This is a genomic window from Pseudomonas gingeri (genome assembly GCF_013385635.1).
In the GTDB taxonomy this organism is placed as follows: Bacteria; Pseudomonadota; Gammaproteobacteria; order Pseudomonadales; family Pseudomonadaceae; genus Aquipseudomonas; species Aquipseudomonas gingeri_A.
In genome coordinates, this window is record NZ_JACAPR010000023.1 from 102145 (window position 1) to 159815 (window position 57671).

Sequence of the window (57671 nt, forward strand, 5' to 3'; positions counted from 1 at the left end):
CGGCGGTGGCGACATGACGGACAGCGCCAGGCTCAAGGGCCTCATCGCTGGCAAGCCAGCTCCTACACGGATCGCGTCTGCCACGATACTTTCGGTGATGCACAAACGTGTAGGAGCCGGCTTGCCGGCGGTGGCGACATGACGGACAGCGCCAGGCTCAAGGGCCTCATCGCTGGCAAGCCAGCTCCTACACGGCTCGCGTCTGCCACGATACTTTCGGTGATGCACAAACGTGTAGGAGCCGGCTTGCCAGCGATGGCGACATGACAGACAACGCCAGGCTCCAGGGCCTCATCGCCGGCAAGCCGGTTCTTACAGGAAGACGCGGCGGCGCATAAATTTCAGGCTAAACTGGACGTTAAGCCGATCACCCTGAAAACCCCTTCGATCAGTCAAAAATGTGCCGTCCGTCATGTTTTGCACCGATTGATGTCGTTGTGTGAAAACCTTTTCCAGGTTCTGTGGTCTGGTTATCACTCGGGCAATAGCTATGTACGACGCGTACTGCTAAATTGCCATCATCGACACCGAGCATGCCCCAATGCGTATAGACGGCGTTTCATCACAGTCCTACCCCATCAAGCGCAAGCCCCGCAAAGCTGGCGTGGTACTCGATGGCGACGAGGAACTGCTGGACAACGAGAATGACGACCTGTCGCAAGTCGCTGCTCGTGCCCAGGCCGCCGGCGGCCGCCTGGCCAATCTGCCCGCACGTCCGCAGGACATGATCTTCCCGCGCTCGATGAGCAAAAGCGTCGCGACCGCCCTGGCCAGCTATCTGACCACCGCCGGTTTTGTCGAGTGGGATATGGAAGTGCTGGGGCTCGACCTGCATATCTGATCTAATCGGTGTCATGACCGGTTCCATCCTGCCTTATTACCTTGGTTGTCCTTCCTGGAGTGAAAACGCCTGGCGCGAATTCCTGTACCCGGAAAACGCCCGCCCGACGGATTTTCTCGATCTCTATTCCCAGGTCTTCAACGCCGTCGAGGGCAACACCACTTTCTATGCGCGGCCAGCGCCGGGTACTGTCGAGCGCTGGGCACAGACCATGCCCGGCCATTTTCGCTTCACCGCCAAGTTTCCCCGGGATATCAGCCACGGCGGCGACTTGCGTGAGCAGGCGCAGGCGGCCGAGGATTTCCTGCAACTGCTCAAGCCCCTGGGCGAGCGTGTGTCGCCATTGTGGCTGCAATTGCCAGCGAGTTTCGCCCCTCACCGCCTGAGCGAACTGGCCGGGTTTATCGACAGCCTGGAGCGACCGCTGGCCATCGAGGTGCGTCATCCGGAATTCTTCGCCAGGGGCGATGCCGAGCGGATGCTCAATCGATTGCTGCTGGATCGTGGAGTGGAGCGCATCTGCCTCGATCCGCGGGCGTTGTTCAGTTGTACCTCGACCGAACCTTCGGTGCTGCACGCCCAATCGAAAAAGCCCAAGGTGCCGCCGCGTCCCGCCGCCTTTACCCGGTTTCCCCAGGTACGTTTCATCGGTCATCCGGAACTGGCGGCCAATGAAACCTTCCTCACGCCCTGGATCGAGAAAATCGCCGGCTGGATCGAGGAAGGGCGTACGCCGTACATTTTCCTGCATACCTCGGACAACCGTCTGGCGCCGGAGCTGGCCCGACGTTTTCACCAGCGTCTGATGGCACGTTTGCCTGGCTTGCCGGCACTGCCTGAGCTATACAGAGAGCCCGCCGTGGAGCAACTCGGCTTGCTCTGACGGCGACCTGTTTCTTCTGCCGGGAGTCGACCAATGGATGCGCAACCCTCTCAAGTCCAGAGCCTTCGCGCTCAGGCCTTCAAGGCTCTGCATGAACGCGCCGGAGCCTTTGTGATCCCCAATCCGTGGGATGCCGGCTCGGCAAAAATGCTCGCCGCCCTGGGCTTCGAAGCGCTGGCGACCACCAGCGCCGGCCTGGCGTTTTCCCTGGGACGTCCGGATGCCGAGGGCGCGATCACCCGCGCCGATACCCTGGACAACGCCCAGGGGATTGTCCGGGCGACTCCCTTGCCGGTGGCGGCCGACCTGGAAAACGGTTTTGCCGACAGCCCCGCGGGCTGTGCCGAGACCATCCTGATGGCGGCTGAAGTCGGCCTGGTGGGTGGTTCCATCGAGGACGCCACGGGCAATGCCGAAGACCCGATCTATCCCTTCGCACTGGCGGTCGAACGGGTCGAAGCGGCGGCAGCGGCGGCGCGCAGCTTGCCCTTTGCCTTCACGTTGACGGCACGGGCGGAAAACTTCCTGGTCGGTCGGCGGGATCTGGAGGACACCATCCGGCGCCTGCAGGCGTTCGCCGAAGCCGGTGCCGATGTGCTGTATGCGCCGGCCTTGAGTACGCCGGAGGAGATCCGCGCGATCGTCAAGGCGGTGGCACCCAAGCCGGTGAATGTGCTGATGTCCGGCGGTGTGTCGTTGTCGGTGGCGGATCTGAGCGCGCTGGGGGTCAAACGTATCAGTGTCGGTTCGGCATTGGCCCGGGCGGCGTACGGGGCGTTCTATCGGGCGGCCGAAGAGATTCGCGGGCAAGGGAGCTTTTCTGCGCTGGATCAGGCGATGCCATTTGCGCGGATCAATCAGATGTTCAAGGGTTAGGACGTTCTGCGCTCGTGCGCAAAATCTGCATACGACACTGTACTTGTAGGAGCCGGCTTGCCGGCGATGGCGACATGACGGACAGCGCCAAGCTCAAGGGCCTCATCGCTGGCAAGCCAGCTCCTACAAGGGTCGTGTCTGCCACGATACTTTGCGGTGATGCACAAACGTGTAGGAGCCGGCTTGCCGGCGATGGCGATCGTGAGGGCGCCACAAGATCCAAGGGCAGCATCGCGGGCAAGCCCAGCTCCTGCGGTCACGCCGCCAGGCGCAGGTTGTGGGCCACCAGCGGGCGCGCCCAGAGCAGGTCGTAGTCCATTGCTTTCTGTTGCTGTGCCAGGGTCTGCTCGTCGAACGGCACGGCCGGTTTTTCCAGCAGGTCGAGTTCGAATTCGGCGATCGGCAGGTGCAGCGGGCGCGGTTGTGGCCCCGTGCCCGGATCGGGCAACGGCTGCCCGGCGGTGAGTACGATCGGGCGAACCCAACCGCTTTCGAAGTCCTGCTGTTGCTGTTGCGCGACGATTTCATCGTCCGGATAGGGCGGTGCAGGCTTTTTCAGCAGGTCCAGTTCGAATTCGGCGATCGGCAGGAACAGCGGTTCTGGCGGGCGAACCGGCGTATCGGTGACATCGCAGTGCCGCTGGTCGACGATCTGCGCGAGCATTTCCGCACCGGCGGTTGGCTCGACCGGGCCGTCGACCGGCAATTCGACGCTGGCTTGTTTCGGCGCATCACCCACTTGCTCGGCCATGGCTCGGGCAAAGAAATCCTGCCACAGATGGCTGACGCCGCTCAGTGCTTGAGAATTTCGCAGGCCGTAATCGCCGACGGGCGATAGATAACCTATGGATGTGCGTTGAATGTCTGACATAGCTCTCGGTCGACGCCCAGCTCTGGCAAAATGCCGGATCATTCTGTTATCGGCAGTTTTTGCCGATCATTAAATTTTTGAGCGTGTTTTTCATGAGTGAGCAGCAAGCGGCCGTACGGATCAGAGTCGAGGCCTTGGCCGAAGGGTTTCAGCCCCAGGCGGAGCAGTGGGCCGAACGGCTGGGGTTGCCCTTGCAGGAGCCCGAGGCGGAGTTTGCGGTGCAGATCGGTGAGCAGGGGCTGCAGTTGCAGCAACTCGGGCCGGATGCACCGGGCCCGGTGCGGGTGGATTTCGTCGAAGGCGGTGCGGCGCACCGCCGCCTGTACGGTGGTGGCAGCGGCCAGATGATCGCCAAGGCGGTCGGTATCCAGCAGGGTGTGCGTCCGCGGGTGCTGGATGCCACGGCCGGCCTGGGCAAGGATGCCTTCGTGCTGGCCAGCCTGGGCTGCGAAATGAGCCTGATCGAACGCCAGCCGCTGATCGCTGCCTTGCTGGAAGATGGCCTGGCCCGTGGCCTCGATGATTTCGAGGTGGCGCCGATTGTTGCACGCATGCATCTGCTCAAGGGCAACTCGATCGAGGTGATGCGCAACTGGGAGGGCGAGCCGCCACAGGTGATCTACCTGGACCCGATGTTCCCCCATCGGGAGAAAACCGCCCTGGTGAAAAAGGAAATGCGTCTGTTCCGGCCATTGGTCGGTGACGACCCGGATGCCCCTGCATTGCTCGAAGCCGCATTGGCGCTGGCGACCCATCGGGTGGTGGTCAAACGCCCGCGCAAGGCCCCGTGCATTGCCGGGGCGAAGCCGAGCCATGCCCTGGATGGCAAGTCGAGCCGCTACGATATCTATCCGAAGAAAGCGCTGAAGTCCTGAGGCCACTCGTCGGCCCTGAATGACTCAGGGCCTGTAGGCCCGCATGAACAGCTCCACCACCTCGCGCACATGAGCTTCGCCGTCCTCGGCGTTCAGCGGCTCGCCGCAGCCATAGAGCAGGCGGAAATTCGCCGCGCCCTTGAGCAGGCAGAAGAAGTGTTCGGCGGCATTGTGCGGCTTGTCGATATCCAGGGCGCCACTCTGGTGGATCTTGCTCAGCAGCCGCTCCATCTCCGTAAGCATCCGCTGCGGGCCGGCCTCGAAGAAGATCTGTGACAGCTTCGGGTCCTGGCTGCCCAGCGCCATGATCAGCCGATGCAGGTTCACCGACTCGTCGCTGTTGATCAGGATATGAAAGCCCCGGGCGATATTGAGCAGCACCGACTCCACCGGCACGCCCACGGGCAGGGCGAAGAACAGCTCGGGCAACTGCTCCTCGCATTTGGCCACCACGGCGGCGGAGAACAGCGTCTCCTTGTCGTTGAAATGGCTGTAGACCGTCAGCTTCGAAACACCTGCCGCTGCTGCTACCGCGTCCATGCTGGTGCTGGCGTATCCATTACTCAGGAACAGATCTTTCGCCGCTTCAAGAATGGCCTGGCGTTTTGCCAGGTCCTTGGGGCGACCGGGGCCGCTGGGCACAGAAAGATTGTCGGACATTTTCCACTTTAATACTGGACTGGTCAGTTTGGTATTAATACCATGCCGGCCAGTATAATTATTCTGAGCATTCTTAGCGAAAGGTCCTACACCATGTTCCGCTATGTCCTGCCCCTTGCGTTGCCGGTCAGTTTAGCCTTTTTCCTGGCAGGCTGTGGCCATGAAGAGTCCGCCCAAGTCACTGTACGTCCCGCAATGGTGGTTCAACCGCAACTGTCGGCCCAGGCCATGGACAGCTATCCCGGTGAGGTGCGGGCGCGTTTCGAGCCCGAGCTGGCGTTCCGTATCGGCGGCAAGGTGACCCGGCGACTGGTGGAGGAGGGTGAGCGGGTCAAGGCCAACCAGCCGCTGGCGGAGCTCGATCCCCAGGATGTGCGCCTGCAACTGGAGGCCACCCGGGCCCAGGTCGCGGCGGCCGAGGCCAACCTGAGCCTGGTGCGTTCCGAGCGCGATCGCTACAAGACCCTGCTGGATCGGCAGATGGTCAGTCGTTCGCAGTATGACAACGCGGAAAACACCTACCGCGCCGGTGAGGCGCGCCTCAAGCAGATCAAGGCCGAGTTCGACGTCTCCAGCAACCAGGCCGGCTACGCCGTGCTGCGGGCGCCCCAGGATGGCGTGGTCGCCAAGCGTCAGGTCGAAGTCGGCCAGGTAGTGGCGGCCGGGCAGACGGTGTTCACCCTGGCCGCCGACGGCGAGCGGGAAGTGCTGATCAGTTTTCCGGAGCAGGCCTTCGGACGGTTCAAGGTCGGCCAGGATGTGGCAGTCGAGCTCTGGTCCCAGCCGGACCAGCGCTTCAACGGGCATATCCGCGAATTGTCGCCGGCGGCCGATCCGAAATCCCGGACCTTCGCCGCGCGGATCGCCTTCAGCGTCGGTAAAACCCCCGCCGAACTGGGCCAGAGCGCGCGCGTGTTTGTCCAGGCCGCGAGTGTCGTGCCGTTGTCCGTACCGCTGTCTGCCCTGACCGCCGAGAATGGCGCGACCTACGTCTGGAAAGTCCAGGCGGACAACACCCTCAAGCGCACTCCGGTACGCGTCGGCGCCTTCGGCGAGAAGAGCGTGCCGGTGCTCGAAGGCCTCGGGGCCAGCGACTGGGTGGTGGCGGCCGGTGTGCATGTGCTCCATGAGGGCGAACTGATTCGCCCGGTGGATCGCTCCAACCGCGTGGTCAACCTGGCGGCCAAGGAGTAGTCCCCGATGGGTTTCAACCTTTCCGAATGGGCGTTGCGTAACCGCCAGATCGTACTGTTCCTGATGATATTGCTGGCGCTGGTGGGGGCTCTGTCCTACACCAAGCTCGGCCAGAGCGAAGACCCGCCGTTTACCTTCAAGGCCATGGTGATCCGCACCAACTGGCCGGGCGCGACGGCCCAGGAAGTCTCGCGGCAAGTCACCGAGCGCATTGAAAAGAAACTGATGGAAACCGGTGAGTACGAGCGGATCATGTCGTTCTCCCGCCCCGGCGAATCCCAGGTGACCTTCATGGCCCGGGACTCGTTGCACTCGGCGCAGATTCCCGAACTCTGGTACCAGGTGCGGAAAAAAATCGGCGATATCCGCCAGACCCTGCCGCCGGACATCCAGGGGCCGTTCTTCAACGATGAATTCGGTACCACCTTCGGCAATATCTACGCGCTGACCGGCGACGGTTTCGACTACGCGGTGCTCAAGGACTACGCCGACCGTATCCAGATCCAGCTGCAGCGGGTCAAGGATGTGGGCAAGGTCGACCTGCTGGGACTGCAGGACGAGAAGATCTGGATCGAGCTGTCGAACGTCAAGCTGGCGACCCTCGGCCTGCCACTGACGGCGGTCCAGCAGGCGTTGCAGGAACAGAACACGGTGTCCACGGCGGGCTTCTTCGAAACGCCGACCGAGCGTGTGCAACTGCGCGTCAGCGGTAACTTCAAGAGCGTCGACGAAATCCGCAACTTCCCGATCCGGGTCGGTGATCGCACCTTCCGCATCGGGGATATCGCCGAGATCCATCGCGGCTTCAACGATCCACCGGCGCCACGCATGCGCTTCATGGGTGAGGATGCCATCGGCCTGGCCGTGGCGATGAACGAAGGCGGCGATATCCTGGTGCTGGGCAAGGCCCTGGAGGTCGAGTTCGCACGGATCCAGAAAAGCCTGCCGGCGGGCATGCAGTTGAGCAAGGTTTCCGATCAGCCGGCGGCGGTCAAGACTGGTGTCGGCGAATTCGTCCAGGTGCTGGTGGAGGCCCTGGCGATCGTCCTGCTGGTGAGTTTCTTCTCCCTCGGCGTGCGCACCGGCATGGTCGTTGCCCTGGCGATTCCGCTGGTGCTGGCGATGACCTTCGCCACCATGTATTACCTCGGCATCGGCCTGCACAAGATTTCCCTTGGTGCGCTGGTGCTGGCGCTGGGTTTGCTGGTGGACGACGCGATCATTGCCGTGGAAATGATGGCGATCAAAATGGAGCAGGGCTTCGACCGGCTCAAGGCGGCGAGCTTCGCCTGGACCAGCACGGCGTTCCCGATGCTCACCGGTACGCTGATCACCGCCGCCGGCTTCCTGCCGATCGCGACCGCGCAGTCCGGGACCGGCGAGTACACCCGTTCGATCTTCCAGGTGGTCACCATCGCGCTGCTGGCGTCGTGGATTGCCGCCGTGGTGTTCGTGCCGTACCTGGGGGAAAAACTGCTGCCGGACCTGGCGAAGATCCACGCCGCCAAACATGGCGCGGGGCAGCCTGACCCCTATGCCACGCCCTTCTACCAGCGGGTACGCCGCCTGGTGGGCTGGTGCGTGCGTCGGCGCAAGACGGTGATCGTCCTGACCGTGCTGTTGTTCGTCGGCTCGGTGGTGTTGTTCCGCTTCGTCCCGCAGCAGTTCTTCCCGGCTTCCGGACGACTGGAACTGATGGTCGACCTGAAGCTGGCCGAAGGCGCGTCGCTGAGTAACACCGCCGATCAGGTCAAGCGCCTGGAAGGCCTGCTCAAGGGACATGCGGGCATCGACAATTACGTGGCCTATGTCGGCACCGGCTCGCCGCGTTTCTACCTGCCGCTGGACCAGCAATTGCCGGCGGCCAGCTTTGCCCAGTTCGTCGTGTTGGCGAAATCCATCGAGGACCGTGAAAGCCTGCGGACCTGGTTGATCGGTACGCTCAACGAGCAGTTCCCCGACCTGCGCTCGCGGGTCACGCGTCTGGAGAACGGCCCGCCGGTAGGGTATCCGGTGCAGTTCCGGGTCACCGGCGAGCATATCGAAGTGGTGCGCGCCCTGGCCCGCAAGGTGGCGGCCAAGGTGCGCGAGAACCCCCATGTGGTCAACGTGCACCTGGACTGGGAGGAGCCGAGCAAGGTGGTCTACCTGAATGTCGACCAGGATCGTGCCCGGGCCCTGGGCGTGAGCACGGCGAACCTGTCGCGCTTCCTGCAGAGTTCCCTGACCGGTTCGACCGTCAGCCAGTACCGCGAAGACAACGAGTTGATCGAGATCCTGCTGCGCGGCACCGTGCACGAGCGCAACGAGCTGTCGGCATTGCCGAGCCTGGCGGTGCCGACCGACAACGGCGCCAGCGTGGCGCTGTCGCAGATCGCGACGCTGGAGTACGGCTTCGAGGAAGGCATCATCTGGCACCGCAACCGCCTGCCCAACGTGACCATCCGCGCCGATATCTACGGCCAGGAGCAGCCGGTGAGCCTGGTCAAGCAGATCATGCCGACCCTGGACCCGATCCGTGCCGAATTGCCGGACGGCTACCTGCTGGACGTGGGCGGTACGGTGGAGGACTCGGAACGTGGCCAGGCTTCGGTGAACGCCGGGGTGCCGTTGTTCATCGTGGTGGTGCTGACCTTGCTGATGCTGCAATTGCGCAGCTTCTCGCGGGTGGCGCTGGTGTTCCTCACCGCTCCGCTGGGACTGATTGGGGTGACGCTGTTCCTGCTGGTGTTCCGCCAGCCGTTCGGCTTCGTGGCGATGCTCGGGACCATCGCCTTGTCGGGGATGATCATGCGTAACTCGGTGATCCTGGTCGACCAGATCGAGCAGGATATCCGCGCCGGCATGTCGCAATGGCAGGCGATCATCGAGGCGACGGTACGGCGCTTCCGGCCGATCGTGCTGACCGCGCTGGCGGCGGTGCTGGCAATGATCCCGCTGTCACGCAGCGTGTTCTACGGGCCGATGGCGGTAGCGATCATGGGCGGCCTGATCGTGGCGACGGCCTTGACCCTGCTGTTCCTGCCGGCGCTGTATGCCGGCTGGTTCAGGGTGAAGAAGACCGAGGAGTAAGCCGTTGCACGGGGTCGCTGATCGTTCCCACGCTCTGCGTGGGAACGCCTTGCTGGATGCTCTGCGTCCGCTGTTGTGACGCGGAGCGTCACGGGCTGCATTCCCACGCGGAGCGTGGGAACGATCGGAGCTTGCTCCCACGGCGTGGGAACGATCGGTCGGATCAGAGCGCGCCGAACACCTTCTTCGCCAGACTGGTCGCGGCTTCCGCCGGGTTGGCGCGGATACCTTCTTCCTTCTGGGCGATCATCTTGAACAGGCCGTCCAGGGCCTTTTCCGTCACGTAGCTTTCAATGTTGGCACTCTTGGCATCGAGCACGCCAAGGGTCGCGGCCTGCCCGGCGAACGAGTTGTACTGCTTGGCCAGGCCGACCTGGTCGGTGGCCTGCTTGACGATCGGCAGGAACTTGGCGCGGATCTGTTCGCGGCTGGTCTTGTCCAGGTACTGGGTGGCCGAGTCCTTGCCGCCGGTGAGGATGCCCTTGGCATCGGTCACGGTCATCTTTTTCACCGCGTCCACCAGCAAGGCCTGGGCCTGCGGCATGGCCGCCTCCGCCGCCTTGTTCATGCTGGTTTCCAGCTGGTCGACCTGTTCGCCCATGCCGAACTGTTTCATCTTGCTGGCGACCTTGCCCAGCTTGCCCGGCAGTTCGATCTTCACTTGCGGGTTGTTGCTGAAGCCACCGGGTTTGCCGAGTGTCGTGACGGCCGCCACGGCACCCTGGGCCAGGGCGTCCTTGAGACCGCCCGAGGCTTCGCCCTGGGAAAGGCTGCCGAGGGACAGGGCCAGGGCGTTGGCGGAGATCAGCAGGCCGGCGCAGAGGCCTGCCAGGCGTAGGGAAGGACGGAGCATGGGAAGCTTCCTTATTCGAGAAGTGAAGAAATGACCGGGCGCAATCGACACCGACCCGCAAGGGATGTGCAGACGCGACCTCGTACCTGGGAGAATCTAACGGATTTGCCGCCAAACGCCAGCGCCCCGCGGCCCCACATCCGGATATCAGGCGCTCAGGGTGAGGGTTTGCGGCTTTTCCTTCAGCAGCACGACGGTCCTGGGAATGGGTTTCATGATGAATCTGCGACGGCTGCCGAAGGTACCCCGGGTCTCGTAAGCCTGGCCGGGCTTGACCTTGAGCGGGTCATAACGCAGATAACGGGGGATCGAGCCCTTGAGCAAGGTGATTTCCTCGCTGAGCACGTAAGGCGGAAGGCCGGGTTCCGTCAGGGCAACCAGCCTCAGGGTAGCCAGGGTGTTTTCCTCCGTACCGATCAGTGGCACCAGCGCGGCGCTCAAGTAGAGGTAGCCGGGTGGACTCAGGTGAAAGCTTTCTTCCTGGTTGTCCTTGCGCCAGCGGAAGCTGTACTTGAGATCGGCCAGTTGCGAGACGCCGGCAACGCTCATGTCTAACTCGATCTCGATCTTGCAGTTGTAGCGCAGATCCTGGGGCAGTTCGAAGGTGAAGCGCCACGGTGATTGGGCGGGCAGCCGGGCAGCGGTCCAGGTACCCAGGACCGTGCCGGTGCAGCGGTTGCGCAGGATGATCCGGGTCTCGGCCATGGCCGGGATCGAGTAGTCCGGCGGGAAGTGGAAAACAGCGGTCACGACATTTTTTGCAGTCATCTCGATATCCTTATCGAACGCGTCAAAAGCAACGCAAGGTTCAGTCTATACGAGCGTCGGCGGGGTAAATCCGGCAAGGAAGCATCCGTGCTTCTTTGCCGAATCGTCTGTCATTAGGTCGCTTATTCTCCGACGTTGGCCGGCTGGTCGGCGGCATCCTCGTTGCGGTGCAGCGCCACCTGGCGGATCGACAAGCGGATCTCCGCCGGCAACACCCGCTTGGCCGCGCCTTCCGCCAGTTCGCCGAGCAGTTCGTGATGACTCAGCTTGCCGGCCTCGTCCCGGCGCAGGACGTCGAGGTCGAGCAGGGTCTGGATAAAGTGCCGGAACAGGCTCTTGTCGAAGAACTCCGGCGCGTTGAGCCCGTGCAGGATCGACAGGCGCTGGGCCATGACCGTGCACAGGTCTTCCAGCTCTTCGGCGCTGATGCTGTTCTGGCCGCTGTTGAGCAGCAGCGAGATCGCCATGTAGAAGCGTTGCAGGGTCTGGGCAATGCTTTTCGACAGCAGTGTCAGCAGCACGAAATGCCGCGAGCTGGGCGCCGGGCGCAGATAGACGTCGTTCTCGAAACGCAGCAGGCCCTGTTCGACAAAGGCTTCGAGCCACTGGTCGATGACAGCGTCGAGTTCGTCGAGGGACCAGCGGATGAACAGTTCCGATTGCAGGTACGGGTACAGCGCCCGGGTATAGCGCAGGATCAGTTCGCGGCTCATGCGCGACGAGCTCTGGAAGAAACTCGCCAGCAAGGCCGGCAGGGCGAAGATATGCAGGACGTTGTTGCGGTAGTAGGTCATCAGGACGGCGTTCTGCTCGTCCAGGTAGAGGATCTTGCCCAGGGCATCGCTCTGCTCGGAGAGCAGGTCCATATCCTTGACGTGCTGGATCAGCGCGCGGCCGTCACCTTGCGGCAGGGTGGTGTGCGGCGAATAGGGCACCCGCCGTAGCAAGGCCAGGTAGAGATCGAGGACCCGGGCCATGGCGCGGTCGTCCAGGGCCAGGCGGCTGGTGGACAGCAGGGCCAGGGCCACCAGGTTCACCGGGTTGATCGCGGCGGCTTCGTTCAGGTGTCGGGCCACGCGCTCGCCGAGGCGGTGGGTGGTCGCGTTCAGCCACGCCGGCTTGAACTGCGGGCCCAGTTCCTGGTTGCGCCAGTCCGGTTGTTCCTGGTCGAGGAATTCGGCGAGCTTGATCGGTTCGCCGAAGTTGACCGCCACCTGGCCGAAGCGCTGCTTGAGGGCACCGATGACCTTGAAGATGTCGAAGATCGATTCCTTTTTCTTGCTCGCCCCGCGCAGCTCGCCGAGGTAGGTGCGGCCTTCCAGCACCCGTTCGTAGCCGATGTAGACCGGGACGAAGACAATCGGCATGCGCGAAGAACGCAGGAAGCTGCGCAGGGTGATCGCCAGCATCCCGGTCTTGGGTTGCAGCATGCGCCCGGTGCGCGAGCGCCCGCCTTCGACGAAGTACTCCACCGGGAAACCCTTGGTGAACAGGGTGTGCAGGTATTCGTTGAACACCGAGGTGTAGAGCGGGTTGCCCTTGAACGTGCGGCGCATGAAGAACGCGCCGCCACGCCGCAGCAGGCTGCCGATCACCGGCATGTTGAGGTTGATCCCGGCGGCGATGTGCGGCGGGGTCAGGCCGTTGCGAAACAGCAGGTAGGACAGCAGCAGGTAGTCGATGTGGCTGCGATGGCAGGGCACATAGATCACTTCGTGACCCTGGGCCACGGCCTGCACGCCTTCGATATGGTTGACCCTGATGCCGTCGTAGATCTTGTTCCAGAACCAGCTCAGCACCACTTCGAGGAAGCGGATCGCGGTATAGGTGTAGTCCGAGGCGATCTCGTTGCCGTAGCGCAGGGCCTGGGCCTTGGCCTTTTCCTTGGAGATGTTCTCGCGTTCGGCCTCTTCGAGGATCGCCTGGCGCACCAGTGGTTCGTTGACCAGGCCCTTGACAAGGTTGCGGCGGTGGGACAGGTCGGGACCGATGACCGCGGTCTTGAGGTTGCGAAAGTGCACTCGCAGGATGCGCTGGGCCATGCGCACGGTGCGTTCGTGGCCCTTGTTGTGCTCCACCAGTTCGCGCAGGCGGATTGGCGCGGAGAACTGCACGCGGGTCTTGCGGCCGAGAATCAGGATGCTCAGCAGCCGACGCAGGCGGCCGGTGACCGCCCAGCTATCGGCGAACAGCAGTTTCCACGGGCTCGACTCGCTGTCCGGCGACTGTCCCCAGAACACGCTGACCGGGATGATCTGAGCATCCTCGGCGGCGTGCCGACTCAGGGTATCGACCAGGCGGGTCAGGGTCGGCGGCGCACCGCGCTTGTCCTGGCGGCCCAGCCAGTCCGGCTCGGGGGTCAGGTAGAAAAACGCCGCCGGCTCCATCAACGGTCCCACCGCTACCGGCAGCACCGGGCGTGGCAGGCCGGCCTTGGTGCATTCGCGGTCGACCACGGCGAGGTCGGTCAGCGACGGCGATTGCAGAACGTAGAACACCGGGCGGCTGCGGTCGAGGTTGAGGGTCAGGGACGACTGGTTGATCGTCTCCGAGCGCACCCACAGGTACAGGAGGCGACGCAAGGTGCCAAACACAAGACGGCGGAACGGGGAGCGGGTCATACGGCTTCTGCTTAAGGTGGCTGCTTCTATTGGAATAAACCGAGCGTTTGCTCGGGGTCGCTAGTGTGCCGTATCTACCGAAAATCGGCAAAAAGGCGACGAAGTAATATTGATTGAGAGTTTTTCGAGCTGTCTTATACTCCGAGGTTCGCCATGAGCGGTATGACCCATGCGCGTCACGCGAAGTTCTGGCGATCAGGCTTGGAGGACCCTACGAGCGGGGTTCATTCGATAATAAAAAGACGGAGTACGGATTCATGGCAACTCGCGAGACAGGCAATGTGAAGTGGTTCAACGATGCCAAGGGCTACGGCTTCATCCAGCGCGAAGATGGGGCGGATGTGTTTGTGCACTACCGCGCGATTCGTGGTGAAGGCCATCGTTCCCTGGCTGAGGGGCAGCAGGTCGAGTACGCGGTGGTGGAAGGCCAGAAGGGCTTGCAGGCCGAGGATGTGGTCGGGTTGTAATCCTCTATTTGGCGGTGCAGGGGACCTTGTTGTGGCGAGCGGGCTTGCCCGCGCTGGACTGCGGAGCGGCCCCAAAGCCGGCTGATGCGGTCTTTCAGGTGTATCGCGTCGGTCGGTTTACGGCTGCTTCGCAGCCGAACGGGGGCAAGCCCCCTCGCCACAGAGGTTCCATGCAAGCCCGGTTTCCGGGGTTACGCCGTACGCCAGGTGATCTCTTCTTCGCCGTCGGCGCTGATGCGGATCCAGCGATCGGCGCTTTCCTCGCCTTCTTCCTCGACCCAGCTCCCCGGCGCGCAGCGCACTTCGACGTCCAGCGCGGCAAAGGCGGCGCGGGCGCAGGCGATGTCGTCATCCCACGGTGTCTGGTCGCTTTCCAGGTACAGGCTGTTCCATTTGCCCACGGCCTTGGGCAACCAGGTCACTGGCACGCCGCCAGCCTTGCACTTCCAGGTCTGGCCCTTCTGGCTCCATTCGGTACAAGGGCCGAGGGCTTCGCCGAGCCAGGTGGCAATGGCCTTGTGGTCGACGTCGGCGTCTTTCAGGTAAATCTCGATATCGGGCTGGCGCATGGATGTCCTCGCTGCGGCTGCTGAAAAATCCATTCGCGGATTCGGTCGGTCGCCAACCCGGGTTGGCGAAGAGTTTTAGTAGGGGTTACTGCAGAACGAAGTAATCGTAGCGCATCGACACGCTGACCTCGAACGGCTCGGCCTGTTCGATCACCAGGGCCCGGCGCTCGGCGCTGGCACGCCAGCCGTGCGGGGTCATGGCCAGCAGGTTGGCGCGGTCCCGGGGACTGGCCAGGCTCAGCTTGAACTCCAGCACTTCGCTGTGTTGCAGCGTCATGCCGTCCGGCACCAGCGCCAGGTGCTTGTCATCGGTGTACTCGCGCACTTCGTCGTAGAGTCGCTCGCGCAGTTCCATCAGGTGGCCGCTGGTCGGTCCGACTTTCATCAGGCCGCCACCGGGGCTGAGCAGGCGCCGGGCTTCCTGCCAGTCCAGGGGACTGAAGACGCTGGCGAGAAACTGGCAACTGGCATCCGCCAGGGGAATTCGCGCCATGCTGGCGATCAACCAGGTCAGCTGTGGATTGCGCCGACAGGCACGCTTCACGGCTTCACGGGAGATGTCCAGGGCATAGCCGTCGGCGGCGGGCAGCGCCTCGGCGATCCGGGCGGTGTAGTAGCCCTCGCCACAGCCGATATCGACCCAGCGTTGCGGCGCCCGTTCGGCAGCCAGCTCGGCCAGGCGCCTGGCCACCGGGGCGTAATGCCCGGCATTGAGGAAGTCACGTCGGGCCTCGACCATCGCCTGGTTGTCACCCGGGTCACGGCTGTTCTTGTGCTGCACCGGCAGCAGGTTCAGGTAACCCTGGCGGGCGCGGTCGAAACGGTGCCCGACCGGACAGGCCACGCCGTTGTCGACCGCGCTCAGCGGTGCGCTGCAGAGAGGGCAGGTGAGCATCAGGCGAGCAACTTGATCAGGGTCTGGTAGTAGATTTCGGTCAGGACATCGAGATCGCTGGCCAGGACCCGCTCGTTGACCTGGTGAATGGTTGCGTTGACCGGGCCCAGTTCCACCACCTGGGTGCCAAGGGTGGCAATGAAGCGCCCGTCGGAGGTGCCGCCGCTGGTGGAAGCCTTGGTCTCGCGACCGGTGATGGCCTTGATGCTGGCCGACACCGCATCGAGCAGCGCACCCGGCTCGGTCAGGAACGGCAGGCCGGACAGCGCCCAGTCCACGTGCCAGTCCAGCTCGTGCTTGTCGAGGATCGCCGCGACCCGCTGCTGCAGGCCCTCGACGGTCGACTCGGTGGAGAAACGGAAATTGAACAGCGCGGTCAGCTCGCCGGGGATCACGTTGGTCGCTCCGGTGCCCGAGTTGACGTTGGAAATCTGGAAGCTGGTCGGCGGGAAAAACGCATTGCCGTCGTCCCAGTGTTCGGCGGCCAGTTCGGCCAGGGCCGCGGCGGCCAGGTGGATCGGATTCTTTGCCAGGTGCGGGTAGGCCACGTGGCCTTGTACGCCGCGCACGGTGAGCTTGGCGCCGAGGGAGCCACGGCGGCCGTTCTTCACGACGTCGCCGACCAGCGAGGTGCTCGACGGCTCGCCGACGATGCACCAGTCCAGGCGCTCCTGGCGGGCGGCCAGGCGTTCGACCACGGCCTTGGTGCCGTGATGGGCCGGGCCTTCTTCATCGCTGGTGATCAGGAAGGCCACCGAGCCCTTGTGGTCCGGGTAGTCGGTGACAAAGCGCTCGGCCGCCACCAGCATCGCCGCGAGGCTGCCCTTCATGTCCGCGGCGCCGCGCCCGCAGAGCATGCCGTGCTCGTCGATCAGCGCATCGAAAGGATCGTTCTGCCAGGCCTGCAGTGGGCCGGTCGGAACCACGTCGGTGTGGCCGGCGAAGCACAGTACCGGACCTTCGTGGCGACCGTGGGTGGCCCAGAAGTTATCCACATCTTCAATCCGCATCGGCTCCAGCTTGAAACCGGCATCGCCCAGGCGCTGCATCATCAGCTTCTGGCAGTCGGCGTCGATCGGCGTCACCGACGGACGGCGGATCAGATCACAGGCAAGTTGCAGGGTCGGCGAAAGGTCGGCGTGGGCCGTCATGGGAAACTCCGGATGCTGGGGCAAGGTCGGGTAATACTTGTAGGCGCGTGGCTTGCCCGCGAAAGCGTCCTTGAGGGCGCCAAAAGCTTCGCTGGCAAGCCATGCTCCTACAGTCATCGGGTTTGGCCGTGGAATCGTGCTCGACCAAGGCGCGGAAAATGGCGGATATCTTAAAGCAAAACGGCGACCAGAGGCCGCCGTTTAGTGCATTGCATCGCGTTTATGCGACCGGTACCTGCTCCGGCGCTTCCACCGGTTTGGGCAACGAAGAGACAAACGCCATGATCAGTGCGGCCAGGTATGGCAGCGACTGCACCAGCAGCATGGTCACCCAGAAACGCATGTCGTTGCTCGGCAAGCCCTGCACGAGGAAGATCCCCAGCGCCGCACCCCACAACAGCAGCATGATGAACAGCTCTTCCCGGGCTTCCGAGATCGCCACCCACAAGCCGTGGTTGTCGGCGTTCTTCGGCGTCCGGAAGAACGGAATGCTGGTGGTGAAGAAACCGTAAAGCACCGCCTTGGCAATGGTGTGCGACAACGCCAGGCCGGCCAGCGCCGCGGCGAAGGCATCCTTCATGTTGACTCCGACCGCGCGGCGGTAGAGGAACAGGATCTTGCCGACCTTGAACACGAACAGCGCCAGCGGCGGGATCGCGAAAATCAGCAGTGGCGGGTCGACCCGTTGCGGCACGATGATCATTGCCGAGGACCAGAGCAGGGCGCCGAAGGTGAAGAAGATGTTCATGCCGTCGGCGACCCACGGCAACCAGCCCGCGAGGAAGTGGTAGCGCTGGCCGCGGGTCAGCTCGGTGTCCTTGCCGCGCAGCAGGCTGGCGGTGTGCCGCTTGATGATCTGGATCGCCCCGTAGGCCCAGCGGAAACGCTGTTTCTTGAAGTCGATAAAGGTATCCGGCATCAGGCCCTTGCCGTAGCTGTGGTGGTGGTAAGCCGCCGACAAGCCTTTCTCGAATACCCGCAGGCCCAGTTCGGCATCTTCACAGATGCACCAGTCGGCCCAGCCCAGCTCTTCCAGCACCGAGCGTCGGGTCATGGTCATGGTGCCGTGCTGGATGATGGCGTCACGGTCGTTGCGCGTGACCATGCCGATATGGAAGAAGCCCTTGTATTCCGAGTAGCAGAGCTTCTTGAAGGTGCTTTCGTTCTGGTCGCGGTAGTCCTGTGGCGACTGCACGATGGCGATCTTCGGATCGGCGAAGTGCGGCACCATGTGCTTGAGCCAGTTGCGGTCGACGCAGTAGTCCGAGTCGATCACCGCGATCACTTCGGCATCCTTGGCGGTGTGCGGGATCAGGTAGTTCAGCGCACCGCCCTTGAAACCGGCCAGCGGTGCGACGTGGAAGAAGCGGAAGCGCGGGCCGAGGGTTTCGCAGTAGGCCTGCACCGGTTCCCAGACCGCCGGGTCCTTGGTGTTGTTGTCGATGATCAGGACTTCGTAGTCCGGATAGTCGAGGGCTGCCAGGGCGTCGAGGGTCTGCTTGACCATCTCCGGTGGCTCGTTGTAGCACGGCACATGGATCGAGACTTTCGGGCGGTAGTGCGAATCGCCTTCCACCGGCAGGAATTCCCGCCGACGCTTGTGGGTCCAGACCGCCTCGGCCAGTTCATGGGCCTCGGTCAGCAGGACGATAAACACCCCCAGCGCGCCGAGGGCGAGCAGGAAGCCCACCGTCAGGCTGAACCAGGTGCTGTATTGCTGGCTGTAGTCGTAGCCGATCCACACCAGCACCGATCCGCAGAGGAAGGCGATAAAGGTCAGGAAGGTCCGGCCGCGCTGGCGCAAGGCGGAACCGTCGATCAGCAGCATGGCCAGGGACAGCATCGCCAGCACCACCGAGCCGATGGCCAGTACGCGCCATTGCGGGATGGCGACGACCGGGCCTTCGAAGTTGAATTTCTGCTGGCGGGCAGCGTTGTACACGCCCCAGTAGGCGCCCACGGAGCCTTCGTCGCTGGCCTTCCATGGCTGGTCGAAGGCCTCGATCACGAAGTAGTTGAAGCCCTGGCGGTTAAGCTTGTTCACCAGCGTGCGCAGGTAGATCGCCTGGTCGGCCTGGGTGGCATCGGCACCGCCGCGCATCCGGCCGTTGCTTGGCCAACCGACTTCCGACAGCAGCAAGGGCTTCTTCGGGAACATGCGCTTGAGTTCGCGGGCGCGGTCCAGCACGTACTGGCCGGACTTCTCCATCGGGATGAATTCCCAGTACGGCAGGATGTGCGCGGCGATCAGGTCGACGTGCTTGGCCAGTTCCGGGTTGTGCTCCCAGATGTGCCACTGCTCGGAGGTGGTGACCGGCACCTTGACGGCGGCGCGTACGCGATCGAGCAGCACGCCCAGTTCCTTGGCGGTGATCTCCTTGCGGAAGATCGCCTCGTTGCCCACCACCACGCGAACCACGCTGCGCGAGGTATTGGCCAGTTCGATGGCGCGGGTGATTTCCCGTTCGTTGCGCTCCTGGTCCGGACTGATCCAGATACCCAGGGTCACCCGCAGGCCGAATTCCTCGGCCAGCTTGGGAATATCCTGCAGTGTGCCGTCGACCGAGTAGATACGGATGTTGTCGGTCAGCTTGCTGATGATCTCCAGGTCGCGACGCATATCATCGTCGGTCGGGAACTGGTCTTTCTGCGGGAACTGGCCCTGCTGGAAAGGCGAGTAGGAGAAGCCGGAAATGTGTTCAGGCCAGTTGGGGGCCGATACCGGACGGTTGATCAACGCCCAGAAACCGGTGAACAGCGCGGCGATTGCCAGCACCACCACCAGATTGAGTCCAAATTTACGCGATGACATAGATATTTCGGGTTCCGAAAGGGGCTAGAACGTTGAACAGCGCGGCGCGCATCCTACACGTGCAATTCGCTGAGCGCATAGCAATGTGGAGGGCGGCTGAGCTTTGGCAATGACAGTTCGTTTAAGTTCTTTCTTGAGTCTTTGTAGCTCGTTTCTTGTGAAGATGTTGTCATTTTCACTCAGGTTGCCGCCATTCGTAGCCGGAAGGTGCTTGCAACCTTCGAACGGCCCTATAATGCGCGCCGATTTTTCGGGTTATTGGTCATGAGTGCAGAAGATCCACGGTTTGCCGGCGTTGCCCGGCTGTATGGCATTGAAGGGTTGGCGCGGCTGAAGGCGGCGCATGTGGCCATCGTCGGCGTGGGCGGGGTCGGCTCCTGGGCGGCGGAAGCTATTGCCCGCTGTGGCGTGGGGGAGATTTCCCTGTTCGACCTCGACGATGTCTGCGTCAGCAACAGCAACCGCCAGCTGCACGCCCTGGACAGCACCGTGGGACGGGCCAAGGTCGAGGTCATGGCCGAGCGTCTCAAGGGCATCAACCCGGATTGCCGTGTGCATGCGGTGACGGATTTCGTCACCCGCGACACCATGGCCGAGTACATCACGCCGGATATCGACTGTGTGATCGACTGCATTGACAGCGTCAATGCCAAGGCGGCGCTGATTGCCTGGTGCAAGCGACGCAAGATCCAGATCATCACCACCGGCGGTGCCGGTGGGCAGATCGACCCGACGCTGATCCAGGTCTGCGACCTCAACCGTACCTTCAATGACCCGCTGGCATCCAAGGTGCGTTCGACCCTGCGTCGCGATTACGGTTTCTCCCGCACGGTGACTCGCCATTACAGCGTGCCCTGCGTGTTTTCCACCGAGCAACTGCGTTATCCGAAGCCGGACGGCAGCATCTGCCTGCAGAAGAGTTTTGTCGGCGACGGTGTGAAGCTGGACTGCGCCGGAGGATTCGGCGCGGTGATGATGGTCACCGCGACCTTCGGCATGGTGGCGGCGACCAAGGCGGTGGACAAGATCGTCGCGGGGATGCGACGGCCGTCGGAGCGGGTAAAACCCGCCTGACGATCGGCGGTTCAGGCGCGGGTCAATTCCCGCATTCGTTGCAGCACGGCATTCAGGCCGTTGCTGCGCGATGGCGACAACTGCCGGGACAGCCCCAACTGATTGAACCAGTCCGGCAGGTCGAGCCCTTGCAGTTCTTCGGCGGTCAGGCCATTGACCCGCACCAGCAACAACGCAACCAGTCCGCGGATCATCCGTGCATCGCTGCCGGCGACAAACTGCCAGCGGCCGTCGTGTAGCAGGCCGGTCAACCAGACCTGGCTTTCACAGCCGTGCACGCGGTTGGCCTCGGTCTTGTCGGCGTCGCCCAGGGGCGGCAGGCGTTCGCCCCATTGCATCAGCAAGCGTGCGCGTTGCTCCCAGCCTGCCGCTGCCTGGAAGCTCTCCAGCGCGCCCTGCGCTTGGTTCGGCAAGCTCATCGCAACAGGTCCAGGGCCTGGTCCAGCGCTTCGAAAAAGCGCTCGAGATCATCGGAGTCGTTATACAGTGCCAGGGAGACGCGGATCGCGCCGGGCAGGCCGAGCTGTTTCATCAACGGCATCGCACAGTGATGGCCGGCCCGCACCGCAATACCCTGTTCGGTCAGCAGGTGGGCAAGATCGGCGTTATGGATGCCGTCGACGACAAAGCTGGCCAGCGCCAGTTGCGGCTCGCCGAGCAGACGAATGCCCTTGCGCACGTTCAGGCCTTGCAGCAAGTGGGCGTGCAGCGCCGCTTCGTGGGTGAGCACGGCGGCCAGGTCCAGGCCCGAGAGATAATCGAGGGTCGCCCCCAGCCCGATCACGCTGGCAATCGGTGGTGTCCCTGCCTCGAAACCCAGCGGCGCGGCGCGGAAGCTGGCGTGCTGGTAGTCGGCATCCTGGACCATCTCGCCGCCGAACTGCCAGTGGCGTAGTTGATGCAGCGCCTCATCACGGCCATAAAGCACGCCGAGCCCCTCGGGGCCGTACAGCTTGTGGCTGGAGAACACATAGAAGTCGCAACCCAGCGCCTGCACGTCATGGCGGCCGTGCACGACACCCTGGGCGCCGTCGACGACGGTCAGGGCGCCACAGCTTTTCGCCCGCGTCAGCAGCTCCGGCAACGGTTGCCAGGCACCGAGCACATTGGACAATTGGCTGACGGCCAGCAGGCGGGTGCGCTCACCGATCAGGCCGAGCGCTGCCTCGCTATCGATCAGGCCGGCCTCGTTGATCGGCAGGACGATCAGCTTGAGGCCGCGACGTTGTGCCAGTTGCTGCCAGGGCAGCAGGTTGGCGTGGTGTTCCAGGGCGCTGATAACCAGCTCATCGCCCGCTTGAAAAAGGTGTTCCAGGCCATAGGCCAGGAGATTCAGCGCCGAGGTGGCGCCCTGGGTGAAGATGATTTGCCCGCTGTCGCCGGCGTTCAGCCATTGGCCGACCTTGATCCGGCTGTCTTCGAAGGCCTGGGTCGCATGGGCGCCGGGCAGGTGCTGGGCACGGTGCACGTTGGCTGCGCCATTGGCGTAGTAATGCATCAGGGCATCGAGCAGGGCTTGGGGTTTTTGCGTGGTGGCGGCGCTGTCCAGATAGGTCTGGTCCTGCCGTTGCAGGGCGGCGATGGCCGGGAAGTCGGCACGCCAGGGAGAGGGGATCAACATGGTGTTCGGCCCTGGTTGCATGGACGGGTCTGCACAAACCTGCAGGAGCCGAGCTTGCTCGCGAAGACGGCCTTATGGACGCCATCGCCGGCAAGCCGGCTCCTACAACCTGCAATCAGTTATGCGCGTGCAAGGCTTCGTTCAGCTCGATGGCCGACTTGTGGGTCTTGCATTCCACCGCGCCGGTTTCCGAGTTGCGACGGAACAGCAGGTCCGGCTGGCCGGCCAGGTCGCGGGCCTTGACCACCTTGACCAACTGGTTGTTTTCGTCGAGCAGCGCGACCTTGGTGCCGGCGGTGACGTACAGGCCCGACTCCACGGTATTGCGGTCGCCCAGCGGGATACCGATACCGGCGTTGGCGCCGATCAGGCAGCCTTCGCCGACCTTGATCACGATATTGCCACCACCGGACAGGGTGCCCATGGTCGAGCAGCCGCCGCCCAGGTCCGAGCCCTTGCCGACGAACACGCCGGCCGACACACGACCTTCGATCATGCCAGGGCCTTCGGTACCGGCGTTGAAGTTGACGAAACCTTCGTGCATCACGGTAGTGCCTTCGCCGATGTAGGCGCCCAGGCGGATACGCGAGGCATCAGCGATACGCACGCCGTTCGGCACCACGTAGTCGGTCATTTTCGGGAACTTGTCCACCGAGAACACTTCCAGCAGCTCGCCGCGCAGACGGGCTTCCAGTTGGTGCTCGGCCAGCTCCGACAGGTCGATGGCGCCCTGGCTGGTCCAGGCCACGTTCGGCAGCAGCGGGAACACGCCGGCCAGGCTCAGGCCGTGCGGCTTGACCAGGCGGTGGGACAGCAGGTGCAACTTGAGGTAGGCCTCGGGGGTGGAGCTCAGTTGCGCGTCTTCGGCCAGCAGGGTGGCGACCAGCGGCTTGTGGCTTTCTGCCAGGCGGGTCAGCAGCGCTGCCTGGGCGGCATCGACACCCTTCAGGGCCTCGGCCAGTTGCGAGGCCTGGGCGGTGGTGAAACCGATCGCCTGGTTGCCGCCGGTGTAACCCAATACTGGCGCGATGGCAGCGACCAGTTCGGCGGACGGTTGGATCAGTGGCTGTGCGTAGAAAACTTCCAGCCAGGCGCCTTGACGATTCTGGGTGCCAACACCGAAGCCCAGGCTGAACAGAGTAGTGGACATGCAGTTACCTCTTGCAAAATGAGTGGGGGCCTTGAGCGCTCTGGCTCAGTTGAGGGCCGCCGCGTAGATATCTGGCTTGAAGCCAATCAGGGTTCGATCACCGAGATCGAGCACCGGGCGCTTGATCATCGAGGGTTGAGCGAGCATCAGCTCGATAGCTTTCGCCTGGTCGAGATCGGCTTTGCGTTCGTCATCGAGTTTGCGAAAGGTAGTGCCGGCACGGTTCAGCACCACTTCCCAGCCGTGCTCGTTGCACCACTGGGTCAGGTGTTCACGGTCGATGCCGGCGGTCTTGTAATCATGGAAATCGTAGGACACCGCGCGCTCTTCCAGCCACGTACGGGCTTTCTTCATGGTGTCGCAGGCCTTGATTCCGAAAAGGTGCAACGTTTTGCTCGAAGCGGTCACAGCAATTGCCTCCTCTTTGGAGATGCCAGGGGGGAAAGGTTGAAGATTATGCCATGACCTGGCCGCTTAGGCGCCCTAGTCGTGTGCGGTTATATCTTGCGCTGCGATGGCGACTTCAGGTGCCGCGTCCGGGCGGCAGCTTAAGTGGCTAATGTGGCACTTCGACGGCACACCGTTGCCAGCGCTATGTTTTAACCGACTGGATATTTTTATTTATTACCTCGGGTATCAATTAAAGTGCCTGATGGCGAATTTATCGCGACCGGCAACATAAGTAAGGTGATGTGACTGGCGTATGAGCCCAGCCACTCCGAGAACATCACCATGAACACTACTCAAAGACTTTTCCCCTCGTCGTTGCGCCTTCTCAACGCTGCGCTGGTTGTCGGCGGTCTTGTGCTCTCGGTTTCCGCCCAGGCGGCGGACGAGCCGACTGCATCCGCCTCGAAAGCCGGCCTGGCCGAATCGGCAAGTGCCGTGAAGCAGGAAATCCTGCTCAAGCGCGTCACCCCTGAATACTGGCGCGTCACCTTCCACAATCCGCCGTTCAACATCTATGGTCCGGAAACGATGCCGCAGTTGAACGAGATCATCACAGCCATCGAAACCGATCCGAAGGTCAAGGTCGTGGTGTTCGATAGCGACGTGCCGGATTTTTTCCTGACTCACTATGACTTCGTGCCGCCGCTGAGCGACACCACCCGCCTGCCAAACGGTTCGACCGGCCTGCCACCGCTACCTGACATGCTGGTGCGCCTGAGCAAGGCCCCGGTGGTTTCGATTGTGTCGATTCGTGGTCGCGCCACCGGTGTTGGCAGTGAGCTGTCTCTGGCCAGCGACATGCGTTTTGCCAGCCGCGAAAGGGCCATCCTGTCCCAGTGGGAAGTCGGCTCCGCACTGGTCCCGGGCGGTGGCCCCTCGTCACGCCTGCCACGCTTGATGGGCCGTGGGCGTGCGCTCGAAGTCCTGCTGACCGGTGAGGACATCGATGGTGATCTTGCCGAGCGCTATGGCTACGTCAACCGTTCCCTGCCCGATGCGCAACTGGATGGATTTGTCGACACCATGGCCCGGCGCATCGCCACGTTTGACAAGCAGACCATCGCCGACATCAAGCAACTGGTCAACAAGTCCAGTCTGCCGACGGATGCGGAAATCGGTGCGGAATGGGCAGGCTTTATCAACTCGGTGAAACGTCCCGCGGCGCAGGAAAAAATCGGCCAGTTGATGAAGGCCGGCCTGCAGAAAGATCCCGATGTCGAGAGACGCCTGGGGCATTACACCGGGACCCTGGGCCAACCGTCGAAGTGATCGCCGATAGCCGAGCGTCATCGTTTTCTTGAGTGGAGTATTCCGATGATCAAATTACCTTTGGCCTGCGTATTGGCCTGCGCGTTGGGCGTGGCCGATATCGTGGCTGTCCAGGCCGCCGAACCGGCAGGGCATTCGACAGAACAGTTGTCTGTTGCCTACCGCAGTATCAAGGTCGATGGCCTGACCATTTTCTATCGTGAGGCCGGTCGGCCAGATGCGCCGACACTGTTGCTGCTTCACGGTTTCCCCAGTTCTTCACGCATGTATGAGCCGTTGTTGTCGCGTCTGGCACAGCATTACCATCTGGTGGCGCCGGATTACCCGGGGTTTGGTCATAGCGATGCCCCCGATCCCAAGGCATTTGCCTACACCTTCGATCACCTTGCCAGTGTGATGCAGCATTTCACCGAGGCTCTGGGGCTGAAGCACTACGCGCTGTATGTGCAGGATTACGGCGGTCCTGTCGGTATGAGGATGGCCGTCGCCCACCCTGAACGCCTCCAGGCTTTGATCGTTCAGAATGCGGTGTCCCATGAGGATGGCCTGGGGCCGTTGTGGCAAAAACGTCGCGAGTTCTGGGCCGACCGGAGCACGAATGAAGCCGGATTGCGTGCCAGCTTCTTTTCGTTGGCGACGACCCGGCAACGGCATGTCGGCGCCAATCCGCATATCGAGGGTTTCAACCCGGATCTCTGGACCGATGAGTTCAACTTCCTGAACCAGCCGGGTCAGGCTGATATCCAGAGCGACCTCTTCTATGACTATCGCACCAACGTAGCCAGCTATCCGAAGTGGCAAGCCTGGCTCAGGGCGCATCAACCGCCGACGCTGGTGGTATGGGGTAAATACGACCCTTCTTTCGATGTCGCCGAAGCCGAGGCCTACCGTCGTGATCTGCCAGGCGCCGAAGTGCATGTGCTGGACGCGGGGCACTTCGCGCTGGATGAGCAGCCCTCGGAGATTGCGGTGCTGGTCGAGCACTTCCTCGACAAGAACCTCGGTGCATCGAGAAAATGAGGGCGCGAATGCAGTAGGCCTGCGCTGACCTGGAGCCGGCAAGAGGCTCGCTACAGATCGAGGACAAGCCGATCGGACTTGCACCCGGAAACGCAGATCATCATGGTTTTTCCAGACGCCCGCTCGGCAGTACTCAATACGAAGTCCCGGTGTTCCGGAGTGCCCTCCAGAACACCGGTTTCACAAGCGCCGCATACACCTTCCTTGCAGCTGTAGGAGACGATTTGTCCCGATGCCACCAGCGTATCCACCAGGCTGCCTTTCCCGTCGTGATAAAGCTGTTTGCCAGAGCGCGCGAGGACAACCTCGAATCCTCGATTTTCAGTGCCGGAGACGGATAATGCTGCGCCGCAGAACCTCTCGGTGTGCCGGTGCTTGATGCCGAGTGCGGTGCATGCCTGGTCGAACGCCTCCAGCATCGGTACCGGACCACAGCAGTAGAAATGCGTATCGCGCGGATAGTCTCGCATCAGCGTTTTCAGGTCAGGAGCACCTCCATGCTGATCATCGAAGTGATAGGTCACAGCCCCTTGCAGTCCTTCGAGTTCGCCACGAAAGGCCACTTCTCCCTCCGAGCGCGAGCAATACAGCAACTCGACCGCGGCCCCTTTCCCCGCGAGCTGTCTGGCCATGCTTAAAAGTGGCGTTATGCCAATGCCTCCGGCAATAAAGACTGCCCTGGCTGCGTTGCCTGTCGGAAAATTATTACGAGGCGCTGACGCCTTGAGCAAGGCTCCGGCGCGAAGATGCTTATGAATGAAAGCCGATCCTCCGCGGCTTCTCCGATCATGGAGCACGCCGAGACGGTAATGGCTCAGGTCCGATGGACAACTCATCAACGAGTAACTGCGTACCAGCCCATTAGGCAGATGCAGGTCGATATGAGCTCCGGCCTCGAACGCCGGTAGTCGGTCTGACTCGACAGGAGCCAGGTCTATCGACACGATGCTGGGGGTTTCCTGGGTAATATGTCTGACGCGGACGGTCTGCAGGCTAGCGCTCATATCTACTTCCTTGTATATATCAACAATAGAGGCGCTTGACGCTATTCGGGACAAGCCTCTATTTTCGGCCAAAGGACAATGATCAACTGATACCGGATTTTTCTATGCTACTTATGGATGAATGTATAGAGCTGTTAAGTGCAATGGACGCACGAACCTGGTTCCAGTCACTTGCTTTCGCCGTTCAGAAACTCGGGTACAACCAAGTGCTGTACGCCCTGAAACCCAATAAAGAGGCACAGAATACTGCCGCGGATATTGTGAGTAACTTTTCGACCGATTGGCGTCGTCATTATGACAATGAGAATTATTCCTCAATCGACCCTACCGTCTCCCATAGTTTTTCATCCTCGCTCCCGATCTTCTGGGAGGACAAACTCTACCGAACCAAAAAACAAAAAGAATTCGCGGAGGAGGCCAGGTGCGCGGGACTCAGCCATGGAATCACACTCCCTATCCACGGACCACAAGGCCAGATCGGCATGCTCAGCCTGAGCTGCCACTCCATGCCGGAATCTGAATACCGGGAGGTACTAAAACGCAGCATCGGTGCCGCCACCATGCTTCGCGACTATGCGGTGATGAGCGGAAGCAATCATGTCCTGCAAACCTCCAGCCTGAACACACCTCACCTGACTCCCCGAGAGCTGGAAATTCTTCACTGGGCATGGGCCGAAAAAACCACCTGGGAAATTGGCAGGATTCTCAGTCTTGCGGAGCCCACTGTGGAGTTTCACTTCAAGAATATCCGCCGAAAATTAAATGTAACGTCCAGACGATTCGCCGTGGCAAGAGCCATACAGCTAGATCTCATAGCCCCATAGGGCAGCGCCCGGGCCCGGTCGTACCGAGAGAAGATCATCGTCGTCGATGCGCTTGGCCAGGTACAAGCTGAGCAATACGATAAGACTTGGCGATCCTCTACCCCCACACTCCAGCCGGCTTGCCGCCGGCTGGCTCAGGCCGAACATTTTCCAGAAAGCCTCCTGGCTCTTGCCCAGTGCCAGGCGCAACACCACGGCTTGTCTGATCAAACTTCGCTCACCCCTCATTTCGATGCCTTCGCTAAGAAACCCAGACGATATTCGACTAGCGCCGAAATGGACACCTATCAGATTGATAGGCTGCTATTTATCCGAACTGAATATATAAATAAGCATCTTTCCGAGGTAACTTCCGTGAATATAGCTATTGATACAAGAAGCAACTTTGACAGCGCTCGTCTACAAAAAATGCACGTACTTCGGGCAAAGATATTTCGCGACAGAAAAGACTGGGATGTCAGTGTTATCGGCGGCATGGAGATTGATGGGTACGATGCATTGAACCCCTACTACATGATTCTGCAGGACAAGGATCCGGATAAACCCGTCCTGGGCTGCTGGCGACTGCTGCCTACCACCGGACCGAACATGCTGGCCGACACCTTCCCGGAACTTCTGGCCGGCTCTCCGGTTCCCTGCGCTGAAGATACATGGGAATTGAGTCGCTTCGCGATTTGCCCGCAAAACGGACGCTCCTATGCATTTTCCGATCAATCTCTCATCGCCATTCGAGCGGTTGTCTATTTTGGCGTTGAGCGCGGATTGAAGCGCTTCGTCACCGTTACCACCGTCGGCGTTGAAAAACTGCTTATTCGACTCGGCCTGGATATACGGCGGCTTGGCCCCGCGCAGGTGATCGGTGTCGAACGCGCGGTCGCTCTCTCGATCGCCCTCAGCCAGAAGACCCTGGAGGCCCTGTCCACAAAAGAGGCCGAGTCCACCCTGTCAAATTGATAGGTTGTCCCGCCAGCGGATTGATAGATGATTTCTCCGCGCATCGTCGGGCAACTGGCCCGTGCCGTTGCCACTACGGTGCGCAAGCATCCCGCTTTCGTCATAAATACAATCGGACTGTGGAGACGATACATGGACACCGTGATTGATTCGCCAAAGCGTGAAACTGTTGAGTTCGCCAGCCGAGAAGCCTGGCCAGAGTTCATTATTGCTACAGCCCAACAAGACTATCTGGCAGCGGAGGCAGGATTACAAAATGCCCTCGAACAAGGTTATAGCCACTGGTACATTGACGGTAGCCTGGAAGGCGAGCGTCCGGCCGACTTCACTGCGCAACGAGTCGCCGTGCTGAACGACATGATCCGCGCCACCGGCGTAAAACCAATCCTCCATGGCAACTTCAAAGCCCCGCTGGGCAGCGATGTCGAAGCGCTTGCCGCGGCGGCCCTGGATTACGTGAAGAAAGAAGTCGACCTCTGTGCCGCGCTGGGCGGCGCTCCTCTGATCGTTCACGGTGGTGGTGTCGTCGAGCCTCGCCTGGTCAAGGAAGCACGCCAGAAAGGCCTGGAGCGACTCATCACCAATCTCCAGGAACTGGTAGCCTATGGCAAGGCTCGCGGCGTCGACATCTGGCTGGAAAACCTCTGCAACTACACCCGCTTCCACCCGTTCTACTACATCTGCACAACAGAGGATGAAGTGGAAAAGGTTCTGGAAGCCGTGCCGGGCCTGCATCTGTTCCTGGACGTCTCCCACGCCTATGTGAACGAGGGCGATCCGCTGTCCTTCTTCTGGAAATTCAGCCAACGCGTGGTAGGCATGTCGTTCAGCGACAACAACGGCGACCGCGATTCGCACTTCCCACTGGGTCAAGGCAATCTGAATTTCTCGGGCCTGGTCGAGGCCATCCAGTACACCGGCTGGAAGGGCACGGTTGGCTTTGAAACCCGTGGCGGCACCCTGCACGGCAGCGTCGACTTCCTCAACCAACTCGTAGCGTCCTCCGCTCGATAATCAGGAGTGCTGACGGCGAACTCCCCTCGCCGTCGGCACTGAGGTTCTTTCTATGGGAAACCAAGCGTCAATCACACAGTCGTCCGGTGAGCAGCGTCTCAAGAGTCGCAGTTCCTTTACTGAAGGTTGTGTCGATTCACTCCCCGTCTGCCTGACCTTCATGTTTCTCTTCTTCTCCATTGGCGCTGCCTGTCGGGACGCCGGTTTCACGGGGCTCCAGGCATTGGTGATGACCTTTACGGTTCATGCGGCGCCTCTGCAGGTATTCGTCGCCCAACACGGGGCGAACCTGACGGTAATGTCGATCCTCTTCACCACGCTGGTGGTCAATTTTCGCTTCCTGATCATGTCCTCGGTGTTGACCGAACACTTCAAGGGCGTGCCGCTATGGAAGTCACTGCTTTCGGCGCAACTCCTGTCGATCTCCACCTTCACCCTGTCCAACGCCAAGAAGGGGATGATCGCCAATGTCTACAACTATTACCTGGGTTGTGGCATCAGTACCCTGACGATTGCAATTATCGCTACAGGCCTGGGTTTCTGGATCGCCGGGGAACAGAACGCCTTCGCGCAATCGGTCATCAGCGTAATCCTGCCCATACATTTCACGGTACTTGCTTCACTGGCATGGCCGAAACTCAAGCCGCTGATAGCCACTGGCGCCGGTTTCGCATTAACGCCGATTGCCGGTCGCTACCTGCATGACTACCAGATCTTCGTGGTGCCTTTTGTACTCGGAGCAGCCTTGCTGATCTGGGACGAACTGTTTGAGCGGAAGACAAAATGAATAACTGGACGCTTATCCTTGTCGCCTCGGTCGCCTCCTATGCGCTTCGAGCTGTTCCTATCCTGGTGTTTCACAAGTTGCAGATAGCATCCGATGGGGTGATATATCGATTCCTGAACTATGCCGCCTTTGGCGTCATGGGCGGAATTATCTACTCTGCCTTGCTTGGCGAGAGTTATTACAACAACTGGATGGGACACTTCGAAAATCACATAGCGCTGCTGAAGTTGGCCACCCTTTGTCTGGCCGTTTTTATCGCGGCACGGTTCAGAGGTGTATTCAAGACGCTGTTTATCTGCCTCGGCTTTTTCATAGCCATGACGTTCTTTGTAGGAGCTTGACGCAATGCCTGACTCTCGCCCGCAACAGCCCGGACTCGAAGAACTGCGTGAACAGCACGCTGAATTTTGCGAACGCCGCGAGCAGATCAATATGACCCGCGGCCTGCCTTCGCCAGAACAGATCGCGCTGTCACGGGACTTCCTCAGTCTTCCCGGCACACATCAATTCTCTTCGCAGGACGGCCAGGATTGGCTTAACTACGGCGGGCTGCAGGGCGTCAGGGAGGTTCGCGATCTGTTTGGCCCGGTCATGTTGGGGCTTCCCGGTGAGCAAGTCGCCGTCGGCGAGAACTCCAGCCTGGCCCTGATGCACGAGACCATCGGACATGCCTGGATCAAAGGCTTCCCGGGCACGGAGCCTTGGGGCAAAGCCGAAAAAGTCCGCTTCATCTGTCCGGAGCCCGGCTACGACCGGCACTTCTCGATCTGCGAGTACTACGGCATCGAGATGATTCCCGTGGATCTGAACGAGCATGGGCCGGACATGGATGCGATCGAACGACTTGTCGCCACCGATTCCAGTATTCGTGGCATGTGGTGCGTGCCGAAGCATGCCAATCCCAACGGCGCAATCTATAGCAAGGACGTAGTCGATCGACTTGCAGGCATGATGGCCGCGGCCGCGGATTTCAAACTGTTCTGGGACAACGCCTATGCGATCCATGACTTCGACGAGTTCGCCAACCCGGCACCTGATCTGTACGCGGCCTGTGTTCGAGCCGGCAACCCGGACCGTGCGGTCATGTTCGCCTCGACATCCAAGATGGTCATTCCCAGCTCCGGCATCTCGATGATCGGTGCGAGCCCCGCAACGATCCGCTGGTGGCTTGACTGCCGTCAGCACAAGACGATCGGGCCGGACAAGGTCAATCAGGTCCGGCACCTGATGTTCTTCCAGACGAAAGAGAACCTCATTGCCCATATGAAAGGCCATGGTCAGTTGCTGGGGGCGAAGTTTGATCGAGTCCAGCAGGTTTTCAGTCGACGGCTCGAGGGCCTTCCGGATGTCAGTTGGTCGCGTCCTCGCGGAGGCTACTTCATCTCACTCCTGGTACCAGCCGGGCTGGCCAAGCGCGTGGTGGCAATCGCCGCGCAGGCAGGGGTAAAAATCACACCCGCCGGGGCAACCCACTGCCATGGTCATGATGCGCAGGAACGTCACCTGCGAATTGCGCCGTCCTACCTCAATCTCGCGCAAATCGACCAGGCTGCCGAGGTCATCGCCCACTCGGTACTGCTTGCCTGTGCCGAGCACGAAAATGACCACCAGCGGCAACCCGCTCCGTACCCGGAACACCAAAACGCGTGAAGCGTTCAAGGGGAGGTGCGTCGGCGTGATATTGTTCAGGGGTAGATATCGACCTTGAGCACGTCGCGAAGCAGTGCGCAAAACACGGAGAAATACTCGTCATGATGGACCGATTGATAGACGCTCAAACCCTCCTTGACCTTGCAGTGAAGTCGTCGGCCATAACCGCTGAATGCCTGTGTCTTCAACGCGATCTGGAGGGTTGGAGCAGTTGGCCGGTAGGCTATCGGGAGGAAGCCTTCGTAGAGCTGGGCACCCTCGCGAAGTATCCGGCAGAGGAGGCCGTCATTGACGAGTATCATCCCGAGGGCACGACCTATTGGTCACCGAGCGCTCCGATCGCACCTCTTTACTATCCCTACAATCAATGCACGGTATGGTCCTGCGGTGCTTGCAAGCGCATCTACATTCGCCATAACGATGACGGTGCCTATCACGTCGAGCGGCGAATCCGGTTTGTCCGGCCAGCACTTGTCATAGATGCGCCCCACGCGACCGGTGGTCTGGAACAGAGATGATGAACAAGCCAAAGTAGAGGACTGTCGCAACTACCTCTGCAGAACCGTCGCCGGCTTGCTGGCGATAGTTTTGCTTACTACTTCACCTGCCCCAGATTCGCCTCGCTCAAATCCAGTTCTCCCAGTACCTCGCGCAAGGCATCGTCACCAATCTGGTGATGGCGCCGCAGGCTGTACAACTCCAGCCGTTGCGCCCGCAATGCCTTCAGGCGCAGGCGCCGCTCCAGCAGATCCATCTGGAACGCCAGGGCCTGGGCCTCATCGGAATCGTTGAACACCTCCAACTGATGCCGGTACTCGGACATGATCCGTGCTTTCAGTTCGGTCGCCAGCGATGCCTGGGCCGCATCCTGGGTGCCGGCCGGCTCGACCGCATCCTCCACTTCCAGCGCCCGGATCGCCGCCTCGGCGGTTCGCCTCCAAGCTTCGCGAACCTCATGGCGACGCGCGTCGTCGGGACTTTTCGGAATATCCCGGAGCAAAACCGGCAAAGCGACACAAGCCGCCACCAGCGACAGCAGGATTACCCCGGCAGCGATGAAGATCAGCAGGTCCCGCTCGGGAAACTCCGCCCCCGGCGCCATCAGCAACGGCACCGACATCACACCCGCCAGCGTCACTGCCCCGCGTACGCCCCCCAGCGTCAACAACCAGCAGGAGCGCGCCTTGGGCATCGAGGTCAGTTCACTCTTGCCGCGCCAGCGCCGTACCAGCACCGACAGGCGCCAGATGCTCTGCACCCAGACAAAGCGCAGCACCAGCAGCACCAGGAAAATCGCCAGCACGTCCAGGCAGCGATACAGGAGCGTCGGCCACAACGAAGCTTCATGGCTGGCAACCGCCTTGACGATATCCGGCAACTGCAGGCCCAGCAGCAGGAAGATCAGGCCGTTGAAGGCGAACTCCAGCAATGACCAGACACTGCGGTTGAGCAAGCGGGTGCTGGTCTGGCGTGGCAGCAGGTCGAGCCAGCTCTGCATCATCCCCGCCGCGACCGCTGAGAGGATGCCCGAGACGCCAAGGCGTTCGGCCAGGACATAGGCGGCAAACGGCAACAGCAGCATGAACACCACATGGGTCGCCGGGTCGTCCCAGCTCCGGGCGATCATCCAGGACCGCAGTCGCCCCACCAGCCAGCTCAGGACCACGCCGATCGCCAATCCCCCCAGGGCCACCAGCAGGAACGTCAGGCTGGCGTTGGTCAGTGAAAACACCCCGGTCACGGCCGCCGCCAGGGCGAACTTGAAGGTCACCAGGCCCGAAGCATCATTCATCAGCGCCTCGCCCTGCAGCATATGCATCAGCGGCGTGGGCAGACGGTTCTGGGAAATCGCCGAGACCGCCACGGCATCCGTCGGCGACAATACCGCGGCGAGGGCAAAGGCTACCGGCAGAGGGATTCCGGGCAACAACCAATGAATGAAGTAACCCGCACCCACCACGGTGAACAGCACCAGCCCCACCGCCAGGGTCAGGATCGGTCCCTTCAGGCGCCAGAACTCACGCTTGGGCATGCGCCAACCGTCGGAGAACAGCAGCGGCGGCAGGAACAGGAAGAGAAACAGCTCCGGGTCCAGAGCCACGTGCAGACCGAGCGTCGGCCAGGCCAGTACGGTACCGGCGGCGATCTGCACCAGTGGCAGGGGCAGCGGGATCAGTCGTGCCAGCAAACGCGAAACGCCCACCAGCATCAATAGAATGAGGACGGTATAGGCGGTTTGCATAAGGCGACTTCTCGATCGATTGACAGCGTGTCGGGCAATCGACACCCGATCGCCATCGCTGGCGGGCCAGCTCCCGTAGGTTACTGGCGACGCAGGATAAATGCCCGGATCCGCTCGGCGGCTTCAACGCATTCGGCGAGCGGCGCCACCAGGGCCATGCGTACCCGGCCCGCGCCCGGATTGACGCTATCGACCTCACGGGACAGGTAGGAACCCGGCACCACGGTCACATGCTCCTCGGCGAACAGGTCGCGGCAGAATTGGGCATCGTCACCCTGCACATTCGGCCACAGGTAGAAACCGCCATCCGGGCGCTGGACATCCAGCACCGGCGCGAGGATCTCCAGCACCGCGTCGAACTTCTCCCGGTACAGCGCGCGGTTGGCACGCACATGCACTTCGTCGTTCCAGGCGGCGACACTGGCCAACTGGGTCTGCACCGGCATCGCGCAACCATGGTAGGTACGGTACAGCAGGAAACCCTTGAGGATATCCGCATCGCCGGCCACGAAGCCCGAACGCAGGCCCGGCAGGTTCGAGCGCTTGGACAGGCTGTGGAACACCACGCAACGCTTGAAGTCCCTGCGACCCAGCTCGACACAGGCGCTGAGCAGGCCGGGCGGTGGGGTCTGTTCGTCGAAGTACAACTCGCTGTAGCACTCGTCGGCGGCGATCACGAAGTCGTGCTCGTCAGCCAGGGCGATCAGCTTTTTCAGGGTATCCACGGGGATCAGCGCACCGGTCGGGTTGCCTGGTGAGCACAGGAACAGGATCTGGCAGCGCTGCCAGATCTCGGCCGGTACGGTGTCGAAATCCGGGTTGAAGCCGTTTTCGTCGAGGCACGGCAGGTAATGCGGTTGTGCACCGGCGAGGAAGGCCGCGCCTTCATAGATCTGGTAGAACGGGTTGGGGCTGACTACCAGGGCGTCATCGCCACGGTTGACCACGGTCTGGGTAAAGGCGAACAGCGCTTCGCGGGTGCCATTGACCGGCAGGACGTTGCGCGCCGGGTCGATCCAGCCGCCGGGCACGTTGAAGCGCCGCTCGCACCAGGCCGCGATGGCCTCGCGCAGGGCGGGAATGCCCAGGGTGGTCGGGTACACCGCCATCTGTTCCAGGTTGGCCGCCAGGGCTTCGGCGACAAAGCTCGGCGAACGGTGTTTCGGCTCGCCGATGGACAGCGCGATCGGGCGCTTGTCCGCATCGGGTTTCACGGCGCCGAGCAGGGCGCGGAGTTTCTCGAACGGGTAGGGTTGCAACTGGTTCAACGCGGTGTTCATCGGTGACGGTTCTCACTCAAAGCATGTTCATGACGCGCTGCTAGATACTCAGGCGCGTCATCTCGATAGTCGGTTCGGAATTGACGCTCAGTTGCTGCACGATGGCGTCCTGCAGGCGGCTGCACAGTTGCGGGTCGGACAGTGGCTGGTTGTGCGCATCGGTGATGAAGAACACGTCCTCCACCCGCTCGCCGAGGGTGGCGATCTTGGCGTTCTGCAGCGACAGATCGAACTCCAGGAAGATCTTGCCGATCCGGGCCAGCAGGCCGGGGCGATCCGGGGCGCTGAGTTCCAGCACGGTCACCGGGCGCTGGGCATCGTTGTGGATGGTCACCTGCGGGGCAAAGGCGAAGTGCTTGAGCTGGCGCGGTACCCGGCGCTGGATGATGGTCGGGTAGTCGTCGGGGTTGCGCAGGGCGTCGGTCAGGCCGTCGCGGATCTGCTTGACCCGCTTCGGATTGTCGCCGATGGCGCCGCCGTCGTTGTCCAGCACGATATAGGTGTCGAGGGTGAACTGGCTGCTGGAGGTGATGACCCGGGCATCGTGGATGTTCAGGTTGAGCTGGTCCATCGCGGCCACGGTCACGGCGAAGAAATCATGCTGGTCCGGGGCATAGATGAAGATCTGCGTGCCGCCTTCGAATTCGCGCTGGGTGGTTTCCTTGATCAGCACCAGCGGGCCGCCATCGGCCGGTTGCTGGAGAATCGCGTCGCTGTGCCAGGCCACGTCGCCGGCGGTGTGACGCAGGAAGTAGTCGTCGCCCAGTTGCGACCAGAGCTGTTCGACATCGTCCGGATCGGTGCCGGCGCGCACCAGGATATCCAGGGCGGCGCTCTGGGTCTGGCGAATCTGTTCTTCGCGGTCCACTGGGTTCTCCAGGCCACGGCGCAGCGCGCGCTTGGTCTCGGTATAGAGCTGGCGCAGCAGGCTGGCGCGCCAGGAGTTCCACAGGCTCGGGTTGGTCGCGTTGATATCGGCCACGGTCAGGACATACAGGTAGTCCAGGTAGATGTGGTCGCCGACGATCTGCGCGAAGTCGTGGATCACCTGCGGGTCGGAGAGATCCTTGCGCTGGGCCGTGGTGGACATCACCAGGTGGTTCTGCACCAGCCAGACGATCAGCCGGCTGTCCCAGGCCGGCAACTGGTGGCGCTTGCAGAAGGCTTCGGCGTCGACCGCGCCGAGCTCCGAATGGTCGCCGTGACGGCCCTTGCCGATGTCATGGTAGAGCCCTGCCATGTAGATCAGTTCGGGCTTGGGCAGCTTGGCCATCAGCTTGGCGGCCAGCGGGAATTTCTCGGAGACCTGGGTGTACTGCAGTTTGCGCAGGTGCTTGATCAGGTTCAGGGTGTGCGCATCGACCGTATAGATGTGGAACAGGTCGTGCTGCATCTGCCCGACGATATCGCCGAACTCCGGCAGGTAGCGGCCGAGGATGCCGTAGCGGTTCATCCGGCGCAGGTTGCGGTGGATGCCGATCTTGCACTTGAACAGCTCGATGAACAGGCTGGTGTTGCGGATGTCGTTGCGAAAGTCATCGTCGATCAGGTGACGGTGTTCCCGCAGCAGGCGGATGGTATCGGCGCGCACGCCCTTGATTTCCGGCTGCTGGGCCATCAGCACGAAGATTTCCAGCATGGCGAACGGCGTACGCTTGAAGACGTTCGGGTTGCTCGCCTCGATATAACCGTCATGCAGCTGGAAGCGCGAGTTCAGCGGCTGCGGTGGCGCCTCGTCTTCCGGGGCGAGGATGACCTCTTCGAAGTGCTGGATGATCAGGTCACTGAGCTGGGCAATGCTCATGACCACCCGGTAATACTGCTGCATGAAGTTTTCGATGGCCTGCTTGGCGTCGTCGCCCTGGAAACCCAGCAGCCCGGCGATGGTGCGCTGGTGGTCGAACAGCAGGCGGTCCTCGGAGCGCCCGGCGAGCATGTGCAGGGCGTAGCGGACCTTCCAGAGAAATTCCTGGGACGAGGCCAGCAGGGCGTTTTCGCTTTCCACCAGGAAACCCTCGCCGGCCAGGGCGCGCAGGTTCAGGGTGCCGTACTGGCGACGGGCGACCCAGAGAATCGTCTGGATGTCCCGCAGGCCGCCGGGCGAGCCCTTGACGTTGGGTTCCAGGTTGTATTCGGTGTCGTTGTACTTGTGATGGCGGGCCTTCTGCTCGGCGCGCTTGGCCAGGAAGAAGTCCTTGCTCGGCCACATGTGGGCGGTGCTGGTGACGTCGAGCATGCGCAGGCGCAGGTGTTCGGGCCCGGCGATGGTGCGGCTTTCCATCAGGTTGGTGATGACGGTCAGGTCGGCGCGCGCCTCTTCGGCGCACTCGTCGATCGAACGAACGCTCTGGCCGACTTCCAGGCCGATGTCCCAGAGCAGGGTCAGGAAACGCTCGATGGAATCGCGAAAAATCTCGTGGTCGGCACTGTCCAGTAGAATCAGCAGGTCGATGTCGGAGTAGGGGTGCAGTTCCCCGCGACCGTAGCCGCCGACCGCCACCAGGGCGATATCGGCGTCTTCGCTCCAGTCGAACTGGTCCCAGGCTTTCTGCAGGATATTGTCGACGAACCAGGCACGGTCCTCGATCAACCGGCGGATATCGCGTCCGCTGCGAAAGCGCGCGTCGAGGACTTCGTGGGCCTGACGGATGGCTTTCTTGAATGCCGCTATGGGGCTGGCCTTCAGCGCCAGTTCCGCCTGGAACTGGCCGCGGTCGAAGAGTTCGGGATCCACCTGCGGCATCGATTGGTTTTCCTTCAAGGATCAGGCTGAGACGCGTGGGATGGTGTCATCACTGCGCAGGGTGAAGATCTCGTAGCCGGTATCGGTGACCAGCAGGGTGTGTTCCCACTGGGCCGAGAGCTTGCGGTCCTTGGTGATGGCGGTCCAGCCGTCGCCCAGCACCTTGGTGTCGGCCTTGCCCTGGTTGATCATCGGCTCGATGGTGAAGGTCATGCCGGCCTTCAGCTCCATACCGGTGCCGGCGCGGCCGTAGTGCAGGATCTGTGGCTCTTCGTGGAACACCTTGCCGATACCGTGGCCGCAGAACTCGCGCACCACCGAGAAACCGTTCTTTTCGGCGTGCTTCTGGATGATTTCGCCGATATCGCCCAGGCGGCAGCCAGGCCTGACGATTTCGATTGCCTTGTACATGCATTCCTGGGTCACCTGGGACAGGCGCTCGGCCCAGACCGGTACGTTGCCGACATGGAACATCTTGCTGGTATCGCCGTGGTAGCCGTCCTTGATCACGGTCACGTCGATATTCACGGTATCGCCATCCTTGAGCGGTTTGTCGCCGGGGATACCATGGCAGACCACGTGGTTGACCGAGGTGCAGATCGACTTCGGGAAGCCCTTGTAGTTGAGGGGCGCGGGAATGGCCTGCTGCACGTTGACGATATAGTCGTGGCAGATGCGGTCCAGCTCCTCGGTGGTGACGCCGGGCTTGACGAATTCACCGATCATTTCCAGCACATCGGCGGCCAGCTTGCCGGCGACGCGCATTTTTGCGATGTCCTCGGGAGTTTTGAGGGTGACGGTCATACAGGCTCTCTATGCGCTCGATGGCGCTGATAAACACGGGGAAAGGTCGAAGACGGCAACATCCGGTCACGGAGTGTTGCGTTTTCAAAACCCTGAAAAATGCGATTCTAACAGACGGACGGGGCAAATCATGACGTCCGGGCATCGCTTCTCTCTATAAAGGATGGGGCATTCTGGCGCGAAACCAAGGGCCGCGCAAAAGCCCTTGGCGGGAAATGCGAATCCGGGTTCCGTTTTCGTCCTCCTTGTGGTATAAAATGCGCCGCTTTCCGGGGATACCCCGAAAGGCTTAAATCCACACACGTGTCGACACGATGACCTGGGTGCCTTCAGCTTTATGCTGCTTGGTTGGTCATTGGGATACGTGGAGGCCAAACCCGACTTATTAAGGAACTATCATGTCCCAAGTCAACATGCGCGATATGCTGAAGGCCGGTGTGCACTTCGGTCACCAGACCCGTTACTGGAACCCGAAAATGGGCAAGTACATTTTCGGCGCGCGTAACAAGATCCACATCATCAACCTTGAAAAAACCCTGCCAATGTTCAACGAGGCTCTGACTTTCGTAGAGCGTCTGGCCCAGGGCAAAAACAAGATTCTGTTCGTCGGCACCAAGCGTTCCGCTGGCAAGATCGTTGCTGAAGAAGCAGCACGTTGCGGCTCGCCGTACGTCGACCACCGCTGGTTGGGCGGCATGCTGACCAACTTCAAGACCATCCGTGCTTCCATCAAGCGTCTGCGTGACCTTGAAGTGCAAGCCGAAGACGGCACTTTCGCCAAGCTGACCAAGAAAGAGGCGCTGATGCGTACTCGCGACCTGGAAAAGCTGGATCGTAGCCTGGGTGGTATCAAGGACATGGGCGGTCTGCCAGACGCACTGTTCGTGATCGACGTTGACCACGAGCGCATCGCGATCACCGAAGCCAACAAGCTGGGTATCCCGGTCATCGGCGTTGTCGATACCAACAGCAGCCCGGAAGGCGTTGACTACATCATCCCAGGCAACGATGACGCCATCCGCGCCATCCAGCTGTACATGGGTTCGATGGCTGACGCTGTGATCCGCGGTCGTAACAATGTTGCCGGCGGCACCGTTGAGTTCACCGAAGAAGCACCGGTCGCTGCAGCTGAGTAATTGACGCCCTGGCGTTGACTCAGTAAGCAAAAAGGGGGCTTGGCCCCCTTTTTGCCACCTCGAAAACCATTTGTCTGGCGCGCCGCTACAGCGTCTGTAACGTGCAGTTGCTAACAAGGGTGGTTCGGGAAGAATTGAACGCCCGTTCGATCGGGTGGAATGGTTGATAACCTATCCAAGAGGAATTTTGAAATGGCAGAGATTACTGCAGCGTTGGTCAAAGAACTGCGCGAGCGTACCGGCGAAGGCATGATGGACTGCAAGAAGGCCTTGACCAAGGCCGGCGGCGACATCGAAAAAGCCATCGATGACATGCGTGCATCGGGCGCCATCAAAGCCGCCAAGAAAGCAGGCAACGTTGCTGCTGAAGGCGCTATCGCTATCAAGGGCGACGGCAAAGCTGCCGTGATCCTGGAAGTGAACTCGCAGACCGACTTCCTGGCTCTGCAAGACGACTTCAAGAACTTCGTCGCTGCCAGCGTCGAAAAAGCCTTCGCTGACAAACTGACCGACGCAGCTCCGCTGATCGCCGCTCAGGAAACTGCTCGCGAAGCCCTGGTTGCCAAGGTTGGCGAAAACGTCAACATCCGTCGCCTGGCTCGTATCGAAGGTGATGTGGTCGGTGCCTACCTGCACGGCAACAAGATCGGTGTGGTCGTGGCCCTGCAGGGCGGCAACGAAGAGTTGGCCAAGGACGTTGCCATGCACGTCGCGGCAACCAACCCTGAATTCCTGCTGCCATCGCAGGTTTCGCCTGAGGCTATCGAACGCGAAAAAGGCGTTTTCCTGACCCTCAACGAAGAAAAGATCAAAGGCAAGCCTGAGAACATCGTTGAAAACATGGTCAAAGGTCGTATCAGCAAGTTCCTGGCCGAAGCCAGCCTGGTTGAACAAGCTTTCGTCAAGAACCCGGAAGTCACCGTAGGTGCCCTGGTCAAGAAAGCCGGCGCTGAAATCGTTTCCTTCACTTACTTCAAAGTAGGTGATGGCATCGAGAAGCCAGTGGACAACTTCGCTGAAGAAGTTGCTGCTCAAGTGGCTGCCAGCAAGCAATAAGACGGTTTTCAACTGTCGACCCCAAGAGGCTGCCCGCTTACGCGCGCAGCCTCTTTTCAAATGGGAAGAAGGTTTCTCTTTTTCCTTTCGGAACCGGCTTACAAAGTCGTGTTCTGATGGCGCTGTAGCAGCGCCAAGCTAGAGTTAGCGCAGGCTGCAAACAGCTCGCAAGAATTTTTAAACGCCGCAGGAGAGATTCGCAATGGCTCAGCAGGGCAGTGGTTATCAAGCTCGCTATAAACGCATTCTACTCAAGCTTAGCGGCGAGGCCCTGATGGGCTCGGAAGAGTTCGGGATCGACCCGAAAGTCCTGGATCGCATGGCGCTGGAAGTGGGTCAGCTGGTAGGTATCGGCGTGCAGGTCGGCCTGGTGATCGGCGGCGGCAACCTGTTCCGTGGCGCTGCCCTGAGCGCGGCCGGCATGGACCGTGTCACCGGCGACCACATGGGCATGCTGGCCACTGTGATGAACGCGCTGGCGATGCGCGACGCGCTGGAACGTGCGAATATCTCGGCCATCGTGATGTCGGCCATTTCCATGGTCGGCGTGACCGATCATTACGATCGTCGCAAGGCGATGCGTCACCTCAACTCCAAGGAAGTGGTGATTTTCGCGGCCGGTACCGGCAATCCGTTCTTTACCACGGATTCGGCGGCTTGCCTGCGTGCGATCGAAATCGATGCCGACGTGGTGCTCAAGGCGACCAAGGTCGATGGCGTCTATACCGCAGATCCATTCAAGGACCCGCATGCCGAGAAGTTCGATCATCTGACCTACGATGAAGTGCTGGATCGCAAGCTGGGTGTCATGGACCTGACCGCCATCTGCCTGTGCCGCGATCACAAGATGCCGCTGCGCGTATTTAACATGAACAAGCCCGGCGCCCTGCTGAATATCGTGCATGGCGGCGCTGAAGGAACCCTGATCGAGGAAGGCCAACAATGATCAACGAACTCAAGAAAGACGCTCAAGAGCGCATGCAGAAATCCCTGGAGTCCCTGGCTCACAACTTCGGTCGTATCCGCACCGGGCAGGCTCATCCGAGCATCCTGGAGGGTGTGATGGTGCCTTACTACGGCGCCGACACCCCGATCAAGCAGGTCGCCAACATTACCGTCAAGGACGCCCGTACCCTGCAGGTCGTGGCGTTCGAGCGCAACATGCTCGGTGCCGTGGACAAGGCGATCGGTAGCGCCGGTCTGAACCTGAACCCGACCAACCTGGGCGAGCTGCTGCTGATTTCCATGCCGGCACTGACCGAGGAAACCCGTCGCGGTTTCACCAAACAGGCCCGTGAAGAAGCGGAAAACGCCCGTGTTGCCGTGCGCAACATTCGTCGTGACGTGCTCGGTGACCTGAAGGACCTGGTCAAGGAAAAGGAAATCAGCGAAGACGAAGAGCGTCGTGCTGCCGACGAAATCCAGAAGCTGACTGACAGCTTCGTGGCCAAGATCGAAGTGGCCGTGAAGCAAAAAGAAGCGGACCTGATGGCCGTATAAGGGTCAGACGTTTTCATGGAAAAGACCAAGCAGGCTGGGCTGTCCTCGGTACCGCGCCATGTCGCGATCATCATGGATGGTAATAATCGCTGGGCGAAGAAGCGTTTCTTGCCTGGTGTCGCTGGCCACAAGGCCGGCGTCGATGCGGTGCGGGCGGTGATCGAGGTGTGTGCCGAGGCCAAGGTCGAGGTATTGACCTTGTTCGCCTTCTCCAGTGAGAACTGGCAGCGCCCCGCCGACGAGGTCAGCGCCTTGATGGACCTGTTCTTCAAGGCGTTGCGGCGCGAGGCCAAGCGCCTCGATGACAACAACATCAGCCTGCGGATCATTGGCGACCGCTCGCGCTTCCACCCTGAACTCCAGGCGGCGATGCGCGAGGCGGAAGCGGCGACGGCGGGCAGCAATCGTTTCATCCTGCAGATCGCGGCCAACTACGGCGGCCAGTGGGATATCGCCCAGGCGGCCCAGCGCCTTGCCCGCGAAGTGCAGGCCGGGCATCTGCGTCCGGACGATATCACCCCGGAGTTACTGCAGACCTGCCTGGCAACCGGCGACCTGCCGCTGCCGGACCTGTGCATCCGTACCGGTGGCGAACATCGCATCAGCAACTTCCTGTTGTGGCAGCTGGCGTATGCCGAGCTGTATTTCTCCGACCTGTTCTGGCCGGACTTCAAACACGATGCCATGCGCAATGCGCTGGCTGATTTCGCTTCCCGCCAGCGTCGCTTCGGTAAAACGAGCGAGCAGGTCGAAGCTGGAGCCCGGGTTTAATGCTCAAGCAACGCATCATCACGGCACTTATCCTCCTGCCCATCGCCTTGTGCGGTTTTTTCCTGCTCTCGGGGTCCGGTTTCGCGCTGTTTATCGGCTTGGTCGTGACCCTCGGTGCCTGGGAATGGGCGCGCCTGGCGGGCTTTGAAGCGCAGCCGGCCCGGGTGGCGTATGCCGCGCTGGTCGCGATCCTGCTGTTCTTCATGTACATCCTGCCGAACCTGGCGCCCTGGGTGCTGGGGGCGTCGGTGTTGTGGTGGGGGCTGGCGACCTACCTAGTGCTGACTTATCCGCAGTCCAGCGCGCACTGGTCGAGTACGGCGAGCAAGTTGGTGATCGGTTTCCTGATCCTGCTGCCGGCCTGGCAGGGGCTGATCGAAATCAAGCAGCATGCTTCCGGCCAGGGCAACCTGCTGATCATGGCGGTGATGATCCTGGTCTGGGGTGCCGATATCGGCGCCTATTTTTCCGGCAGGGCCTTTGGCAAGCGCAAGCTGGCGCCGGCAGTCAGTCCGGGCAAGAGCTGGGAAGGTGTCTATGGTGGCCTGCTGCTGAGCCTGGTCATCACGGCGGTGGTTGGCCTGGTGTATGGCTGGGGCTTCGGCCAGATCCTGGCCAGCCTGCTGGGCGCGGCGATCATCGTGTTCATTTCGGTGGTCGGTGACCTGACCGAAAGCATGTTCAAGCGTCAATCCGGGATCAAGGACAGCAGTAACCTGTTGCCTGGCCACGGTGGCGTGCTCGATCGTATCGACAGCCTGACCGCGGCGATCCCAATGTTCGCGGTATTGCTGTGGATCGCTGCATCGTGAGCCGCCCACAACAGATCACCGTGCTGGGAGCTACCGGCTCCATCGGCCTGAGCACCCTGGATGTGATTGCCCGGCACCCGGAGCGTTACCAGGTGTTTGCCCTGAGCGGCTTCAGCCGCCTGGCCGAGTTGTTCGCCTTGTGTGTCCGCCATCGGCCGCGTTTTGCGGTGGTGCCTGAGGTTGCCGCCGCGCGCGGCTTGCAGGCGGATCTGCGCGCTGCCGGGCTGTCCACCGAGGTGCTGGTGGGCGAGGAGGCGTTGTGCCAGGTTTGCGCCGATCCCGAAGTCGATACCGTGATGGCGGCGATCGTGGGGGCGGCGGGCCTGCGTCCGACCCTGGCCGCGGTCGAGGCCGGCAAGAAGATCCTGCTGGCCAACAAGGAAGCGCTGGTGATGACCGGCGCTTTGTTCATGCAGGCGGTGCGCAAGAGCGGTTCGGTGCTGTTGCCGATCGACAGTGAGCACAATGCGATTTTTCAATGTCTGCCCGGCGACTTCGCCCGTGGCCTCGGCGCGGTAGGGGTGCGACGCATCCTGCTGACCGCCTCCGGTGGTCCATTCCGGCAAACGCCGTTGGCCGAACTGGAGCATGTCACGCCTGACCAGGCCTGCGCGCACCCCAACTGGTCCATGGGGCGCAAGATTTCCGTCGATTCCGCGAGCATGATGAACAAGGGGCTCGAGCTGATCGAAGCCTGCTGGTTGTTCGACGCCCGGCCGATCCAGGTCGAGGTGGTGATCCACCCGCAGAGCGTGATCCACTCCCTGGTCGATTACGTCGATGGTTCGGTGCTCGCCCAATTGGGTAATCCGGACATGCGCACGCCGATCGCCAATGCCCTGGCCTGGCCGGAACGCATCGATTCCGGCGTCGCTCCGCTGGACCTGTTTTCCGTGGCCCGGTTGGACTTCCAGGCGCCGGACGAGCAGCGTTTCCCTTGCCTGCGCCTGGCGCGGGCCGCCGCCGAAGCCGGTGGCAGCGCACCGGCGGTGCTGAATGCGGCCAATGAAGTGGCCGTGGCCGCGTTTCTCGAACGGCGCATCCGTTATCCCGAGATCGCGAGTATCATCGAGGAAGTTTTGAATCTGGAACCTGTTGTTGCGGTCGATGAACTCGACGCGGTATTCGCAGCAGATGCCAAGGCACGGGCATTGACCGAACAGTGGCTGAGTCGCAACGGGCGTTGAGCCCGGTGTAGCGTACGAGCGATGCGGCACTTGATAGGATTGCGGAGAAAGTAGATGAGCGCGCTCTATATGATTGTCGGCACCCTGGTGGCATTGGGTGTGCTGGTTACTTTCCATGAATTCGGCCACTTCTGGGTGGCGCGCCGCTGCGGCGTCAAGGTGCTGCGCTTTTCCGTGGGCTTCGGTACGCCGCTGCTGCGTTGGCATGACCGTCGTGGCACCGAGTTCGTATTGGCGGCGATTCCCCTCGGCGGTTACGTGAAGATGCTCGATGAGCGTGAGGCGCCGGTTGCGCCGCAAGAGCTCGATCAGGCTTTCAATCGCAAGACCGTGCGCCAGCGCATCGCCATTGTCGCGGCCGGGCCGATCGCCAACTTCCTGTTGGCCATGGTGTTCTTCTGGGTGCTGGCGATGCTCGGCAGCCAGCAGGTACGTCCGATCATCGGCGCGGTGGAGAGCGGCAGTATCGCCGCCAAGGCCGGTTTGAGCGTCGGTCAGGAAATCGTTGCCATCGATGGCGAGCCGACCACCGGCTGGTCCGCCGTCAATCTACAACTGGTCCGTCGCCTGGGGGAGAGCGGCACGCTGCGCCTGCAGGTGCGTGAGCAGGGGTCGACCAGCGACTCTCCACGTGAGCTGATCCTCGATCGCTGGCTGCAGGGTGCCGACGAGCCGGACCCGATCAAGTCCCTGGGGATTCGCCCATGGCGCCCGGCGTTGCCGCCGCTGTTGGCCGAACTCGATCCGAAAGGCCCCGCCCAGGCCGCCGGCCTGAAGACCGGTGATCGCCTGCTGTCGTTGAATGGCGATGCAGTCGATGACTGGCAGCAAGTGGTGGATTGGGTCCGTGTACGGCCTGATACCAAAATTGTGCTGCATGTCGAACGTGATGGTGCTCAAATCGACGTCCCGCTGACCCTGGCTTCCCGCGGTGATGGCAAGTCCGCCACCGGTTACCTGGGGGCTGGCGTCAGGGCGGTGGATTGGCCGCCGGAGATGGTCCGCGAGGTCAGCTTCGGGCCTTTGGCGGCGATCGGCGAGGGGGCCAGGCGTACCTGGACCATGAGTGTCCTGACCCTGGATTCGCTGAAGAAAATGTTGTTCGGCGAGCTCTCGGTAAAAAACTTGAGTGGACCGATAACCATTGCTAAAGTGGCGGGCGCTTCGGCCCAGTCGGGCGTCGCTGATTTCCTGAATTTCCTGGCTTATCTGAGTATCAGCCTGGGCGTTCTGAATTTGTTGCCCATTCCGGTACTGGATGGGGGGCATTTGCTGTTTTATCTGATCGAGTGGGCCCGTGGTCGCCCCTTGTCGGAGCGAGTACAGGGTTGGGGGATACAGATCGGTATCAGTTTGGTGGTCGGGGTGATGCTACTTGCCCTGGTCAACGATCTGGGTCGACTGTAACGCGTCGCGAAAATTGCGAATCTGCCGCATTTTGCGGCAGTTTGTTTATTGCCAGTTGGAATAAGAAAGGACTTCATGAAACGTCTGCTGCTAACTGCGGTTCTCACCGTATTGATGATCGCCGAAGTTCACGCCGAGTCCTTCACTATCTCCGATATTCGTGTCAACGGCCTCCAGCGGGTATCCGCTGGTAGCGTGTTTGGCGCGTTACCGTTGAACGTCGGGGAGCAAGCGGATGACCGTCGCCTGGTGGAATCCACTCGTGCGTTGTTCAAAACCGGTTTCTTCCAGGATATCCAACTGGGCCGCGACGGTAACGTCCTGGTCATCACGGTCGTCGAGCGGCCTTCGGTGGCCAGTATCGATATCGAAGGCAACAAGGCCATTTCGACCGATGACCTGATGAAGGGTCTGAAGCAATCAGGCCTGGCCGAAGGCGAAATCTTCCAGCGCGCAACCCTCGAGGGTGTTCGTAACGAACTCCAGCGCCAGTACGTGGCCCAGGGCCGCTATTCCGCCGAGGTCGAGACCGAAGTGGTGCCGCAGCCACGCAACCGCGTCGGTCTGAAGATCAAGATCAACGAGGGTACCGTTGCCGCCATCCAGCACATCAACGTGGTGGGTAATACGGTATTCCCTGACGAAGACCTGATCGACCTGTTCGAACTCAAGACCACCAACTGGTTGTCGTTCTTCAAGAACGACGACAAGTATGCCCGTGAAAAACTGTCCGGTGACCTGGAGCGCCTGCGCTCCTATTACCTGGACCGTGGCTATATCAACATGGATATCGCTTCGACCCAGGTTTCGATCACCCCGGACAAGAAAAACGTCTATATCACCGTCAACGTCACCGAAGGCCAGAAGTACAAGGTTCGCGACGTGAAACTCAGCGGCGACCTGAAAGTGCCTGAAGACCAGGTCAAGTCGCTGTTGCTGGTCGAGAAGGGCCAGGTGTTCTCGCGCAAGCTGATGACCACCACTTCGGAGCTGATCACCCGCCGCCTGGGTAACGATGGCTACACCTTCGCCAACGTCAACGGCGTGCCGACGCCACACGATGACGACCACACCGTCGATATCACTTTTGTGGTCGATCCGGGCAAGCGTGCCTACGTCAACCGTATCAATTTCCGTGGCAACACCAAGTCCGCGGACGAAGTACTGCGTCGTGAAATGCGTCAGATGGAAGGCGGTTGGGCTTCCACCTACCTGATCGACCAGTCCAAGACCCGTCTTGAGCGCCTGGGCTTCTTTAAAGAAGTCAACGTCGAGACTCCTGCGGTTCCTGGCGTCGACGACCAGGTTGACGTGAACTACGCCGTGGAAGAGCAGGCTTCGGGCTCGATCACCGCCAGCGTCGGTTTTGCCCAGAGCGCCGGTCTGATCCTCGGTGGTTCGATTACCCAGAACAACTTCCTCGGTACCGGTAACAAGGTCAGCATCGGCCTGACCCGCAGCGAATACCAGAGCCGCTACAACTTCGGCTACGTCGACCCCTACTGGACCGCCGACGGCGTCAGCCTGGGTTACAACGTGTTCTACCGCACCACCGACTACAAGGACCTCGACGTCGATGTAGCCAGCTACGCGGTAGACAGCCTGGGTGCCGGCGTCAGCGTGGGCTACCCGATCAGCGAGACTTCGCGCCTGACCTTCGGTCTGACTGCCCAGCAGGACAAGATCAAGACCGGCCTGTACACCGTGGACGAGATCTTCGACTTCGTGAACCGCGAAGGCGACAGCTACCTGAACTTCAAGGCATCGGCCGGCTGGTCGGAGTCGACCCTGAACAAGGGCGTCCTGGCCACCCGTGGTCACTCCCAGAGCCTGACCCTGGAAGCCACCACGCCGGGCAGCGACCTGTCGTTCTTCAAGCTCGACTACCGCGGCCAGGTGTTCACACCGCTGACTGACAACTACACCATGCGTTTCCATACCGAACTGGGTTATGGCGACGGTTACGGCTCGACGAACGGTCTGCCGTTCTACGAGAACTACTATGCAGGTGGTTTCAACTCGGTTCGCGGCTTCAAGGACAGCACTTTGGGTCCTCGCGGTACGCCAAGCCGTGGTGTTGGCGTGACCGGTAACGTCGGTACCATTGCCGACTCGGACAACGATCCGCTGCCGTTCGGTGGTAACGTGCTGATCCAGGGTGGTGCGGAACTGCTGTTCCCGCTGCCGTTCGTGAAAGACCAGCGTTCCCTGCGCACCTCGGTATTCTGGGATGTGGGTAACGTGTTCGACTCCAAGTGCGATCAGGTCAAGAACACCAACGGTACGCCTTCGCAGACGCAGTGCAATGATATCAGCCTCACCAACCTCGCCAGTTCCGTTGGCGTGGGTGTGACCTGGGTCACCGCGCTCGGTCCGTTGAGTTTTGCTTTGGCCATGCCAATCAAGAAACCGGATAACGCTGAAACTCAGGTGTTCCAATTCTCCCTCGGTCAGACGTTCTAACGGTCTGACCCAAGATAACGACAATGGATTTTGTAGGAGTTTATCGTGCGTAAGTTGACTCAACTGGTGCTGCTGGCGACTGTCTTGGTAGCGACCCCGGCATTTGCCGAAATGAAAATCGCAGTCCTGAACTACCAGATGGCCTTGCTGGAATCCGACGCGGCCAAGAAATACGCCGTGGATGCCGAGAAGAAGTTCGGCCCGCAACTGACCAAGCTGAAAACTCTGGAAAGCAGCGCCAAGGGCATCCAGGATCGTCTGGTCAGCGGTGGCGACAAGATGCAGCAGGGCGAACGTGAGCGCCTTGAGCTGGAATTCAAGCAAAAGGCCCGTGACTTCCAGTTCCAGTCCAAGGAATTGAACGAAGCCAAGGCGGTTGCCGACCGTGAAATGCTCAAGCAGTTGAAGCCGAAACTGGACAGCGCGGTAGAAGAAGTCATCAAGAAAGGTGCCTTTGACCTGGTGTTCGAGCGTGGTGCAGTGATCGATGTCAAACCTCAGTACGACATCACTCGCCAGGTTATCGAGCGCATGAACCAGCTGAAGTAATCCATGACCGCGACTATCAAGCTCGGCCAATTGGCCGAGATCCTCGGCGCCACCCTGCGTGGCGACCCGGAGAAGGAAATCACTGGGCTGGCCACCTTGCAGGAGGCTGGCCCAGCTCAGTTGAGCTTTCTGGCAAATCCCCAATACCGTAAATACCTTGCAGACAGCCAGGCCGGTGCCGTGTTGCTCAAGACCGCCGATGCCGAGGCTTATGCCGGCGATTCGCTGGTCGTGGCCAACCCCTACCTGTCTTATGCCGGTATTTCGCACCTGTTCGATCCGAAACCCAAGGCCGCGCCGGGTATCCATCCGAGTGCGGTCGTGGCGGCGGATGCGCTGGTCGATCCGGCGGCGAGCATCGGCCCTTTCGTGGTGATCGAGAGCGGTGCGCGTATCGGTGCGGGCGTGACCATCGGCGCGCAGTGCTTTATCGGTGCTCGCTGTGAGATCGGCGAAGGTGGCTGGCTGGCTCCACGGGTGACCCTGTACCACGACGTGCGTATCGGCAAGCGTGTGGTGATCCAGTCCGGCGCGGTGCTCGGTGGTGAAGGCTTCGGCTTCGCCAACGAAAAGGGTATCTGGCACAAGATCGCCCAGATCGGCGGCGTGCTGGTCGGTGACGACGTGGAAATCGGCGTGAATACCGCCATCGATCGCGGCGCCTTGGCCGATACGATCCTCGGTAACGGCGTCAAGCTCGACAACCAGATCCAGATCGCCCATAACGTCCAGGTGGGCGATCACACCGCAATGGCGGCCTGCTGCGGTATTTCCGGCAGCACCAAGATCGGCAAGCATTGCATGCTCGCCGGTGGCGTCGGCCTCGTGGGGCATATCGAGATTTGCGATAACGTTTTCCTGACCGGGATGACCATGGTGACCCACTCGATCACCGAGCCGGGCTCCTATTCTTCCGGTACGGCCATGCAGCCGGCGGCCGAATGGCGCAAGAGCGCGGCGCGTATTCGCCAGCTCGACGACATCGCGCGACGACTGCGACAGCTGGAAAAACGTGTCGGGGACGTGACCCCGGACGCGGACGCTTCATCTGAAGGCTGATACCATTTCCATATCAAGTAGTCGCCAGAGTCTGTACGAAAGCTGCCTTCTTGATTTGCTAGAGGCGCGCGCCCGCGGCGTGCTCCCCATCTTTACTACAGGCTTCCCCACGAAATGATGGACATCAACGAGATTCGCGAATACCTGCCTCACCGTTACCCGTTCCTGCTGGTGGACCGGGTGGTGGAACTGGATGTCGAGGCCAAGCGCATTCGTGCCTACAAGAATGTCAGCATCAACGAGCCTTTCTTCAACGGTCACTTCCCTGCGCATCCGATCATGCCGGGCGTATTGATCATTGAGGCCATGGCCCAGGCTGCCGGCATCCTCGGTTTCAAGATCCTGGACGTGAAGCCTGCCGATGGCACCCTTTACTATTTCGTCGGTTCCGACAAGCTGCGCTTCCGCCAGCCGGTCAAGCCGGGCGACCAGTTGATCCTCGAAGCCACCTTCATCAGTTGCAAGCGCAAGATCTGGAAGTTCGAGTGCCAGGCGTCGGTTGATGGCAAGCCGGTGTGCTCGGCCGAGATCATCTGTGCGGAACAGGCGGTATGAGTTTGATTGACCCTCGCGCAATCATCGATCCGGCGGCCGTGCTGGCCGACGGCGTTGAGGTCGGCCCCTGGTCGATCGTCGGCGCAGGTGTGGAAATCGGCGAGGGAACAGTGATCGGGCCGCATGTGATCCTCAAGGGCTCGACCCGGATCGGCAAGCACAACCACATCTACCAGTTTTCCTCGGTAGGTGAGGATACCCCTGATCTCAAGTACAAGGGCGAGGACACTCGCCTGGTGATCGGTGATCACAACATCATCCGCGAAGGCGTGACGATCCATCGTGGCACGGTCCAGGACCGTTCGGAAACCACGCTGGGCGACCATAACCTGATCATGGCCTATGCCCATATAGGCCATGACAGCGTGATCGGCAACCACTGCATCCTGGTCAATAACACGGCGCTGGCCGGTCACGTACACGTGGATGACTGGGCGATCCTGTCCGGCTACACCCTGGTGCACCAGTTCTGCCATATCGGCGCCCACAGCTTCTCCGGGATGGGTACCGCCATCGGCAAGGACGTTCCGGCCTACGTCACGGTGTTCGGCAACCCGGCCGAAGCCCGCAGCATGAATTTCGAAGGCATGCGCCGTCGGGGCTTCAGCGAAGAAGTGATTCATGCGCTACGCCGGGCCTATAAGGTGGTGTATCGCCAGGGCCTGACCGTGGACCAGGCGATTGCCGAATTGGCCGAGCCTGCCGCGCAGTACCCTGAAGTGGCAGTGTTTCTCGAATCGATCCAGTCCTCGACCCGCGGCATCACCCGCTGATCATGGCCAGCCTGCGTATTGCGCTGGTCGCTGGTGAAGCGTCCGGCGATATTCTCGGCTCCGGTCTGATGCGTGCCCTCAAGGCCCGGCACCCCGCTGTCGAGTTTATCGGGGTGGGCGGGCCGTTGATGGAGGCTGAGGGGCTGGTCTCCTACTTCCCCATGGAGCGCCTGTCGGTGATGGGCCTGGTCGAGGTCCTCGGACGCTTGCCCGAGCTGCTCAAGCGGCGCAAGACGCTGATCCAGACACTGATTGCCGAGAAACCGGACGTTTTCATCGGGATCGACGCGCCGGACTTCACTCTCAATATCGAACTCAAGCTGCGACGTGCCGGGATCAAGACCGTGCACTACGTCAGCCCGTCCGTCTGGGCCTGGCGCCAGAAGCGGGTGCTGAAGATCCGCGAAGGCTGTGACCTGATGCTGACGCTGTTGCCGTTCGAAGCGCGTTTCTACGAAGAGAAGGGCGTGCCGGTGCGGTTTGTCGGGCACACCCTGGCCGATACCATTCCGCTGCAGGCCGATCGGGCGGCAGCGCGTGCCGAACTCGGCTTGCCGGACGGTCCGCTGGTGGCCTTGATGCCGGGCAGTCGCGGCGGCGAAGTCGGGCGTCTGGGCGGTCTGTTCCTGGATACGGCGCAGCGCCTGCAGGCGATGCATCCCGGCATTCGTTTTGTCATGCCCTGCGCCAGTCCGCAGCGCCGCAGCCAGATCGAAGCCTTGCTGGTGGGGCGCGACCTGCCGCTGACCCTGCTCGACGGGCAGTCCCACAAGGCCCTGGCGGCCTGTGACGCGGTGTTGATAGCCTCCGGCACGGCAACCCTCGAAGCCTTGCTCTACAAGCGCCCGATGGTGGTCGCCTACCGCCTGGCACCGCTGACGTTCTGGATTCTCAAGCGTTTGGTGAAAAGTCCCTATATCTCCCTGCCCAACCTGTTGGCCCAGCGTTTGCTGGTGCCCGAGTTGTTGCAGGATGACGCCACGCCCGATGCGCTGGCCAAGACCCTGTCGCCATTGATCGAGGATGGCCGGGAACAGACCCGCAGTTTCGACGAGATCCACCGGACTTTGCGCCTGGATGCCTCGAACCAGGCCGCCGACGCGGTCCTGACTCTGATCGGAAAGCCTGTATGAGTAACGTGAAGATGCAGATGGGGCTGGATTTCAGCCTGGTGGCAGATGCCGGGGAACTGGTAGCCGGCGTCGACGAAGTCGGTCGCGGTCCGCTCTGCGGTGCGGTGGTCACGGCGGCGGTGATCCTCGATCCCAAACGACCGATTCTCGGGCTGAACGACTCGAAGAAACTGACCGAGGCCCGGCGTGAAAAGCTTTATGACGAAATCCGCGAAAAAGCCCTGAGCTGGTGCATCGCCCGGGCCGAAGTCGAGGAAATCGACGAGCTGAATATTCTCCATGCCACCATGCTCGCGATGCAGCGTGCGGTCGCCGGCCTGCATATCCAGCCCAGGCTGGCGATGATTGATGGCAACCGCTGTCCGCAACTGCCAATGCCCTCGGAAGCGGTGGTCAAGGGCGATAGCAAGGTGCCGGCTATCGCCGCGGCGTCGATCCTGGCCAAAGTCAGCCGTGATCGTGAAATGGCTGCTTTCGAATTGATCTACCCGGGCTATGGCATTGGCGGGCACAAGGGCTACCCGACACCGGTCCACCTGGAAGCCTTGAACCGCCTGGGGCCGACGCCGATTCACCGGCGTTCGTTCGCGCCCGTGCGGCTGGCCTGGGAGGCCCGGGAGGGCCTCGTCGAGCTTTAGTCTGCTGATGTTTTAGCCAAGGCCCGGTACAATCCGGGCCTTGTCGTTTTTCATGCTTCTACAGGATCACTATGCCGGCTTCATTCGTTCACCTGCGCCTGCACACTGAATATTCCCTGGTCGACGGCCTGGTACGGATCAAGCCGCTGGTCAAGGCCCTGGCCGGTCTGAACATGCCCGCCGTGGCGGTCACCGACCAGAACAACATGTGCTCCCTGGTCAAGTTCTACAAGACCGCCATGGGCGCCGGGATCAAGCCGATCTGCGGCGCCGACCTGTGGCTGTCGAACAAGGACCCCGATGCGCCGTTGAGCCGTATCAGCCTGCTGGCGATGAACCCCCTGGGTTATCGCAACCTGACCGAACTGATCTCCCGTGGTTTCATCGACGGTCAGCGCAACGGCATGATCATCATCGAGCGCGAGTGGGTTGCCGAGGCCAATGCAGGCCTGATCATGCTGTCGGCGGCGAAGGAGGGCGAGATAGGCATGGCGCTACTCGGCGATAACGCCGCGGAAGCCGAGACCCTGACGCGTGAGTGGATGGCGGTGTTCCCGGACCGCTTCTATCTGGAAATCCAGCGCACCAACCGCCCGAACGACGAAGAACAACTGCACGGCGCCGTGGCCCTGGCCGAGAAACTGGGTGCGCCGCTGGTGGCGACCAACGATGTGCGTTTCATCAAGCAGGAAGACTTCGAGGCCCACGAAACCCGTGTCTGCATCGGTGAAGGTCGGGCCCTTGACGATCCGCGCCGCTCGAAGAACTACAGCGACCAGCAGTACCTGAAAAGCGCCGAGGAAATGGCCGAGTTGTTCAGCGACCTGCCCGATGCCCTGGAAAATACCGTCGAGATCGCCAAGCGCTGCAATATCGAAGTGAAGTTGGGTAAGCACTTCCTGCCCAACTTCCCGATTCCCGATGGCATGACCATCGACGAGTATTTCCGCAAGGTGTCGTTCGACGGTCTGGAAGAGCGCCTGGCGGTCCTGCTGCCCAGGGACACCACCGAAGACTATGAAGCCAAGCGCCAGGTCTATGTCGACCGGCTGAATTTCGAGCTGGATATCATTATCCAGATGGGCTTCCCCGGTTACTTCCTGATCGTTATGGACTTTATCCAGTGGGCAAAGAACAACGGCGTACCGGTGGGTCCCGGCCGGGGGTCGGGTGCCGGCTCGCTGGTGGCCTATGTACAGAAGATCACCGACCTCGACCCGCTGGAATATGACCTGCTGTTCGAGCGTTTCCTCAACCCGGAACGGGTATCCATGCCCGACTTCGACGTCGACTTCTGCATGGACGGTCGTGACCGGGTGATCGACTACGTGGCCGAGAAGTACGGTCGCAACGCGGTAAGCCAGATCATCACCTTCGGCTCCATGGCCGCCAAGGCGGTGGTGCGTGACGTGGCGCGAGTGCAGGGCAAGTCCTATGGCCTGGCGGACCGCCTGTCGAAGATGATCCCCTTCGAAGTCGGCATGACCCTGGAAAAAGCCTACGAGCAGGAAGAAATCCTGCGCGACTTCATCAAGGTCGATGAAGAAGCGGCGGAAATCTGGGAGATGGCGCGCAAGCTCGAAGGCGTGGTGCGTAACGTCGGTAAACACGCCGGTGGCGTGGTGATCGCGCCGACCAAGCTGACCGACTTCTCGCCGATCTATTGCGACGAAGAGGGTGACGGCCTGGTGACCCAGTTCGACAAGGACGACGTCGAGGCCGCCGGCCTGGTGAAGTTCGACTTCCTCGGCCTGCGAACCCTGACGATCATCGACTGGGCACTGAAGACCATCAACCGCGACCGCGCCAAGGTCAACGAGCCGCCGCTGGATATCGCCTTCATCCCGCTGGATGACAAGCCAACCTACAGCCTGTTGCAGAAGGCCGAGACCACAGCGGTATTCCAGCTTGAATCCCGTGGCATGAAGGAGCTGATCAAGAAGCTCAAGCCCGACTGCCTGGAAGACCTGATCGCCCTGGTGGCCCTGTTCCGTCCGGGGCCGTTGCAGTCCGGCATGGTGGACGACTTCATCAACCGCAAGCACGGTCGTGCCGAGCTGGCGTATCCCCACTCCGATTACCAGTACGAAGGCCTCAAGCCGGTACTGGCACCGACCTACGGCATCATCCTGTATCAGGAACAGGTGATGCAGATCGCCCAGGTCATGGCCGGCTACACCCTTGGCGGGGCGGACATGTTGCGTCGGGCCATGGGTAAAAAGAAACCCGAGGAAATGGCCAAGCAGCGTGGCGGTTTCATCGAAGGTTGCGCCAGCAACAATATCGACCCGGACCTGGCCGGTAACATCTTCGACCTGGTGGAGAAGTTCGCCGGTTACGGCTTCAACAAATCCCACTCCGCCGCCTACGGTCTGGTGTCGTACCAGACCGCCTGGCTGAAGGCCCACTACCCGGCGCCGTTCATGGCCGCGGTACTCTCGGCGGATATGCACAACACCGACAAGGTCGTGACCTTGATCGAGGAAGTGCGGACCATGAAGCTACGCCTCGACGCGCCGGACGTGAACACCTCGGAGTTCAAGTTCACGGTGAACGACGAAGGCCGGATCATCTATGGCCTCGGCGCCATCAAGGGTGTCGGCGAAGGCCCGGTGGAAGCGATTACCGAAGCGCGCCAGGCGGGACCGTTCGAGGATCTGTTCGATTTCTGCGCACGGGTCGACCTCAAGCGCATCAACAAGCGCACCCTCGACGGCCTGATCCGCAGCGGTGCGCTGGACCGTCTCGGTCCGTACTTCTTCGACGAACCCAAGCCCTACCAGGCCAATATCGACCGCAACCGCGCGGTCCTGCTGGCCGCGATGGAAGAGGCGATCAAGGCCGCCGAACAGACCGCGCGCACCCACGACAGCGGTCACGCCGACCTGTTTGGCGGGTTGTTCGTCGAGGAAGATGCGGATGTCTACGGCAATCACCGCAAGACCAAGGAACTGACCCTCAAGGAGCGCCTGAAAGGCGAGAAGGACACCCTTGGCCTGTACCTGACCGGTCACCCGATCGACGAATACGAAGGCGAGATCCGTCGTTTCGCCCGCCAGCGCATCATCGACCTGAAGCCGGCCCGGGATACCCAGACCGTGGCGGGGATGATCATCAACCTGCGGGTGATGAAAAACAAAAAGGGCGACAAGATGGGCTTTATCACCCTCGACGACCGCTCGGCGCGGATCGAGGCGTCACTGTTCGCCGATGCCTTCATGTCGGCCCAGTCGTTGTTGCAGACCGACGCCATGGTGGTGGTCGAGGGCGAAGTCAGCAACGATGACTTCTCCGGTGGCCTGCGCCTGCGGGTCAAGCGTGTGATGAGCATGGAGGAT

52 protein-coding genes (1 of these 52 running past the window's edge) are annotated in these 57671 nt (G+C 61.3%); 33 read left to right on the top strand and 19 right to left on the bottom strand.

Going from position 1 to position 57671, the window contains the following annotated elements; genetic code table 11:
* The first annotated feature begins 541 nt into the window (after nt 1-541).
* Genes HX851_RS26170 through HX851_RS26180 form a run of 3 tightly spaced genes read left to right on the top strand, consistent with a single transcriptional unit; the run spans nt 542 to nt 2600 of the window.
* Nucleotides 542-841, top strand: a complete 300-nt coding sequence (locus tag HX851_RS26170) for a hypothetical protein (RefSeq protein WP_177059302.1) — start codon at nt 542-544, stop codon at nt 839-841.
* A 13-nt stretch (nt 842-854) separates the two neighbouring features.
* Nucleotides 855-1724 (top strand): DUF72 domain-containing protein, encoded by an 870-nt coding sequence (locus HX851_RS26175; RefSeq protein WP_177066159.1) that lies wholly within the window; start codon nt 855-857, stop codon nt 1722-1724.
* A gap of 33 nt (nt 1725-1757) precedes the next feature.
* A complete protein-coding gene (locus HX851_RS26180; protein WP_177059306.1) occupies nt 1758-2600 on the top strand; it encodes an isocitrate lyase/PEP mutase family protein in 843 nt (280 codons plus the stop codon).
* A 256-nt stretch (nt 2601-2856) separates the two neighbouring features.
* On the opposite strand, the gene HX851_RS26185 is transcribed toward HX851_RS26180, so the two are convergent.
* On the bottom strand, nt 2857-3471 hold the full coding sequence (locus HX851_RS26185; protein WP_177059307.1) for an energy transducer TonB: 615 nt from the start codon (nt 3469-3471) through the stop codon (nt 2857-2859).
* 92 nt (nt 3472-3563) lie between these two features.
* On the opposite strand from HX851_RS26185, the gene HX851_RS26190 reads away from it, so the two are divergent.
* Entirely contained in the window at nt 3564-4346 is a 783-nt protein-coding gene (locus tag HX851_RS26190; RefSeq protein WP_177059309.1) for a class I SAM-dependent methyltransferase, read from the top strand.
* A gap of 24 nt (nt 4347-4370) precedes the next feature.
* Here HX851_RS26190 and HX851_RS26195 read toward each other — a convergent pair whose 3' ends face one another.
* A complete protein-coding gene (locus HX851_RS26195; protein WP_177059311.1) occupies nt 4371-5006 on the bottom strand; it encodes a TetR/AcrR family transcriptional regulator in 636 nt (211 codons plus the stop codon).
* 93 nt (nt 5007-5099) lie between these two features.
* Here HX851_RS26195 and HX851_RS26200 point away from each other — a divergent pair, with 93 nt between their 5' ends.
* On the top strand, nt 5100-6200 hold the full coding sequence (locus HX851_RS26200) for an efflux RND transporter periplasmic adaptor subunit (RefSeq protein WP_177059313.1): 1101 nt from the start codon (nt 5100-5102) through the stop codon (nt 6198-6200).
* A 6-nt stretch (nt 6201-6206) separates the two neighbouring features.
* Entirely contained in the window at nt 6207-9272 is a 3066-nt protein-coding gene (locus HX851_RS26205; RefSeq protein ID WP_177059314.1) for an efflux RND transporter permease subunit, read from the top strand.
* Between the two features lie 163 nt (nt 9273-9435).
* Here HX851_RS26205 and HX851_RS26210 read toward each other — a convergent pair whose 3' ends face one another.
* The 3 genes from HX851_RS26210 to plsB all read right to left on the bottom strand — a co-directional run bounded on the left by HX851_RS26210 (nt 9436) and on the right by plsB (nt 13514).
* Entirely contained in the window at nt 9436-10125 is a 690-nt protein-coding gene (locus tag HX851_RS26210) for a DUF4197 domain-containing protein (protein ID WP_177066158.1), read from the bottom strand.
* 147 nt (nt 10126-10272) lie between these two features.
* Nucleotides 10273-10893 (bottom strand): hypothetical protein, encoded by a 621-nt coding sequence (locus tag HX851_RS26215; protein ID WP_177066157.1) that lies wholly within the window; start codon nt 10891-10893, stop codon nt 10273-10275.
* Nucleotides 10894-11015: 122 nt separating this feature from the next.
* On the bottom strand, nt 11016-13514 hold the full coding sequence (gene plsB, locus HX851_RS26220) for a glycerol-3-phosphate 1-O-acyltransferase PlsB (protein WP_177059321.1): 2499 nt from the start codon (nt 13512-13514) through the stop codon (nt 11016-11018).
* A gap of 257 nt (nt 13515-13771) precedes the next feature.
* Here plsB and HX851_RS26225 point away from each other — a divergent pair, with 257 nt between their 5' ends.
* Nucleotides 13772-13981, top strand: coding sequence for a cold shock domain-containing protein (locus tag HX851_RS26225; RefSeq protein ID WP_017127105.1), 210 nt, complete (start codon nt 13772-13774; stop codon nt 13979-13981).
* Nucleotides 13982-14172: 191 nt separating this feature from the next.
* Here the strand turns inward: HX851_RS26225 and HX851_RS26230 are convergent, their stop codons facing one another.
* From HX851_RS26230 to HX851_RS26245, 4 genes are all read right to left on the bottom strand, one after another.
* Nucleotides 14173-14550 carry a hypothetical protein gene (locus HX851_RS26230; protein WP_177066156.1) on the bottom strand — a complete coding sequence of 126 codons (378 nt, stop codon included), beginning with the start codon at nt 14548-14550 and terminating at the stop codon, nt 14173-14175.
* 85 nt (nt 14551-14635) lie between these two features.
* A complete protein-coding gene (locus HX851_RS26235) occupies nt 14636-15445 on the bottom strand; it encodes a putative RNA methyltransferase (protein WP_177066155.1) in 810 nt (269 codons plus the stop codon).
* The gene (dapE, locus tag HX851_RS26240; RefSeq protein ID WP_177059329.1) at nt 15445-16596 is read right to left on the bottom strand and encodes a succinyl-diaminopimelate desuccinylase; all 1152 of its coding nucleotides are present in this window, start codon (nt 16594-16596) and stop codon (nt 15445-15447) included. The genes HX851_RS26235 and dapE overlap by 1 nt, the downstream gene beginning before the upstream one ends.
* A gap of 220 nt (nt 16597-16816) precedes the next feature.
* Nucleotides 16817-19408 carry a glycosyltransferase gene (locus HX851_RS26245; protein ID WP_177059327.1) on the bottom strand — a complete coding sequence of 864 codons (2592 nt, stop codon included), beginning with the start codon at nt 19406-19408 and terminating at the stop codon, nt 16817-16819.
* Nucleotides 19409-19672: 264 nt separating this feature from the next.
* On the opposite strand from HX851_RS26245, the gene tcdA reads away from it, so the two are divergent.
* Nucleotides 19673-20482, top strand: coding sequence for a tRNA cyclic N6-threonylcarbamoyladenosine(37) synthase TcdA (gene tcdA, locus HX851_RS26250; protein WP_177063287.1), 810 nt, complete (start codon nt 19673-19675; stop codon nt 20480-20482).
* Nucleotides 20483-20493: 11 nt separating this feature from the next.
* On the opposite strand, the gene HX851_RS26255 is transcribed toward tcdA, so the two are convergent.
* The 4 genes from HX851_RS26255 to HX851_RS26270 form a co-directional block, all read right to left on the bottom strand.
* The gene (locus tag HX851_RS26255) at nt 20494-20901 is read right to left on the bottom strand and encodes a SufE family protein (protein WP_177063288.1); all 408 of its coding nucleotides are present in this window, start codon (nt 20899-20901) and stop codon (nt 20494-20496) included.
* On the bottom strand, nt 20898-22103 hold the full coding sequence (locus HX851_RS26260) for an aminotransferase class V-fold PLP-dependent enzyme (RefSeq protein WP_177066154.1): 1206 nt from the start codon (nt 22101-22103) through the stop codon (nt 20898-20900). Before HX851_RS26260 ends, HX851_RS26255 begins: the two co-directional genes overlap by 4 nt.
* Before the next feature lie 115 nt (nt 22104-22218).
* Complete coding sequence (gene dapD / locus HX851_RS26265; RefSeq protein ID WP_017127113.1) at nt 22219-23253, bottom strand: 2,3,4,5-tetrahydropyridine-2,6-dicarboxylate N-succinyltransferase; 1035 nt, start codon at nt 23251-23253, stop codon at nt 22219-22221.
* 45 nt (nt 23254-23298) lie between these two features.
* Complete coding sequence (locus HX851_RS26270; protein WP_256262599.1) at nt 23299-23607, bottom strand: arsenate reductase; 309 nt, start codon at nt 23605-23607, stop codon at nt 23299-23301.
* A gap of 378 nt (nt 23608-23985) precedes the next feature.
* On the opposite strand from HX851_RS26270, the gene HX851_RS26275 reads away from it, so the two are divergent.
* Both HX851_RS26275 and HX851_RS26280 read left to right on the top strand, forming a co-directional pair.
* Nucleotides 23986-24972, top strand: a complete 987-nt coding sequence (locus tag HX851_RS26275) for an enoyl-CoA hydratase/isomerase family protein (RefSeq protein ID WP_177066153.1) — start codon at nt 23986-23988, stop codon at nt 24970-24972.
* A 45-nt stretch (nt 24973-25017) separates the two neighbouring features.
* Entirely contained in the window at nt 25018-25992 is a 975-nt protein-coding gene (locus HX851_RS26280) for an alpha/beta fold hydrolase (RefSeq protein ID WP_177063292.1), read from the top strand.
* A gap of 50 nt (nt 25993-26042) precedes the next feature.
* Here the strand turns inward: HX851_RS26280 and HX851_RS26285 are convergent, their stop codons facing one another.
* A complete protein-coding gene (locus HX851_RS26285; protein ID WP_177066152.1) occupies nt 26043-26996 on the bottom strand; it encodes a PDR/VanB family oxidoreductase in 954 nt (317 codons plus the stop codon).
* Nucleotides 26997-27100: 104 nt separating this feature from the next.
* Here HX851_RS26285 and HX851_RS26290 point away from each other — a divergent pair, with 104 nt between their 5' ends.
* On the top strand, nt 27101-27820 hold the full coding sequence (locus HX851_RS26290) for an autoinducer binding domain-containing protein (protein ID WP_177063294.1): 720 nt from the start codon (nt 27101-27103) through the stop codon (nt 27818-27820).
* On the opposite strand, the gene HX851_RS26295 is transcribed toward HX851_RS26290, so the two are convergent.
* Entirely contained in the window at nt 27800-28030 is a 231-nt protein-coding gene (locus tag HX851_RS26295; RefSeq protein ID WP_256262600.1) for a helix-turn-helix domain-containing protein, read from the bottom strand. The two genes, HX851_RS26290 and HX851_RS26295, sit on opposite strands and share 21 nt — an antisense overlap.
* 144 nt (nt 28031-28174) lie before the next feature.
* Here HX851_RS26295 and HX851_RS26300 point away from each other — a divergent pair, with 144 nt between their 5' ends.
* The 6 genes from HX851_RS26300 to HX851_RS26325 all read left to right on the top strand — a co-directional run bounded on the left by HX851_RS26300 (nt 28175) and on the right by HX851_RS26325 (nt 32743).
* A complete protein-coding gene (locus HX851_RS26300) occupies nt 28175-28774 on the top strand; it encodes an acyl-homoserine-lactone synthase (RefSeq protein WP_369680878.1) in 600 nt (199 codons plus the stop codon).
* Between the two features lie 132 nt (nt 28775-28906).
* Nucleotides 28907-29788 carry a sugar phosphate isomerase/epimerase family protein gene (locus HX851_RS26305; RefSeq protein ID WP_177066151.1) on the top strand — a complete coding sequence of 294 codons (882 nt, stop codon included), beginning with the start codon at nt 28907-28909 and terminating at the stop codon, nt 29786-29788.
* A gap of 52 nt (nt 29789-29840) precedes the next feature.
* Nucleotides 29841-30575, top strand: a complete 735-nt coding sequence (locus tag HX851_RS26310) for an AzlC family ABC transporter permease (protein ID WP_177063298.1) — start codon at nt 29841-29843, stop codon at nt 30573-30575.
* Nucleotides 30572-30916: an AzlD domain-containing protein gene (locus tag HX851_RS26315; RefSeq protein WP_177063299.1), complete on the top strand. Its 345-nt coding sequence runs from the start codon at nt 30572-30574 to the stop codon at nt 30914-30916. Before HX851_RS26310 ends, HX851_RS26315 begins: the two co-directional genes overlap by 4 nt.
* A gap of 4 nt (nt 30917-30920) precedes the next feature.
* Entirely contained in the window at nt 30921-32225 is a 1305-nt protein-coding gene (locus HX851_RS26320) for an aspartate aminotransferase type Ic (RefSeq protein WP_177063300.1), read from the top strand.
* Nucleotides 32226-32326: 101 nt separating this feature from the next.
* On the top strand, nt 32327-32743 hold the full coding sequence (locus HX851_RS26325) for a hypothetical protein (protein WP_177063301.1): 417 nt from the start codon (nt 32327-32329) through the stop codon (nt 32741-32743).
* A gap of 77 nt (nt 32744-32820) precedes the next feature.
* Here the strand turns inward: HX851_RS26325 and HX851_RS26330 are convergent, their stop codons facing one another.
* The 4 genes from HX851_RS26330 to map all read right to left on the bottom strand — a co-directional run bounded on the left by HX851_RS26330 (nt 32821) and on the right by map (nt 39294).
* Complete coding sequence (locus tag HX851_RS26330) at nt 32821-34467, bottom strand: Na+/H+ antiporter (protein ID WP_177066150.1); 1647 nt, start codon at nt 34465-34467, stop codon at nt 32821-32823.
* Between the two features lie 80 nt (nt 34468-34547).
* Nucleotides 34548-35747 (bottom strand): succinyldiaminopimelate transaminase, encoded by a 1200-nt coding sequence (dapC, locus tag HX851_RS26335; RefSeq protein WP_177063303.1) that lies wholly within the window; start codon nt 35745-35747, stop codon nt 34548-34550.
* Between the two features lie 40 nt (nt 35748-35787).
* Nucleotides 35788-38490, bottom strand: coding sequence for a [protein-PII] uridylyltransferase (locus HX851_RS26340; RefSeq protein ID WP_177063304.1), 2703 nt, complete (start codon nt 38488-38490; stop codon nt 35788-35790).
* Nucleotides 38491-38511: 21 nt separating this feature from the next.
* Nucleotides 38512-39294, bottom strand: a complete 783-nt coding sequence (gene map / locus HX851_RS26345; RefSeq protein ID WP_177063305.1) for a type I methionyl aminopeptidase — start codon at nt 39292-39294, stop codon at nt 38512-38514.
* Nucleotides 39295-39692: 398 nt separating this feature from the next.
* Here map and rpsB point away from each other — a divergent pair, with 398 nt between their 5' ends.
* From rpsB to dnaE, 16 genes are all read left to right on the top strand, one after another.
* Nucleotides 39693-40430 (top strand): 30S ribosomal protein S2, encoded by a 738-nt coding sequence (gene rpsB, locus HX851_RS26350; RefSeq protein ID WP_177063306.1) that lies wholly within the window; start codon nt 39693-39695, stop codon nt 40428-40430.
* Between the two features lie 192 nt (nt 40431-40622).
* Nucleotides 40623-41486 (top strand): translation elongation factor Ts, encoded by an 864-nt coding sequence (gene tsf, locus HX851_RS26355; protein WP_177063433.1) that lies wholly within the window; start codon nt 40623-40625, stop codon nt 41484-41486.
* A 202-nt stretch (nt 41487-41688) separates the two neighbouring features.
* Nucleotides 41689-42432: a UMP kinase gene (gene pyrH, locus HX851_RS26360; RefSeq protein WP_003189161.1), complete on the top strand. Its 744-nt coding sequence runs from the start codon at nt 41689-41691 to the stop codon at nt 42430-42432.
* Nucleotides 42429-42986, top strand: coding sequence for a ribosome recycling factor (gene frr / locus HX851_RS26365; protein WP_017127121.1), 558 nt, complete (start codon nt 42429-42431; stop codon nt 42984-42986). The genes pyrH and frr overlap by 4 nt, the downstream gene beginning before the upstream one ends.
* Before the next feature lie 15 nt (nt 42987-43001).
* The gene (gene uppS / locus HX851_RS26370; protein ID WP_017127122.1) at nt 43002-43757 is read left to right on the top strand and encodes a polyprenyl diphosphate synthase; all 756 of its coding nucleotides are present in this window, start codon (nt 43002-43004) and stop codon (nt 43755-43757) included.
* On the top strand, nt 43757-44569 hold the full coding sequence (locus HX851_RS26375) for a phosphatidate cytidylyltransferase (RefSeq protein ID WP_177066149.1): 813 nt from the start codon (nt 43757-43759) through the stop codon (nt 44567-44569). Before uppS ends, HX851_RS26375 begins: the two co-directional genes overlap by 1 nt.
* On the top strand, nt 44566-45756 hold the full coding sequence (gene ispC / locus HX851_RS26380) for a 1-deoxy-D-xylulose-5-phosphate reductoisomerase (RefSeq protein WP_177066148.1): 1191 nt from the start codon (nt 44566-44568) through the stop codon (nt 45754-45756). Before HX851_RS26375 ends, ispC begins: the two co-directional genes overlap by 4 nt.
* Before the next feature lie 54 nt (nt 45757-45810).
* Entirely contained in the window at nt 45811-47163 is a 1353-nt protein-coding gene (gene rseP, locus HX851_RS26385; RefSeq protein WP_177066147.1) for a sigma E protease regulator RseP, read from the top strand.
* A 75-nt stretch (nt 47164-47238) separates the two neighbouring features.
* On the top strand, nt 47239-49626 hold the full coding sequence (bamA, locus tag HX851_RS26390; protein WP_177063310.1) for an outer membrane protein assembly factor BamA: 2388 nt from the start codon (nt 47239-47241) through the stop codon (nt 49624-49626).
* 45 nt (nt 49627-49671) lie between these two features.
* A complete protein-coding gene (locus HX851_RS26395; protein WP_017127127.1) occupies nt 49672-50175 on the top strand; it encodes an OmpH/Skp family outer membrane protein in 504 nt (167 codons plus the stop codon).
* Nucleotides 50176-50178: 3 nt separating this feature from the next.
* The gene (lpxD, locus tag HX851_RS26400) at nt 50179-51234 is read left to right on the top strand and encodes a UDP-3-O-(3-hydroxymyristoyl)glucosamine N-acyltransferase (RefSeq protein ID WP_177063311.1); all 1056 of its coding nucleotides are present in this window, start codon (nt 50179-50181) and stop codon (nt 51232-51234) included.
* Between the two features lie 114 nt (nt 51235-51348).
* Entirely contained in the window at nt 51349-51789 is a 441-nt protein-coding gene (gene fabZ / locus HX851_RS26405) for a 3-hydroxyacyl-ACP dehydratase FabZ (RefSeq protein ID WP_017127129.1), read from the top strand.
* A complete protein-coding gene (gene lpxA, locus HX851_RS26410) occupies nt 51786-52562 on the top strand; it encodes an acyl-ACP--UDP-N-acetylglucosamine O-acyltransferase (RefSeq protein WP_177063312.1) in 777 nt (258 codons plus the stop codon). Before fabZ ends, lpxA begins: the two co-directional genes overlap by 4 nt.
* Before the next feature lie 2 nt (nt 52563-52564).
* A complete protein-coding gene (lpxB, locus tag HX851_RS26415) occupies nt 52565-53695 on the top strand; it encodes a lipid-A-disaccharide synthase (protein ID WP_218173527.1) in 1131 nt (376 codons plus the stop codon).
* Between the two features lie 11 nt (nt 53696-53706).
* The gene (gene rnhB / locus HX851_RS26420; protein WP_177066183.1) at nt 53707-54333 is read left to right on the top strand and encodes a ribonuclease HII; all 627 of its coding nucleotides are present in this window, start codon (nt 53707-53709) and stop codon (nt 54331-54333) included.
* A gap of 71 nt (nt 54334-54404) precedes the next feature.
* A protein-coding gene (gene dnaE / locus HX851_RS26425) for a DNA polymerase III subunit alpha (RefSeq protein WP_177066146.1) crosses the window boundary here: on the top strand, nt 54405-57671 show its 5' portion. It continues 255 nt past the right edge of the window; 3267 of the gene's 3522 nt are visible here — the first part of the coding sequence; the start codon lies at nt 54405-54407; its stop codon lies off the right edge, out of view.

Coding starts and splice junctions, on each gene's coding strand:
- HX851_RS26170 (WP_177059302.1), top strand. CDS start 542: ATGCGTATAGACGGCGTTTCATCACAGTCCTACCCCATCAAGCGCAAG.
- HX851_RS26175 (WP_177066159.1), top strand. CDS start 855: ATGACCGGTTCCATCCTGCCTTATTACCTTGGTTGTCCTTCCTGGAGT.
- HX851_RS26180 (WP_177059306.1), top strand. CDS start 1,758: ATGGATGCGCAACCCTCTCAAGTCCAGAGCCTTCGCGCTCAGGCCTTC.
- HX851_RS26185 (WP_177059307.1), bottom strand. CDS start 3,471: ATGTCAGACATTCAACGCACATCCATAGGTTATCTATCGCCCGTCGGC.
- HX851_RS26190 (WP_177059309.1), top strand. CDS start 3,564: ATGAGTGAGCAGCAAGCGGCCGTACGGATCAGAGTCGAGGCCTTGGCC.
- HX851_RS26195 (WP_177059311.1), bottom strand. CDS start 5,006: ATGTCCGACAATCTTTCTGTGCCCAGCGGCCCCGGTCGCCCCAAGGAC.
- HX851_RS26200 (WP_177059313.1), top strand. CDS start 5,100: ATGTTCCGCTATGTCCTGCCCCTTGCGTTGCCGGTCAGTTTAGCCTTT.
- HX851_RS26205 (WP_177059314.1), top strand. CDS start 6,207: ATGGGTTTCAACCTTTCCGAATGGGCGTTGCGTAACCGCCAGATCGTA.
- HX851_RS26210 (WP_177066158.1), bottom strand. CDS start 10,125: ATGCTCCGTCCTTCCCTACGCCTGGCAGGCCTCTGCGCCGGCCTGCTG.
- HX851_RS26215 (WP_177066157.1), bottom strand. CDS start 10,893: ATGACTGCAAAAAATGTCGTGACCGCTGTTTTCCACTTCCCGCCGGAC.
- plsB (WP_177059321.1), bottom strand. CDS start 13,514: ATGACCCGCTCCCCGTTCCGCCGTCTTGTGTTTGGCACCTTGCGTCGC.
- HX851_RS26225 (WP_017127105.1), top strand. CDS start 13,772: ATGGCAACTCGCGAGACAGGCAATGTGAAGTGGTTCAACGATGCCAAG.
- HX851_RS26230 (WP_177066156.1), bottom strand. CDS start 14,550: ATGCGCCAGCCCGATATCGAGATTTACCTGAAAGACGCCGACGTCGAC.
- HX851_RS26235 (WP_177066155.1), bottom strand. CDS start 15,445: ATGCTCACCTGCCCTCTCTGCAGCGCACCGCTGAGCGCGGTCGACAAC.
- dapE (WP_177059329.1), bottom strand. CDS start 16,596: ATGACGGCCCACGCCGACCTTTCGCCGACCCTGCAACTTGCCTGTGAT.
- HX851_RS26245 (WP_177059327.1), bottom strand. CDS start 19,408: ATGTCATCGCGTAAATTTGGACTCAATCTGGTGGTGGTGCTGGCAATC.
- tcdA (WP_177063287.1), top strand. CDS start 19,673: ATGAGTGCAGAAGATCCACGGTTTGCCGGCGTTGCCCGGCTGTATGGC.
- HX851_RS26255 (WP_177063288.1), bottom strand. CDS start 20,901: ATGAGCTTGCCGAACCAAGCGCAGGGCGCGCTGGAGAGCTTCCAGGCA.
- HX851_RS26260 (WP_177066154.1), bottom strand. CDS start 22,103: ATGTTGATCCCCTCTCCCTGGCGTGCCGACTTCCCGGCCATCGCCGCC.
- dapD (WP_017127113.1), bottom strand. CDS start 23,253: ATGTCCACTACTCTGTTCAGCCTGGGCTTCGGTGTTGGCACCCAGAAT.
- HX851_RS26270 (WP_256262599.1), bottom strand. CDS start 23,607: ATGAAGAAAGCCCGTACGTGGCTGGAAGAGCGCGCGGTGTCCTACGAT.
- HX851_RS26275 (WP_177066153.1), top strand. CDS start 23,986: ATGAACACTACTCAAAGACTTTTCCCCTCGTCGTTGCGCCTTCTCAAC.
- HX851_RS26280 (WP_177063292.1), top strand. CDS start 25,018: ATGATCAAATTACCTTTGGCCTGCGTATTGGCCTGCGCGTTGGGCGTG.
- HX851_RS26285 (WP_177066152.1), bottom strand. CDS start 26,996: ATGAGCGCTAGCCTGCAGACCGTCCGCGTCAGACATATTACCCAGGAA.
- HX851_RS26290 (WP_177063294.1), top strand. CDS start 27,101: ATGCTACTTATGGATGAATGTATAGAGCTGTTAAGTGCAATGGACGCA.
- HX851_RS26305 (WP_177066151.1), top strand. CDS start 28,907: ATGGACACCGTGATTGATTCGCCAAAGCGTGAAACTGTTGAGTTCGCC.
- HX851_RS26310 (WP_177063298.1), top strand. CDS start 29,841: ATGGGAAACCAAGCGTCAATCACACAGTCGTCCGGTGAGCAGCGTCTC.
- HX851_RS26315 (WP_177063299.1), top strand. CDS start 30,572: ATGAATAACTGGACGCTTATCCTTGTCGCCTCGGTCGCCTCCTATGCG.
- HX851_RS26320 (WP_177063300.1), top strand. CDS start 30,921: ATGCCTGACTCTCGCCCGCAACAGCCCGGACTCGAAGAACTGCGTGAA.
- HX851_RS26325 (WP_177063301.1), top strand. CDS start 32,327: ATGATGGACCGATTGATAGACGCTCAAACCCTCCTTGACCTTGCAGTG.
- HX851_RS26330 (WP_177066150.1), bottom strand. CDS start 34,467: ATGCAAACCGCCTATACCGTCCTCATTCTATTGATGCTGGTGGGCGTT.
- dapC (WP_177063303.1), bottom strand. CDS start 35,747: ATGAACACCGCGTTGAACCAGTTGCAACCCTACCCGTTCGAGAAACTC.
- HX851_RS26340 (WP_177063304.1), bottom strand. CDS start 38,490: ATGCCGCAGGTGGATCCCGAACTCTTCGACCGCGGCCAGTTCCAGGCG.
- map (WP_177063305.1), bottom strand. CDS start 39,294: ATGACCGTCACCCTCAAAACTCCCGAGGACATCGCAAAAATGCGCGTC.
- rpsB (WP_177063306.1), top strand. CDS start 39,693: ATGTCCCAAGTCAACATGCGCGATATGCTGAAGGCCGGTGTGCACTTC.
- tsf (WP_177063433.1), top strand. CDS start 40,623: ATGGCAGAGATTACTGCAGCGTTGGTCAAAGAACTGCGCGAGCGTACC.
- pyrH (WP_003189161.1), top strand. CDS start 41,689: ATGGCTCAGCAGGGCAGTGGTTATCAAGCTCGCTATAAACGCATTCTA.
- frr (WP_017127121.1), top strand. CDS start 42,429: ATGATCAACGAACTCAAGAAAGACGCTCAAGAGCGCATGCAGAAATCC.
- uppS (WP_017127122.1), top strand. CDS start 43,002: ATGGAAAAGACCAAGCAGGCTGGGCTGTCCTCGGTACCGCGCCATGTC.
- HX851_RS26375 (WP_177066149.1), top strand. CDS start 43,757: ATGCTCAAGCAACGCATCATCACGGCACTTATCCTCCTGCCCATCGCC.
- rseP (WP_177066147.1), top strand. CDS start 45,811: ATGAGCGCGCTCTATATGATTGTCGGCACCCTGGTGGCATTGGGTGTG.
- bamA (WP_177063310.1), top strand. CDS start 47,239: ATGAAACGTCTGCTGCTAACTGCGGTTCTCACCGTATTGATGATCGCC.
- lpxD (WP_177063311.1), top strand. CDS start 50,179: ATGACCGCGACTATCAAGCTCGGCCAATTGGCCGAGATCCTCGGCGCC.
- fabZ (WP_017127129.1), top strand. CDS start 51,349: ATGATGGACATCAACGAGATTCGCGAATACCTGCCTCACCGTTACCCG.
- lpxA (WP_177063312.1), top strand. CDS start 51,786: ATGAGTTTGATTGACCCTCGCGCAATCATCGATCCGGCGGCCGTGCTG.
- lpxB (WP_218173527.1), top strand. CDS start 52,565: ATGGCCAGCCTGCGTATTGCGCTGGTCGCTGGTGAAGCGTCCGGCGAT.
- rnhB (WP_177066183.1), top strand. CDS start 53,707: ATGCAGATGGGGCTGGATTTCAGCCTGGTGGCAGATGCCGGGGAACTG.